Below are 57,671 nucleotides of genomic sequence, written 5' to 3'. Positions count from 1 at the left end.
CGGCGTTGCGCAGCCTGCCGCCGAAGATCCCGCGCATGCCGGGGATGACATCGGCCAGCGCGCGCACCAGGTCGGTGGCCTCGCGGTCGTCGCCGAGCACCAGCACGTCGGTGTCCACAGTGGACACCTCGGGGTCGGCGAGCAGCACCGCGGAGACGTGGTGGAAGGCGGCGGTGACGCGGGAGTCCGGCAGCAGCCCCTCGGCCTGCTGGGCGGCGCTGCCCTCGGTGACCGCCAGTGCGAACGGGCCCTGCTTGTCGAAGCCGAGCGGGTTCACGCAGTCGATGACGATCTTCCCGGCGAGCTGCTCGCGCAGCGAGGTCAGGGTCGGCTCGTGCGCCTCCCATGGCACCGCGACCAGGACCAGGTCGGCGGCGGTGGCGCAGGCGGCGTTGTCCGCGCCGGAGACCGCGCCGCCGCTCAGCTCGGCCAGTTCGGCGGCGGCGGACTCGGCGCGGGCGGCGTCACGGGAGCCGATGACGACCTTCAGCCCGGCCAGCGCCCAGCGATAGGCCAGGCCCTTGCCCTGCGGGCCGGTGCCGCCGAGCACCCCGACCGTCAACCCGCGCACGTCCTGCTCGCTCACTTCGCCTCCATCGACTGTGGTGGAACCCCTGCACCATACGCAACCGTCCGGTGTGGAGGGTCATTCCGTCTCGAAGGACACCTTGCGCCGCAGTGGATCCGCCTCCACCAGCCGCACCCGCACCCGCCCGGCCTCGACCAGGCCGGCGCCCCGACATTTGGCCAGCACCGGCGGTTCGGTGACGAAGATCTCGCCGCCCTCGGCGTTGGTGCGCAACACCACCGCGGCGAAGCTCTGCCCCACTTCATCGGCCAGCAGCCAGGACTCCACCTGGTCGATGCAGGCCCGGTCCACCTGGGCGGCCTGCCGGTCGGATGCCTCCATGGCCGAGGGCAGCTCGGGCAGCGCAGTGCGCACCCACTCCGGCACCGGCACCCCACCGGCCACGGCCAGGCACACCTCGGTGGCGAACCGGTCGACGAGTCTGCGCAGCGGGGCGGTGACGTGCGCGTAGGCCGCGCCGATCCCGGCGTGCGTGGTCACCTCGGGCGGGGTGCCGTCGAAGGCGGTGTAGCCCGCGCCGCGCAGCAGCCGGGTCGCGTCGGTGGACAGCGCCAGCGAGGTCGGTTCGGCCGGGTCCAGCCCGGCGAGCAGTTCGGCAGCCGGCATCTCCTCGGGCCAGTCCAGGCCCAGCGCGGCGGCGGTGCGGCGCAGCTCGTGCACCGCGCCCTCGTTGGCATCGGGCAGCGTGCGCAGGATGCCGATCCCCGCGTCCAGCATGATCCGGGCCGCGCACATCCCGGTGAGCAGGGAGATCTCCGCGTTCCAGCTGTCGACCTCGGTCCGCGGCCGCACCACCAGCCGCCAGCCGCCCGCGCCGTCGGGCTGGATCTCCTGTTCGGGCAGGGCCAGCTCGATCGCACCCCGCCGCACGGCCAGCCCACGCCGCAACCGGCCCAGCTCGGGCAGTGCGGCCACCGAGGGGTGCACGGTGCCGTCGGCGATGGCGGCCTGCACGGTGGCGTAGTCGAACTGGGCGGTGGAGCGCACGATCGCGCGTTCCACGTGCACCGAGGTCGGCTCGCCGTCGTCGTCCAGGTCGATGGTCCACAGCACCGCGTTACGCGCCTGGTCCGGCAGCAGGCTCGCCGCGTCCTCCGACAGCACCGGCGGGTGCAGCGGCACACTGCCATCGGGCAGGTAGAGCGTCTGCCCCCGCCTGCGCACCTCGGCGTCCAGCGCGCCGCCGGGCGGCACCACCGCACCCAGATCGGCGATCGCGTAGAACACCCGGAACCCACTGGGCAGCCGCCGCACGCACACGGCCTGGTCCAGGTCCTTGGCGCCCGGCGGATCAATGGTCACCAGCGGCAGTTCGGTGGCATCCCGCCGCGGCAACCGGTGCACGGTCTCACTGGAGGTCTGCTCAGCCTCGGCCAGCGCCGCGGTCGGGAACTCCCCCGGCAGCCCGAACTCGACCCGGATCGCGGCGAAGTCCGCCGCGGCCCTGGTGTCGCGTTCCGGCGCGCGCTCCACGCCAGCCAGCCTATGCGCCGTCAGTCATCGTCGTCGTCCCACTTACGCCGCTGCGCGTCCGCGGCCTCGTTGCGCTCCCGCGAGATCTCCAGCGCGCGCTCGGCCGCGGCCTGATCCGGATAGGGACCCATCCGCTCCGCCGCCTTGCACCCGAGCCCGTGCTCGACCTCATGGTGCCGCAGGCAGTAGTACCAACCGTTGAGATCCACCACACACCGACCCTTTCATGCGGGGCAGCGCATGTCACTCCGACGCCACGGTGGCAACGGGGTCGGTCTGGCGCCTCAGCGCAGCCTGCCGGTCAGCGCCCTGGCCTGTTCCCGCATCCGATCCATCAGCCACTCAAGCTCCGCGCCCAGCTCGGGTGGCTTGCCGTCGGCGGCGCAGCAGGGCGGTTTGGTGCGCCTGCCCGTGGGGACCGGGATGTCGGCGAGGTCGTACAGCCGGGTGTAGACATCCAGACCGGGATCGGAGTTGTCGTGCGGTCCGAGCAGCACGATGACCGCCGATCGCGAACTCTCGAAGGCGACCACGACCCGCAACGCGCCGTAGAGGTGGCTGACGCAGAAGTGGTCGACGCCCGCACCGTGCAGGCGGTACTGCATGGCCGCGCAGCCGCGCTGCTTGAGATCGGCCAGCCAGCGGTCGTAGCTCGTGCGTTGCCTGCCCTTCAGGCTCTTGCCGTACTCGACCGCCAGCCGGTCTGCCGTGACCCGGACAACCATGCACGCAGAGTGCCACAGAAGTCACCGACAGCAATAATCGTCACAGCTCGACGACCTCGCCACTCCGCACCCGGGCAAGGGACTCTCGTAGATCACTCCGGTCCAGCAGGGCCTGGTCGGCCAGGCGGTCCCAGAGTTGGTCCACCAGGTTGCCCGGCTTCGCCCCGGTCGCCCGGAGTTCGCGCACCAGGCCCATGACCGCGTGCAGGCTGCGGGCGTCGACCCGCCGACTGCTCGAATCGCCCTCGGCCTCGATCAGCACGCCCCGGTCCAGCCAGGCGCGGACGGTCGGCGTGGTGACGTCGAGCAGCTGGGCCGTGACCGAGACCCGCACCGGGGCCAGGCAGGCGACCCGCTTGCGCACCAGGGACCGCAATCGGGCGGCGGTCCGCGGGTCGGCGTCCTCGGCGATGTCTTCCAGCTCGCCGATGAAGCCAAGCTGGTCGTGGGTCTCCTGACGCTCGCGGTCGACCCTGTTCCCCATGACTCCACCTCCCATAGCTGGACTACTTTCCAAAATGGTAGCAGTTTTGGAAAGTGGGCGGGGTCACCAGGATGGGTTGGGGCGGTTTCCGGAGCCGGTCGGGCCGAACGGCTGGTCGTAGCCCGGCTCCTCGTGTTCCTCCGGCGGCGGGCCGAAGGTGCGCTGGCCGGGCACCGGCTGACCGGCGCTCGGCTGCCCCGGCGGCGACTGGCTCGGCGGGCCGGGCGGGGCGCTCATGCCCGGCATCCCGGGCGGTGGGGTGCCCAGGCCCGGTGGCGGGGTGTGCTGGCCGCGGTAGCCGGGAGGTGGTGCGCCGAAGCCCGGTGCGGGCGAGCCCGCGGGCGGGGTGCTCAGCGGGGATGGGTGCTGGGGCGGGGCCTGCTGCGCGCCGGTGTGTTGCGGGGCGGGGCTGTGTTGCGGCGGGTGCGGCACCGGGTTGTGCTGCGGCGGAGGCGGGGCGGACGGGATCCCGGCGCCTGCCACGAACGGCGACGGCGCGGGTGGCGGCGGGAACTCGAAGATCGGGGGCTCGCCGTGCGGCGGGGTTGGCGGCGGGGCCGGGGGTGGGGCGGGGGTGTTCGCGGGCTCGTTGGCGGGCAGCGGCGGGACCGGCCGGGGGGCCACCGCGGGCTGGACGAAGCCGGACTGCTGGTTCGGGATCGGGTCCAGGCAGGAGACCAGGACCCGTTTGTCCTCGGGGTTGGGGATGCGGGCGCCGTTGCGCTCCCGGTAGACCAGCTCGCCGTCGCCGTCGATCTCCACCAGGCAGCCGACCTCGGCGAGCTGGTCCTCGTCCAGGTCGACCAGGAACTCATACCGGGACGGGACCACCCGGTACACCGGCCAGGGCAGGTGGCCGTAGGCCTGGTGGAACTCGGCGAGCAGGTGCACCATCTGCTGCTGCCAGGGCAGCGGCATGGACTCGGCCAGCGATCTGGGCAGCACCGCGTACCCGCTGTCCACGCCGTGCCGGGCGCCGCTGAGGTAGTCCGCCAGCGGGCTGCTGGAGGCCGGGGGCCGTCCAGGGCGCGGGATCGGGTCGTTGCTGAACATGCGCTGCCTCCCTTGGGGTCGCCTCAGGCCGACTTGTTCGACTTCGGGCGGACCGCCATGGACATCAGCTCGCCCTCGGTCCACTTCAGGTTCCGGATGTGCACCGGCACCCCGGACTGCTGTGCCTCGAGGATCTTGTTGTCGCCCAGGTACATCGCCACGTGGTGGATGTTCTTCGGGTTGCTGGTGTTGGTGGACCAGAAGATCAGATCACCTGGCTGGGCCTCGCGCAGCGGCACGTACCCGCCGGCGAACCACTGCTCGCGCGAGGTGCGTGGCAGGTTCAGCCCGGCCAGCCGGTAGGACCACTGCATCAGGCCGGAGCAGTCGTAGGTGTCCGGGCCCTCCGCGCCCCACACGTACGGCTTGCCCAGCTCCTTCATCGCGAACTGGATCGCGGTCACCGCGACCTCGCCCGGCTGCGGGAGCTGCTTGCAGCTGACGAAGGAGGTCTCGTCGGTGATCTGGTTGATCAGGTGGACCGCCATCGACTCCCACCGGTGGTACCGGTCAGGGAAGGCCGAGCGCTCCACCGCCTGGGCCGCGTCGCCGGGACGCTTGCTCTCCCAGTTCGGCACCTTCAGCAGCACGTCGTAGAACTTGTGGATCTGGTACGGGATGTCCTGCAGCTGCGCGGGCGTGCCCCAGCCCATGGAGGTGCGCATCTGGAAGATGCCCACCGAGTCGCGGTCGCCGTAGTCCAGGTTGCGCAGGCCGGACTCGGTGCGGCCGGCCTGGATGGCCACCTGCCAGGCCCGCGGCGGCAGCTTCCGCTCGCGGCCGATGGTGATGATCATCGAGACGATCATCCGGGATTCCTCGGCCAGCCGGGAGGCGTCCTGCGCGCCCTGGTTGGCGCCGCCGATGCCCCAGTCCATGTCCGGCGTGCACAGGCTGTTGACCACGGCCTTGGGCTGGTAGGTCTCGTTGCCGCCGACCACCGTCCGGATCACTCCGGTGGTGGTGATCGCGACCACCACGGTGGCCGCCAGCGCGACCCCGGCCAGCGCGAGTTTCATGTCAGTCCGCCTCGGTGTAGGAGGCGACCCGCCACCCCGCCGCGGTGGTGATCACGGTGAGCCGCAGCACGATCTTGTCCGTGGGCAGCTTCACCTCCACCGAGCTGGTCGTGGCGCTGATCGAACTGGGTTTGCCGGTGACCCTGCTGGAGGGCACCATCCGCGGGTCCACCGAGGCCAGCTGCCCCAGGTACTCGTCGGTGGTGAACGGCTTGAGCTTGTCCAGCCACTGCTGGGTGGTGGTGCCGTCGGGGTGGTCCACCCAGGCCTTGCCCCAGGACTCGGCGATCGCCAGCGCCTCGGGCGCCGGCGCCGCCGGCGGTGGGGCGGCCTGCGGGAAGGAGGTCACCGGCGCGTGCGTGCTGGTGCTCGGCGCGGCGAAGGCCCTGGTGCCACTGGTGGGCGCGCCGGGGCTGGTCTGCTGGCTGGTGCCGCCGAAGCGCGGCTCGGGTTCGGGCAGCGGCTCGGAGTCCGGCAGCAGGATGCCCACCCCGATGATCACCACCGCGAGCAGGATCAACGTGGTCGTGAAATGCCGCGGCGAGCGCAGCGGCCAGCCCCACAGCCTGCGATAGACCGCGGCCCGGCCGCGGTTGGTGCGAATCGGCACGTCTCCCCCTCCCGCTATCCGCGCACCGCGTCGCCGTCACGGAGTTCGACCCCGCGCGACGGGCGGTACACCGCCCACACCGGCCGTCCGGCGACGACCTCCATGTCCGCCCGCCGTGGTCCGGGCACACTGCCCGCGTTGCCGTCCAGCCTGGACGGCACCACCACGGCGTCCTCGTCGTTGCGGTCCCAGCTCCGGTCGAACACCGGCGCGGTGTCCACCGTCCGGCTGCCCCGTCCCGAGGGCAGTGCCCCCGCGGCCCGGTGCCCGCCGAGCGCGCCGCCACCGGACTCGTGCAGCCGGTCGCTGACCGTGCCGGTGAGCGCACCCGCCACCGGCAGCGCGCCGCCGGAGGCATCGCCGCGGAAGCCGCCCGGCCCCGCCGCCTCGTAGGAGGCCTCGGGCCGGTCCCGCCGCCGGGCCCGCCTCGGCTCGGTGCCGCCGTCCGGATCCACGTCCCGCACCTGCTCCCAGAACTCGTCCTGCGGCGTCCGTTCCTGCCCGCCCCGGCCACGCAGCCGGGACCACAGGCCGGTGCGCGGCGCGGGCATGGCGTTGCCGACCGCGCCGACGGAGAGTTCGACCATCTGCCAGATCCGCCGCACCGGCTTGCCCACCAAGAAGAACACCAAGGTGACCAGTCCGGCCAGAGCCATCTGGGCGAGCAGCCCCAGCCCTCGGGTGGGGGCGAAGATCCAGGTCAGCAGCAGGGTGTGCAGCCCGGCCAGCGCGGCGATGACCACCACGTTGAGCAGGGCGGCGCCGATCGCGCGACCGACACCACGCAGGATCGCGTGGTAGAGCATGGCGATCAGGCCGATGATCGGCCCGGCCAGGATGACCACCCGCAGCAGCACCTGGGCGAGCAGGATGGCGGCCTTGGCCAGCAACTGGAACAGCGAGTAGACCACCGACTGGAACAACCCGAGCGCGCCGGCGCCCATCCGGCTGCCGTCGATGCCCTGGATGTGGCCCTTCGCGCCGACCTCGTCAGCGCGGGCGACCAGGCCCTCGAACGCGGACTTCTTCGCCGCGATCGGCTCCTTGCCCTGGTCCTTGCCCTCGGCGACTTCCTGCTTGCTGAAGGTCTGGGCCCGCAGCAGGTCCCGGCCGAAGTCCTTGGCCGGGGTGCTGTCCGGGGAGCCGAACTCCCCGCGCAGCCAGTTGCGGTAGATCACCTGGTCGTGCAGCACGGTGGGCAGCGAGTTGCGCTCGTCCACCCCGACCTCGCGCAGGAACCCGGCCTGGATCTGCGAGGTGCCCTTGATCAGCACGTCGTCCAGCAGCCGGGTGTAGAGCAGCGGGGTCAGGTAGGTGGCCGCGGCCAGCCAGATCGCGGCCAGCGCCCACATCGAGCGCTTGCCGATGCTGGCCAGGTCGCCCTGCCAGATATGGCGGAACAGGAAGATGGCCAGGATCAGCGCGGCCAGTCCGAACCAGGGCGCGTACACGGTGTCGTAGAGCGCGATGGTGCCGGTGGAGACCAGGTCGTCCAGCGGCTTCATCAGCTCGCCGCCGAGCAGTGCGTAGTGCAGGCCGTTGGTGGCCCCGACCAGCACCTTGGCCATGTTGAACGTCTGGTTGCCCGCCCAGGTGTCGATCACCGCGTTCGGGTTGCGCAGACCCTCGGGGCCACAGCCGAGGTCGTAGGTGTGCCAGACCAGGCCCGCGTAGCCGACCTCGTCGTAGGCGCTGCCCGGCACACCGGTGCCCAGCGGCGCGGCGTCGAAGGCGCCCACCATGCCCGAACCGGGACGGTCCGGGTTCGGCGACTCCTTGCAGATGCTCTGCGCGTGCGCGACCCCGCCGACCATGATCTGCAGGCCGAGCATGCCGATGACCCCGAGCAGGGCCAGCCTGCGCCTGCCCCGGCGGGGTGCCGGGAGCGGCTCGGGGGTGCGTTTGGCCCGCCGCCGCGCCGCGACCAGCAGCACGGCGGCCACCACCGCCAGCAACATGATCATCGTGCGCTGCCCCGGCCGACGTGGTGCCTGTCCCCGTGCCCTTCGTTGTCCGCTCCGGTCGAGGGCGTGTAGGGGTCGTCGAAGTCCTCGTCGCCCAGGCCCAGTTCGGCCGCGAACTCCGCTTCCAGCTCCTCCTCGGCCGGCAGGTCGGGCAGCACGCCGTCCACCCGGCCCGAGGGCAGGGCGGGGGCGCCGGAGGCGGCCTGGCGCATCGCGTCCGGGGTGGTGTCCATGCCGTTGCGCAGGTGGTTCAGGTGCGGGCCGCCGAAGTCGATCCGGATCCGCTCCACGCCGCCGGCGCCGTCGCCGAAGATGAACTGCCGCGGCGAGCGGTCGCGTTCGGTGGCGGTGCGCACCCCGCCGGGGCGGCGGCCGAGGCTGGCCACGACCTGCTCGTAGCCTGCGCCGATCGGCACCTTGAGCAGGCGTAGCGCGTCGGCCTGGGCGTGCTCGTCGTCCAGGCGGCCGACGAAGACCGAGTCGAGCAGCGAGACGAAGCCCTGGATCTTGAGGAAGTCGGCCGGGATCTGGCTGGACAGCAGCACCCGGACGTTCCACTTACGGGAGTCACGGGCGAAGCGGTTCATCAGCACCCGGCCGGTGGGCACCTCGGAGAGGAAGAACGCCTCGTCGATCCAGACGCCCTTGCGCATGTCCTTCGGCCGCTCGTAGATCGAGCGCTGGGTGAGCCAGGCGGCCAGGTTGAGCATCTCGACGCCGAGGGCCTCCGCGTCGGTCCAGTGCTCGCGGCCGACCCCGTCCTTGGGCAGGGTCAGCCCGGCCATGGTCAGCACGGTGAGCCGGTCGTCGCGGGTCTCGGAGTACGGGTCGGCGTCCCGCTCCGGGATCAGCAGCGACATCCGCTCGCGCATCTCGTCCAGGAAGTCCGCGACCACCACCGCGTGCTCGTGGTGCTCACCGGCGTCCCGGCGCAGCGCGTCGAAGACCAGGCCGGGGTGTGCGGTGGCCCGCCCGCCCACGGCGCGGACCGCGCGCAGCAGCACGATCCGGGTCTGCGGCATCCTGGCCACCTCGTACGGCAGCAGGCCGTTGAGCACGTCCAGGACCAGCCGCCGCCGGGTCGCGGCGGCCAGCGCCCGCTCCCGCCGCCAGGCGCGTTCCGGGTCGTCCTCGTCGGTGAAGTGCTCCAGCATCGGCTCGGCGACCACCCGGTAGGGGTTGAGGATGCCGGGCTGGGCGTTGAGCAGGTTGATCGGCCGGGCGTACGGCCGCAGTTCCGGCAGGTCGCAGAGCTTCGCCAGCGGACCGGAGGGGTCCAGGATGGTCCAGTACGCCCCGGCGCGCAGCGTCTTGTAGACGATGCCGCCGCCGAGGAAGGACTTGCCGCCACCCAGGCCGGCCACCATCGCGGTCAGGCCGGATGCCTCGCGGACCTCCTGGGCCATCCACGGGTCCCAGGCCACCGGGCGCCGGGTCGCGGTGCAGGTCTCGCCGAGCAGGATGCCGCGCCGGTCGCCGACCTCGGCGGTGGCGGTGGGCACCGCGGAGGCGGCCCAGCTCACCGAGCCCCGGCGCAGGTAGGCGGCCGAGGCCAGCGGCTCACCCGGGATGAACTCCCTGGCCAGCGCGTACTGGGACTCGGGGTGCTCGATGGCGATCTTGGGCTTGTACAGGTCGACCAGCTGCTGGGCCAGCCGCAGCGCCTCGCGCTCGGTGGCGCCGGAGACCGACAGCCGCCACCAGGAGCGCACCCTGGTGGCCAGCGAGGTGAACCCGGTGGTCATCTCGTCGTCGATCTCGAGCACCCGTGCGGCCTGGCGGGCCAGCGATTGCGGCGGCTCCAGGTCGTGCTCGTCGGTGTAGTGCCGCACCTGGGAGCGCACCTTGTTCATCTGCCGCTGCAGCTCGCCCGTGACGTCCTCGGGTTTGCGCACGTAGATGCGGGCGGACCACTCCACCGGCGCGGGCAGCCGGTCCGAGCGCTGCAACCACGGGTCGTCGATCTCCGGGATCTGCAGGCCGTGCATCAGCCCCACGGTGAGCACCACCACGTGCCGCTTCACCCCGGCGTTGGACCCGGTGCGGCCGCGCACCGTCACGCTCGGGGAGTACGGCTCCTGGTGGAAGTCGGCGGCGTCGGTGAAGGAGGCCAGGTCCTCCGGCTCCCAGGCCGCGCCGGGCACCGCGGGCAGGTTGCGCGGCGCGGGCAGGCCAAGCGAGCAGGAGCGGTGCATCAGCCAGGACATCTCCTCGGCGGTGACCGGCCTGCCCTCCAGGCCGGAGGCACCGAGGATCTGGTCCAGGTGCTCGACCTCGCTGTCCAGCGCGACCAGCTCGGCGTCCACCGCCTCCGGGAAGATCTTGCGCAGCACCGGAGCGGCCCGTTCCACCGCGCGGTCCATCACGTTGCGGGTCTGCACCTGGACGCCGAGATAGACCTCCTTCTCGGCCATCGAGCGCCCCATCAGCTGCTGCTGCTCGCCGACCATGTAGTCGTCGAAGGAGAGCGTGCCGGGGGTGTCGGGCAGGCGGCCGACCGCGTTGTGCACGTGCGCCTCGGCCCACATCCGGATCGGATACGGGCGGGTGGTCACCCGCAGGTGCAGCCAGCGGCCCTGGAGTTCGGCGTACTGGCCGGCGATGGCGTGGATGAGGTCCTGGCGCTGGGAGTCCGAGCGGAAGGACCAGCGCTGCGGGGCCAGGCGGTACCAGGCGTAGACGTCCTGCCCGGTGCGCACCAGGTGACCGTCGATGCTGCGCGCGGAGATCGACGGGGTGTAGGTGGGGATGGCCGCCTCGCCGGGTAGCCGTCTGCCCCGCTTGCTGTACACCCGTTGGTCGTTCACCTGCCCAGGCGGCAGCGCACGCGCGTGGCGGCCGGGCTGTTCGGTGGCGCGACGGTCACGGTCACGGTTTCGTCGGCGACGGAACACCGCGAACCTCCTTGGTGCGAGCACGGCGTGAACGTCCACGCCGTGACGGGGAAGAGGGTGACGGCGCGTCCGTGCCGTGACCTGACGGCGTCGAGACTGCTGACACATCGGGGCTCACCGCTGTATCAGGGATCACAGAGCCATCGGAGATCACAGAGCCGGACTGGCTCTTCCCCCGTTGCTTCTTCTGCTCGGACTTCTTCGGCTTGGGCCGGGGACGTGCGGAATTGACCCGGATCCTGGCGGCGGTGGCGGCCCCGCCGTTGCCGGAGGTCGTTTGGCGGGGCGCGGTGAGTTCACGCAGCCACATCACACTGACCGCGCCCAGCGGCCGCTCCTGGTTGATCCGGGAGCAGATGATGCGGGTGATCACCACGGTGATGATGATCGCCCACGCGGTGGAGAAGAAGCTGAAGCCGAAGCCCATCCGGCGTTCGACCGCAAGGACCAGCAGGAACACGACGAGTCCCACGCCCCAGGCGACGTAGCGGGCCCGCCAGGGGAAAGTGGCCTTCGGCGGGCCGAGCCATACGGCGTCGACCCGGTACACCTCGTCGTCAGTACGAATCCGCAAGCTCGATCACCCGGTGAACAGACTGGCGATCCACTTACCGATGTTCACGCCGGCGCCGCTGACGGCGAGGCCGATGATGGCCAGCGCCACGATGACACCGCCGACCCGCCGCATCACGCCCGCGTTGTCGCCCTTGCTGCCACCCAGCCACAGCAGCAGCAACGCCACCAGCAACAGCAGCAGCGGGACGATGTTCTCCAGGATCCAGCGGGTGATACCCCCGGTTTGCAGTTGGTTGCCCTGGGCCAACGTATCCAGGAGGGTCATGGTCGTCATCGTGGGTACTCCAGAGTGCTGGGGCGGGGTCCCGGCCTCCGGACATGGAGACCTGGCCTGCCCAGCGGACGGCGGTGGACGTTACGAGTAGAGCATGAGTGGCTGACAAGGTGTAGTGGACGAAGTCCCGTGAGTGGACCCGTGAGTTGCTCTCCCGGAACCGGCGCTACCTCCGAACTGACCATCCCATGATGGCTGGGAGCCACACAGCGGTAAGCACACGACGCGGTCTTCTTGCACCGGCAAGCAGAGTTCACCCACTTGCCCAGAGAGCCGTCACAGATTGTGTTCGAGGCAGCCGAACAATCGGTTGCCGATGCACATCTTCGGGCGAACGCGGGCCACATCAGGGGATTGTCGACATGGTCGAACCTGTACCCGCAAGCCAGTCCTCGCCGGTTCGTCGGCACGAGCGCCGTTGATCTGAGGCAGTCGGGCAGGGTTCGAATGACCCGTCCCGGTGACCGGTACGTTACCGGGCGAGCACGCCGGGGCCGACGCCGGGGTGGCCTACGCCACGCCCTTCCCGCCCGAACGGACGAGGCCACCCGGACCAGGTGGCCGGGTGGCGTGGGGGGCGGATGAGTCGACACATAAGCCGGATCCTGTGCCCGCCGGACCTCGCGGTCGACGGGTGGCGGCCATCCATCTCGGTCTGCCGTCGCCGGCACACTCCAGCGGCCTACCCGCAGGCTCGGGCGGGCAGCCCTCGAACGCCTGCGCAGACGCCTCGCGGCGTCCTCTTGGCCTTGCTCCGGGTGGGGTTTACCTAGCCATCCCGGTCACCCGGGATGCTGGTGGTCTCTTACACCACCCTTTCACCCTTACCCGAGTCGTTCGCACGACCCGGGCGGTCTGCTCTCTGTGGCACTGTCCCGCGGGTCACCCCGGGTTGCCGTTAACAACCACCCTGCCCTGCGGAGTCCGGACTTTCCTCGGCGGAGGATCGCTCCTCCGACGCGGCCGCCCGGCCGACTCATCCGCTCGCAGTAGTGTACGACCCCCGCGAAGCGGTCTGTGCCAGGGGCTGCTGAAACACAGCCACTCAATCAACGTGAACGGTCGTCACAATTGGCGACCAACCCATTACGCGGAACGGACCAAGGTGCAAAGTCACCCAGCGCGATAGGTTGAGCGTGTCGCGTGACGACTCGCGGTTACGGCTGCGTTTCCGCAGGTCAGCCCCGATTGGTTGTACCACTTTGGCGGCATGGGAAATTCATTCCGTACAGCCGAACGAGTGAACGAATGTCATCCCCCATTTTTCGTGCTTGCGGCTTCCTGCCCGGCTCATTACCGTCATTGCCACGGCCGCAGAAAATAACCCCGGCGATACAAAGGCCGCGTCCCGTCCTTCGTTGTGAGCTGCCCCCCAGTGCACGGGTGAACGGGAAACGCCGTAGGCCGCCGGATGTCCGGGTGGGAGCAGGCGTTCCGCGCCGTTGCCTGCTCCCACCCGGTGCGGCGCTTTTACGAACCCGGCTCGTTTCGCGGACTTCTGTCCGGTTTCGGCCGCGAGTTCTCCTTGACCCGCCTCGCTCTAGTCCAGGTGCGCGGTGTCGTTCACCAGGCGCACCGAGGCGTTGCCGTCCGGGTAGAACTCGGCGATGGAGATCGAGGCCAGGTCCAGGTGCAGCCGGAAGAGCAGCTGCGGGCCGACGTCCAGGGCCAGCCGGAGCAGCGATTTGATCGGGGTCACGTGGCTGACCAGCACCACGGTCTGCCCGGCCCGAGCGGCCAGCACCTCGTCCCTGGCCCGCGCGACCCGGCGGTGCACCTGGTCGAAGCTCTCCCCGCCGGGGGTGGGCACGGTCGGGTCGGCCAGCCAGCGGGCGTGCAGCGCGGGGTCCCGCCGCGCGGCCTCGGTGAAGGTCAGGCCCTCCCAGGCGCCGAAGTTCGTCTCGACCAGCCCCTGGCTGATCTCCGGGGCCAGCCCGAGCGCGTCGCCGACGGCCTGGGCGGTCTGCCGGGTACGCGTCAGCGGGGACGCGATCACCGCGCTGACCTCGGTGAACGAGCTGAGCCGTTTGGCGGCGGCCGCTGCCTGCCGCCTGCCGATCTCGGTGAGCTGTGGGTCGCCGAGGCCGGAGTAGCGGCGCTGGGCGGACATCTCGGTCTGCCCGTGCCGGAGCAGGATCAGCCGGGTCGGCGTGCCCTTGGCCCCGGTCCAGGACGGCGGTGCGGCCTGGGTGGCGCTGTCCGGCTGGGGTACGGCGGTGAGGTCGGGCAGCGGGCTGTCCGCGCGTTCGATCCGCGGGGTGCCGCTGGCCTGGGCGTCCATCGCCTCGTTGGCCAGCCGGTCCGCGTCGGTGTTGCGTTCGCGCGGGATCCAGGTGTAGCCGACCCAGTCGAATCCGGCGGCCAGCCGCTGGGCCTCGCGGGCCAGTGGCTGCAGCGCCGGGTGCTTGATCTTCCAGCGGCCCGCCAGCTGCTCGACCACGAGTTTGGAGTCCAGCCTGCACTCCACCTCGGTCGCGCCCAGCTCGGCCGCGGCCCGCAGCCCGGCCAGCAGGCCCTGGTACTCGGCCACGTTGTTGGTGGCCTCGCCGATGCCCTCGGCGCGTTCGGCCAGCACCTCGCCGGTGCCGGGGTCCTTGACCACCGCGCCGTACCCGGCGGGACCGGGGTTGCCCCTGGACCCGCCGTCAGCCTCGACGAGCACCCTCACAGGCCGGACTCCGCGGTGCGCACCAGGATCGCGCCGCACTCCTCGCAGCGGGCCACCTCGTCCCTGGCGGCCTCCTTGAGCTTGCTCATCGCGATCCGGTCCAGCTCCAGCCGGCAGGCGCCGCAGCGGCGGGCCTTGAGCAGCGCGGCCCCGGTGCCGCCCTTGGACCGGATCCGCTCGTAGAGGGTGACCAGGTCGGTGGGCAGGCCGGCCAGCACGGTCTTGCGCCGGTCGCCGGAGCGGGCCTCGATGGTCTCCAGGTCGGCGAATGCCTCGTCCCGGCGGCGCTGGGCGTCGGCCAGCTTCTCCTGGGCCAGGCCGTCCTGGGCGCGGGCGTGCTGCACGTCCATCTCGACGGCCTCGCGCCGCTCCATCAGCTCCAGGGACTCGTCCTCCAGGATGCCGCGGCGGCGGGCGAGGGTCTCCAGCTCGTGCTGGAGGTCCACCGAGCGCTTGGCGTCGGCGGAGTTGAGCAGGGTGCGGTCGCGCTCCTCGCGGGCGCGGACCTGGTCGATCTCGGAGTCCAGCCGCTTGGCGTCCCGGTCCAGGTCGGCCAGGGTGGTCTCCACCGCCACCACCGCGTCCTTGCGGGTGCGCAGTTCGGTTTCGGCGGTGACGATCTCGGCCAGCTCGGGCAGGGTGCGCCGCCGGTGGGTGGCGCGGTTCAGCTCGGCGTCGACCTCGGCGAGGTCGAGCAGCCGCTTCTGCACGGCGGGATCGGCTTTCACGCGGGGGTCCTCCCTGTGGCGGACGCGGCCAGCGTCCACGGATCGGTGCGTCGGGTGGAGACGTGGACGTCGACCGTACCGGGGAACGCCCGGCGGATGACGTCGGCCGCCTGCGCGCACCACGGCCATTCGCTGGCCCAGTGCGCGACGTCGACGAGCATGGGGGTGTCTGCCCCGGCGAGGTGTTCCCCGGCCGGGTGGTGTCGCAGGTCGGCGGTGACATAGGCGTCCACGCCGGCCCTGGTCGCCGCGCGCAGCAGCGAGTCGCCCGCGCCGCCGCACACCGCGACGGTGCGCACCGGGCGTTCCGGCTCGCCAGCGGCGCGCACGCCCCAGGCGGTCTCGGGCAGGGCGAGCGCGACCCGCTGCACGAACGCGCCGAAGGGTTCGGCCTCGGCCAGTTCGCCGATCCGGCCGATACCGCGGCTGGAGGGCTCCTCGGCCAGTTCGTGCAGGTCGTAGGCGGGGGTCTCGTACGGGTGGGCGGCGTGCAGGGCGGCCAGCACCGCACGGCGGCGGTGCCGGGGCAGCACGGTCTCGATCCTGGTCTCCGGGCCGCGGTGCAGTTCACCGTGGCGGCCCGCGGCCGGGTCGGCGGCGGCGATCGGCCGGAACTGGGCGGTGCCCTCGTGCAGGAAGGCGGCCTCGCGGTAGTCGCCGATCGCGGCCGCCCCGGCGGCGAAGAGCGCGTCCAGGAGCTTGTCGGTGTGCCCGGCCGGCACGATCACGCTGAGCGCGTCCAGCGGGTCGGCGGGTTTGGCGTCCAGTGGGCCGGTGACCCGCAGGCCCAGTGCCTCGGCCAGTGCGTCGGACACGCCGGGGTCGGCGGAGTCGGCGTTGGTGTGCGCGCACAGCAGCCCGGCGCCGTTGCGGATGAGCTTGTGCACCAGGCGGCCCTTGGCGTCATCGGCGGGCACGCCGTGCACACCGCGCAGCAGCAGCGGGTGGTGGGCGAGCACGAGCTGCGCGCCGAGTTCGATGGCTTCGTCCACTGTGGACTCGACCGGGTCCACGCAGACCAGCACCCGGTCGACGGGTTCGGCCGGATCGCCGCACACCAGGCCGACCGCGTCCCAGGACTCGGCCAGTTCGGGCGGGTAGGCCGCCTCGATCGCGGCGACCACCTCGGCCAGTGTCGGGCTCATCCCTGCTCCCCCTCTTCCCGCAACACCGTCTGCAACGCCTTGAGCAGCACCGCGGCCTGCTCCGGCGGGCGCACCGCGACCCGCAGGTGGGTGGCGTCCAGGCCGGGGAAGGTGTCCGCGCGACGCACCGCGACCCCCTGTTCACGCAGCTCCAGCCGCACCCGCTCGCCGTCGGCGACCCGCAGCAGCAGGAACGGCCCGGCGGCCCCTCCACACACCTCGACCCCGGGCAGTTCGGCCAGTGCCGCGGCCATGGCGCTCCGGTGCGCCACGCCCTCGCGGGCGGCGAGGTCGGCCTCCCGCACGGCTTCCGGGGCGCAGCAGGCCTCGACCGCGGTCAGCACCAGGCTGCCCACCGGCCATTGTGGACGGTGCGCGGCCAGCCGGGCCAACAGCTCCGGCGCGCCGAGGGCGTATCCGGCGCGCAGTCCGGCCAGGCCCCAGGTCTTGGTCAGGCTGCGCAGCACCAGCAGCCCTGGAATGTCCGCTCCCGCAACGGATTCCGGCTCACCGGGCACCGCGTCGGCGAATGCCTCGTCCACCACCAGCACCCGGCCGGGCCTGGCCAGCGCACGCAGGGTCTCGGCCGGGTGCAGCACCGAGGTCGGGTTGGTCGGGTTGCCCACCACCACCAGGTCGGCGTCCTCGGGCACCAGCTCGGGCCGCAGCGCGTAGCCGTCCTCGGGACGCAGCCGCACCCTGGTCAGCGGCACCCCGGCGTCCAGCAGGGCCACATCGGGCTCGGTGAAGGAGGGGTGCACCACCGCGGCCAGTCCCGGCGCCAGCCGGGGCAGCAACGCGAACCCCTCGGCCGCCCCGTTGAGGATCAGCACCTGCTCGGGCGAACGGCCGTGCCGGTCGGCGGCGGCCACGCGGGCGGCCAGCTCGTCCTCGGCCCCGGGGTAGCGGCCAAGGCCGTCCAGTGCCTCGGCGAGCCGGGCGCGCAGCCAGTCCGGCGGGCGGGGCAGGCGCACGTTGACCGCGAAATCGGCGAGTCCCGGCGCGGCCTCGGCATCGCCGTGGTGGCGCAGTCGCGCGCGCTCGAAGTCCTCGCCAGTCATCGCGGCGAGTCTAAGCCGCCCGACGAGTGGCCGATGACCAGTCGGGGCCCGGCCGCGACACTCGGCTGATGGACGATCACGCCGGACTCTCCCGCCGCCGCCTGCTCGGCGTCTCCGCGGCCGCCCTCGGCGGTCTGGCCCTCGGTCAGGCCCCGGCCGCCGCCGCCGACTGGCCGGCGATCTTCTACGCCCCGCACCAGGACGACGAGTCGATCGCGATGGCGGGCGCGATCCGGGCGCACAAGGAGGCCGGGCGGCCGGTGTACCTGGTGCTGCTCTCCCGCGGCGAGAACGGCGGGCTGATCGACATCATCAACGGCAACTGCAACCTGGGCGCGGACTGCCCCTCCGGTGATCCCGGCCACCGGATCGAGCTGAGCCTGGACGACATCGTGGCCGCGCGCACCGCCGAGTTCACCGCGGCCGCGCACCGGCTTGGCGTGGACCGGGTGATCAACATGCAGCATCCGGACAGCGCCTGGACCGACTACCCCGGGTTCGTCCAGTACGTCCGGGAGACCATCCTGGACTTCGAGTCCCGCCACCCCGGCGCCTCGCACAAGCTGGTCAGCGGCTGGCGGGATGTCATCCACGGCGGCGATCCCGCCGACCCCAACAAGACCCACGCCGCCTGCCGGGACGCCGCGGAGAGCCTGCGCGAGCGGATCAGCGACTTCCGCTACTACTGGGTCTACGGCTACACCTACCCGCCAGCCGAGCGCACCGCCGACCACGTGGTGCCGCTCACCCCGGCCCAGCACGCCCGCAAGCGCCAGGCGCTGGCCGAGTACCGCCACTGGGATCCGGCAAACGGCCGCTACGCGCTGGGCTACCACAGCGTGCGCCTGATGATCGATCCCGCCGCCGCCGATCCGCACGAGTACCTCGATGTACCGCGATGACGGAGACTGAGCCGGTGCACCTGAGCTTCGTCTGCACCGGCAACATCTGCCGGTCCCCCATCGCCGCGATCGTCTTCCGCGAGCACCTGCGCCGGGCCGGGCTGGCCGAGCGGGTCAAGGTGACCAGCGCGGGCACCGGGCCCTGGCACATCGGCGAGCAGGCCGACCACCGGGCCCGCGCGGTGCTGCTCGAACACGGCTACCCGGCCGAGCACACCGCGGCCCAGGTCGGATCGGCGCACGCGGACGCGGACCTGTTCCTGGCCCTGGACGCCGGGCACCAGCGCGAACTGCGCCGCCTGGTCACCGGCGAGGTCCGGCTGCTGCGCTCCTTCGACCCGGCCGCCGGGGACGATCTGGACGTGCCCGACCCGTACTACGGCGGCCGGGCCGATTTCGCCGAGGTGCTGGGCATGGTGGAGGCGGCCGTGCCCGGCCTGCTGGACTGGGTGCGGAAGAAGCTGTGACCGCGGCCGCCGCGATCACCCGGCTCACCGGCGTCGACGCGGTGCAGGTGACTGCGGCCGGGGGCAGTGCGGCCGAGGTGTTCCGGGCCCGGCTGGCCGACGGGCGGCAGGTGGTGGCCAAGTCCGCGGCGGCCGGCAGCAGCGTGGCCGAGGCGGCCGGGCTGAGCTGGCTGGCCGCGGCGGACGCGGTGCCGATCCCGGCGGTGCTGGGCCACGACCAGACCTGGCTGGTGCTGGACTGGGTGCCGCCCGGCGAACCCACGCCGGCCGCGGCCGAGCGGTTCGGCCGGGAACTGGCCGCGCTGCACGCCAGCGGCGCGACCGCCTTCGGCTGCCCACCACCCGGCGGTCCGGCGGATGCCTGGATCGGCGCGGCCCCGATGCGCAACGAGCCGCACGACGACTGGCCGGAGTTCTTCGCCACCCAGCGCCTGGAGCCCTACCTGCGCACCGCCGACCTGCCCGATCCGCGGCCGGTGCGCGCGGTGTGCGAGCGGATCGCCGAGTACGCGGGACCGCCCGAGCCGCCCGCCCGGCTGCACGGCGACCTGTGGTCGGGCAACGTGCTGTGGGGCGCCGACGGGGTGCACCTGATCGACCCGGCCGCGCACGGCGGGCACCGGGAGAGCGACCTGGCCATGCTGGCCCTGTTCGGCTGCCCGCACCTGGACCGGATCCTGGGCGCCTACCAGGAGGTGGCCCCGCTGGCGCAGGGCTGGCGGGACCGGGTTCCGCTGCACCAGCTGTTCCCGCTGCTGGTGCACGTGGTGCTCTTCGGCGGCTCCTACGGGCAGCGGACGGTGGCCGCGGCGCAGGCGGTCCGGGGGCGGCCACCGAGCGGGTGAACGCGCCCCCTACCGTGGAGGGGTGCGTTGGAAGTTCCTGCTGCGACCGGGCTGGCTGGCCCTGATCGGGTTCGTGCTGCTGTTCTCGGCGGCCTGCCTGTGGATCCTGGCCCCCTGGCAGTTCCGGCAGGACGAGCGCAGGGAGACGCAGAACTCGGCGATCACCGGCTCGCTGGAGACCGAGGCGGTCGACTACGAGACCGCGCTGCCACCGGGTACCGACCCGGCGGCGAAGCAGTGGCTGGTGGTCAAGCTCACCGGGCGGTACCTGCCCGAGGCGGAGACGCTGGTGCGGCTGCGCAAGGCCGAGGGCAAGGCCGCCTTCGAGGTGCTCACCCCGCTGCGCACCGACTCCGGGCAGACCGTGATCGTCAACCGCGGCTACATCAAGGTCCAGCAGGGCACCAAACCGGTGGCCTACGACGCCGCGCCGAGCGGTCAGGTCACCGTGATCGGCCGGGTCCGCGGCAGCGAGATCGACCCCGGCCGGCAGGACGTGCTGGACCAGGACGGCAAGCGGCAGATCTACACCATCGACCCCACCGTGCTGGGCAAGGCCGTCGGCCTGGACCTGCGGCCCGGCTACGTGCAGCTCAACGAGGGCCAGCCGGGCGTGCTCGGCCTGCTGCCACTGCCCAAGCTGGAGGCGGGGCCGTTCTTCTCCTACGCCCTGCAGTGGATCGCCTTCGGCCTGATGGCCCCGGTCGGGCTCGGCTTCCTGCTCTGGCGGGAGGCGCACCCCGAGTCGGAAGAGGACGACGAGGACGAGCCGGACGAGGACGACGACGCGGACTCAGACCCGGTGCCGACGCCTGCGCCGCAGACCGCCGATCGCTACGGCGGCCGTCGCTGAGGCCAGCGCGGACAGCCCGCCGACCACCCTGGACAGCTCCACCGCCCTGGTGACGTGCCCGGAGTCGGGGTTGCGCCCGTCACCGAGCACCGGCCGCTCCTCCGCGCCGTGCCGGTACACCGTGCGCCCGCCGAGACGGATCTCCAGCGCGCCCGCGAAGGCCGCCTCCACCTGCCCGGCGTTCGGGCTGGGGTGCGCCGAGGCGTCCAGCCGCCAGGTCCGCCAGGCGTGCTTGGCCGAGCCACCGACCACCGGCGCGCCCAGCGCGGTCAGCATCGCGGCCAGCCGGGAGGGCGCCAGGTTGACCACGTCGTCCAGCCGGGCCGCGGCCCAGCCGAAGTTGCGGTAGCGCGGCGAGCGGTGCCCGACCATCGCGTCCAGGGTGTTGATCGCCCGGTAGGCCAGCAGGCCGGGCACCCCGGCCACCGCACCCCAGAACAACGGCGCGACCTGGGCGTCGGAGGTGTTCTCCGCCACCGACTCCACGGTGGCCCTGGCCAGTCCGAGCGCGTCCAGCGCCGCCGGGTCGCGGCCGCACAGGTTGGGCAGCCGGTCCCTGGCCTCGTCCAGCCGCCCGGCGTCGAGCGCGCGGGCCATCAGCGTGCCCTCACCGGCCAGCGAACAGCCGCCGAGCACCGCCCAGGTGGCCACCGCGGTGGTCGCCGCCTGCAGCACCGGGGAGTGCTTGCCGAGCTTCTCCGCGGCCACCCCGAGCAGCACCGCGCCGCCGGTGAGCAGCACCACGTGCACCACCCCCGGCGCCCGGTGGTCCCGGTAGAGCACCTTCTCCAGGCCGGCCGCGACCGTGCCGAAGGCGGCCACCGGATGGCCCCGCCGGGGGTCGCCGACCACCACGTCGGCGGCCGCACCCAGCAGCAGACCGATCGCCCGAGCAGCGCCGCTCATCCCCCATACCCCCTGTGTCCCGGAAGTCCGACGGGTGACGTTAGCGCGCCTGGGGACCCACGATTCTGCCTGGCCAGCCTCAAGCCTCTAATGTGGCCGTCCGTGACTCATGGCGACTCCACAGGCGGTGAGGGCCGGCTCCGGCTCTACTCCTACCTCAACGCTGAGCACACCAGGACCTACGTGGCGATCATGCGGTTGTTCACCGCGACGCTGCTGCCCGACCTCTCCCCCAACGAGGTCGCCGCCGCGCTCAAGCCACTGGAGCGCGAGGGCCGCCTGGACATCGGCGAATCCGATCCCGACACCGTGGCCGACCGGCTGAAACGGCTCAAGGACTGGGGAAACCTGGTGCAGGGGCGGCGGGAGACGATCGCCTCCAGCATCGCCGAGTTCGTCCGCGGCGCGTTCCGGTACCAGATCAACAAGCTCGCGGTGCGGGTGCAGCGGGACGTCGACGAGCTGCTCCGGGTGCCGGAGGGCGCGCGCGAGGTCTCCCGGGAACTGCTGCCCGCGATCGAACGCGGCCTGTCCAAACTGGGCGGCACGCTCTCCCAGGCCATGGTCGCCGAAGCGCAGGCGCCCAGCGCGGCCAGTGCCAAACGGGCCAAGGAGGAGCTGGCCGAACAGGTCACCACGCTGTTCCTGCAGCACGCCGAACTCGCGGTCACCGTGCGTGACTTCTACGCGTACCTCGGTCAGGTGGTCACCCGGTTCCACCTCGACCCGGAAGAGATCTCCGGCTTCCGCAACCTGCTGGTCGAATACATCCAGATGGTCGTCGAGGACGTGTTGCGGCACACCCCGGCCATCGCCGAGTCCCTGGCCGGACTCGCCCCGGCCCGCGGGGAACTGCTGCGCATCCTCGGCCCCACCGAACGCCTTGGCATCGCCGTCGAACGCGGCCGCGGCCGCTCGGAGACCGACTGGCGGGAGCTGACCGACTGGTTCGCCGACCGGCCAGGCCGCCCCAGCCAGGTCACCGCGCTGCGCGAGGCCACCGCCCGCGCCATCGGCTCCCTGCTGGCCAGCGTCAAACGGGCCACCGCCGGCGGTGGCCTGCTGCCCAGCCGCCGCGCCGAACTGCTGCAACTGGCAGGCTGGCTCGACTCGGCCGGACCGCACCGCTCGCACGAGCTGTACGCCGCCGCCTTCGGCCTCTACTCCGCCCGGCACCTGCTGCCCGCGCCCGAACACGACGGCGACGACGAGCACACCCCGTGGCGGGACGGCCCGGTGGTCGAGGTCAACGTCAGCGTGCGCAGCCGAGGCGACCGCGGCGCCCGCGGCCGCGCCTCCCGCATCCAGGACGACCCGATGCTGCAGGAAACCCTGCTCGCCCAGGCACGGGAGGCGGACCGGCAGCGGGCCGCCGCGGTCGCCGAACTCAGCGCCGCCGCCCCCGCGCTGGCCCAGAGCAACCTCTCCGCCGAGGCCCTCGAGGTGCTCTGCGAACTGCTCACCATGGCCATGGCCCAGCGGGAACGCGACACCGACACCGGCTCGGCCGCCGACCCGGTGCACGGACTGCGACTGACCATCAACCACGTCCCCGACCAGGTGACACAGATCGCCACATCGGGTGGAGTTCTCACCCTGCACCACGCCAGCGTCCAGCTGGGGGGCCAGGCATGAGCCGCAAACCCAGCGGGATCGGCATCCTGGACGAACTCTCCGACATCGACGCGGCCAACGTCACCCGCTGCGCGCGCACCCTGCTGCGCCGCCCGCTGCTGCGCGCCGACGGCCCGGACGGCGACCTGCTGCCGCTGGTCTTCCGGCACCGCAACGCCCTGCACGACCTGTTCGCCTCGCTGCTGGGCTACCGGCTGGTCGTGCAGCGCCGCTACGCCCGGCTCTACAAGGCGGGCCCCGGCGCCGACCCCACCCGCGGTGAGGCCGGGCTGTCCCCGCGCGGCTACGCCTACGTCGCGCTGACCATGGCCGCACTCACCGGCGTCGGCCGCCAGGTGCTGCTGTCCCGGCTGGTCAGCGAGGTGCGCGCGGCCGCGGTCGAAGCCGGCATCGAGGTCGTGGACGACCTGGGCGACCGGCGCGCGCTCACCGCCGCGCTGCGCCACCTGCTCGCCCTCGGCGTGATCACCGAGACCGAGGGCTCGGTGTCCACCTGGTCCGGCGATGCCATCACCGAGGCGCTGATCACCGTGGACACCGACGTGCTCGGCCACCTGCTGGCCGGACCGGTCGGCGAGGTGGACACCCCCGAGGAGCTGATCGGCAAGGCCGCCGAGGCCGGACCCGCCGGGATGGAACAGACCACCGAACACGCGGTGCGCCGCAAACTGGTGGAGAACCCGGTGGTCCTGCACGCCGACCTGCCGCCCGAGCAGGCATCCTGGCTGAAGAAGAACCAGCGCCGCGAATCCCTGCTGCTGGACCGCTGCTTCGGCCTGGTCACCGAGGCGCGGCTGGAGGGGATCGCGGTCACCGATCCCGAGGAATACCTCACCGACCTGGCCTTCCCCTCCTCCGGCACGGTCGCCAGGGTCGCGCTGCTGGCCCTGCCCGAACTGCTCGCCGAACACGAGGCCCGCGCCGACGGCCGCCACCCGGTGAGCAGGCAGCGGCTGCAACAGATCTGCGCCGAGCTGGTCGAGTCCTACCCGGCCGCCTGGTCCAAACAGGCCACCGAGGACATCGACGGCCTGGTCGACGAAGTGCTCGAACTGCTGGTCAACACCGGTCTGGCGCGCTGGGAGGAGCCCGACTGGCTGCTCTCCCCCGTCGCGCACCGGTGGGTGCCCGAACCCGATGACACCCCTGGCGGTCCCGCCGCCCAGGAAAAGGAAGAGGCGCCGCCGCCACCGGCGAGCTGGTCGCTTTTCGATGAGGAGGAACCCGCGTGAACCGCTGGCGGCTCAACCGGGGCGGCATCGTCAACATCTGGCAGTACGCCGAGCAGGAGTTCGACTTCTCCGGCGGCCGGGTGATCTTCCAGGGCACCAACGGCTCCGGCAAGTCCCGGACCCTCGAACTGCTGCTGCCGCTGTGCCTGGACGGCGAACTGCGGCAGATGGGTTCCAAGGGCTTCGACACGGTCAGCATCCGGCGCCTGATGCTCGATGACTACCAGGGCGGCCCGAACCGGATCGGCTACGCCTGGATCGAACTGGTCCGCAGCGACGACGCGGGTCAGGACGAGTACCTGACCTGCGGCATCGGCGTGAAGGCGTCCAAGACCTCGCAGCAGGTCAGCGACTCCTGGCGGTTCATCACCCCGTGCCGGGTCGGCAAGGACGTTCTCCTGGTCGGCGCGGACCGGGTGCCGGTCGGACCCGGCCAGCTGCGCGAACTGCTCGGCGCGGACGCGGTCCTGGAGGAGGCGGGCTTCCGGGCCCGGATCGCGGAAAGCGTCTACGGCGTGCCCGCCGACCGCTACGGCGACCTGCTGCACCTGCAACGCACCCTGCGCAACCCCGACGTCGGCCTCAAGGTCCTCGAGGGCCAGCTGGAGCAGATCCTCAGCGACGCGCTGCCGCCGCTGGAAGCCGGCCTGATCGAACGGCTGGCCACCTCCTTCGACGACCTGGAGTCCATCCGGGAGAACATCGTCCGGCTCTCCACCGCCGACGGCGCGCTGCGCACCTTCCTCACCGCCTACTCCGGCTACGCCCTCGCCGCGCTGCGCACCGCGGCCGACGGGGTGCGCGCCGCGCACGACACCCTGCAACGCCTGCTCGCCGAACTGAGCAGGCTGGAACGCCGCAAGGCCACCGCGCAGCAGGAACGCACCGCCGCCGACGCGGGCGTCGCCGCGCTGGAGGAGGCCGAGAGCGAACTGGCCATGCGGATCGAGGCGCTCAAGGCGCTGCCCGCCTACCAGGGCATGCGCGACCTGGCCGACCGGGAGAAGCTGGTCGCCAACACCCGCCGCTCCGCCGAGACCGCGCTGGAGGTGGCCAGCCGCCAGCGCGCCCAGGAGGACCGCGGCGTCGACTCGGTGCTCTCCGTGCTGGACCGGCTCGGCCGGGACACCGCCGCCGCCCAGGACCTCGCCGACCGGGCCGGCCAGCTGCTGCACACCGCGGGCCTGGACCGCGGGCTGTGCCCGGTGGTGCCGACCGTGCCGCCGGCCGAGGTCACCGAGACCACCGAACAGGTCAGGGCCAAGCCCGAGGCCACGGCCGCGGCACTGGCGGTCACCCGCCGCGCCGTGCCCGAACTGGACCCCGAGGAACTCCTCGACGGCCTGTCCACGGCCGCCGCGCAGGCCGCCGAGGCCGCCACCGAGGTGCGCCAGCGCGGCGCGCTCACCCTGATGCTGCACCAGCGCGCGCTGGAATCCGACCGGGCGCTGCGTAAGGTCGAGGAACTGCACCGCAACGCCAAGGACGCCCAGATCGGCGCCACCGACTCCGCTGGCAGGCGCAACCAGACCGCGCAAGAGCTGCGCGAACACGCCGAACACTGGGCCAACCAGGTCCGCGAATGGGCCGAGGCCGCGCCCGAGGGCGGCGCCGAGGCCGACCGGCCAGCGCCACCGCAACCGGAAAGCCTGGTCATCGACCGGGCCGGGGCACGGGCGGTACGCGAGGAATTCCGCCAGTGGGGCACCCCGCACCAGCAGTCCGCCACCCAGCGGGTCCTCGCCGCCGACCAGGCCTGCGCCACCGTGCGCGAGGGCATCCGGGAACGGGAGACCGAACTCGCCGCCCTGCGCCGCGGCCAGGAACGCGCCCCCGAACTGCCAGCAGGCGAGCGCCCGGCCGACCTGGGCGAGTCCTGCTACCGCCTGGTCGACTTCGCCGAGGGCCTTGCCGAGGCCGAACGGGCGGGGCTGGAAGCCGCGATGCAGGCCAGCGGTCTGCTCACGGCCTGGGTCCGCGCTGACGGCACCCTCGCCAAGGCCGGTGCCGCCGAGGTGGTCGCAGGCGTGCTGCACACCCCGGCCGACCTGGCCGCCGCGGTCGCCGCGCTGCCCCCGGTCACCGGCCGCTCGCTCGCCGAGGCACTCACCGCCGCCGCCGAACCGGACAGCCCCGTGCCCGCCGACCTGGTCAGCGGCCTGCTCTCGGCGATCGCACTGGCCGCCCCCGGCGAGGACCTGCCCGCCACCGCGCTGGCCCTGTCCACCGACGGCCGCTGGCGGGCAGGCGTGCTCTCCGGCTCCGCGACCAAGGAGGCCGCCGAGCACATCGGCGCCGGCGCCCGCGAGGCCGCCCGGCAGCGCCGCATCCTCGGCCTGGAGGACGAGCTGGAACAGCGGCGCGGCGAACTCGCCACCGCCCAGCAGCACCTGGAGGCCCTGCGCAGGCAGGCGACCGGCTGGGAGAAGCACCTGGCCGCCTTCCCGCACGACGACGAGCTGATCGCCGCGCACGCCCGGCTGGCCGGGGCCAAGGAGAGCGCCGAGGAGTCCGAGCACCGCGCGCTGACCCTGCGCGAGGAGCACTCGCACGCCGAGGACCACTGGCGGGCCGTGCAGTCCGAACTCACCCACGCCGCCACCGAGGCCGGGCTCTCCGCCGACACCGCCGCGCTGGAACAGGCGCACCGGGCCGCCGAACAGGTCCGCGGCACCGTGGACAGCCTCAAGGAAGCCCTCACCGAACGCTGCGCGGGCTCCATCCGCCAGCTCGCCGACGCCCTGCACAACCACCGGGTCGCCCTCGGCGACCGGGAACAGGCCGAGGCCCAGGCCGAATCCCGCTGCGCCGAGTACGCCGAACAAGCTGCCGCGCTGGCCGAGCTGACCTCGGCCATCGGCGGCGAGGCCAAGCAGGTCGCCGAATCACTGGCCACCCTGGAGGCCGAGCACAAGCGGGCCAAGACCGACCTGCCCGGCGCGCGCGAGCGGGTCGCCGAGGTGCGCGAGGAAGCCACCAAGATCGCCACCCTGCTGGAGACCAAGCAGCAGCAGCGCACCGGCCGTCAGCAGGAGGTCAGCACCGCCGAGGCCGCGTTCCGGGACACCCTGGCCGCCCCCGGCGTGTGGAGCGCCGCGCTGCCGGAGGCCGAGGCCCCGGACACGGAGAACCTGCTGGCCACCGCCGAACGCCTGGGCGCGGCCGAGGACCGCCGCCCGGCCAGCGAGGGCACCGTGATCGGCCGCCTGCAGGCCCTGCAGTCCGCGCTGGCCGGTTCGCACAACATCACCGCGGAGACCACCGCTGGCATCCTCACCGTCACGGTCACCTCCGAGGACGGCCCGCGCCCGGTCGCCGACGCCGCCGCCCTGGTCGCCACCCGCCTCGGTGACCAGCGCGGTTACCTCGGCGAGCGGTACCAGGAGATCTTCTCCGATTACCTCATGCGCGACCTGGCCGAACGCCTGCGCAGCCAGATCGCGGTGGCCGAGGACCTGTGCCGCCGGATGAACGAGGTCCTGGACCGGGCCCGCTCCAGCCAGGGCGTGCACGTCCAGCTGGAATGGCGCCCCTCGGCCGCGCTGGACGAGGCCACCAGGGACGCCCTGGAACTGGTCCGCACCCCCTTCGCCCAGCGCAGCCAGGACCAGGACGCCACCCTGCGCCGCGCCTTCACCGAACGCATCGAGGCCGAACGCGACGCCCACTCGGCCGGCTACGCCGAGATCCTCGGCCGGGCCCTGGACTACCGCTCCTGGTACTCCTTCACCGTCCGGGTCCGCGACACCGGCCCGGACAGCAAGCCCAGGGTCCGCCGCCTGCGCCAGCTCTCCTCCGGCGAAACCCGCCTGGTCTCCTACGTCACCCTCTTCGCCGCCGCGGCCAGCTTCTACGACGCGGTCAGCGCGGGCGAGGAAGGCTGGTTCCCACTCCGCCTGGTCCTGCTCGACGAGGCATTCGAGCGCCTCGACGACCCCACCATCGCCCGCATGCTGGGACTGCTGGTCGACCTGGACATGGACTGGATCATCACCTGGCCCAGTGGCTGGGGCGTCTCCGGCAAGATCCCGCGCATGCACATCTACGACGTGCTCCGCCCCAAGAACGGCGGCGGCGTCGCCTGCACGCACACCACCTGGGACGGAGCGGGGCTGGACCGGGAGGACGTCTAGCCCGGCGGTGGCGATATGTCCCGTTCACGATCGGGTACCTCTTAAAACTGAATCTCGTCGTCCATTCGTAGGGTTATGGCGATAAGTGCGCGCGTCCTAGCGTCCTGACCCACCTGCCGCATCCACCCTGCTGCGCGCAGTGCATCTCGGCGAAACTGCGAGAGGACGGCTATGTCCGTATCACGGCGGATCCCCATCGCGGGCGTGGTCGCCGCGTTGGCGACCAGTGCCCTGTTGTTGTTCCAGCAGACCGGCGCGCCCGCGCCGGAACCGGCGGCCAAGGCCGACAGTGCCCAGGCGGAGCAGCGCCAGGCGATGTTCGTCTACCGCGTGGTCGGCGGGGTCAACGACTCCGAGCGGCTCATCCAGGTCGGTTCGGACGTGCTGGAGCAGCGCGACGGCGACGACCTGTTCGTGCTCGGCAACGCCGAGGAGGCCAACCGGCTGACCAAGGCCGGGTTCACCACCAAGGTCGAATCGGTGATGGCGCCCGCGCCGTGGGCCCCGCCCAAGGCGCACAACAACAGCGAGCCGCTGGGCGTCAACGACATCAACGAGACCTACTACGGCGGCTACCGCACCGTGCGGGCGCAGCACTCGCACCTGGACAAGGTGCTCGCCGACTACCCCGCGCTCTCCACCGGGGTGACCTACGGCCAGTCCTGGCGCAAGAGCACCGGCAGGCCCAACGGCTACGACCTGCGTGCCATCTGCCTGACCAAGAAGCAGGCCGGGGACTGCGCGCTGAACACCAGCGCCGCCAAACCGCGCTTCTTCCTGATGGCCCAGATCCACGCCCGCGAGATCACCACCGGTGACATGGCCTGGCGGTGGATCGACCACCTGACCCAGGGCTACGGCACGGACGCCGAGGTCACCAGGCTGATGGACACCACCGAGATGTGGGTCGTCCCGATCACCAACCCGGACGGCGTTGACATCGTCCAGGCCGGTGGCAGCTCCCCGCGCCTGCAGCGCAAGAACGCCAACACCACCAACGGCACCTGCGGCACCGGCGGCCAGGTCGGCATCGACCTCAACCGCAACGCCAACTCGCACTACGGCCAGGCAGGCACCTCGACCAACCCGTGTGCCGAGACCTACCGCGGCCCGCGCGCGGACTCCGAGACCGAGCTGAACTCGCTCCAGGCGCTGTTCACCAAGCTCTACCCGGACAAGCGCGGCGACGGTGACACCACGCCGGCGGCCAAGGACACCAAGGGCCTGATGATCACCTTCCACAGCTACACCAACGGGATCATCTTCCCCTGGGCGCACCGGGCCAACACCTACACCGGCAACGACGCCAGCCTGCGCCGGATGGCCAAGGACATGGCAGGCATCACCGGCTACACCTACGGCACCGCGCCGCAGGTCGTCGGCTACGCCGCCTCCGGCGGCACCGAGGACTGGCTCTACGACAAGCTCGGCGTGCCCGGTTTCACCTTCGAGATCGGCCCGTCCAGCGGCACCTGCGGTGGCTTCCTGCCGCCGTACTCCTGCCAGACCAGCACCTTCTGGCCGAAGATCAAGCCCGCGCTGATGTACGCCGCCAAGCAGGCGGCTGCTCCCTACGCGAGCTGACCTGCTCCACAGGTGACCGGGGCGCCCCGCATGCACGACGCGGGGCGCCCCGGCACGTGTCAGCCGGTGCTCAGCGCACCTGCACGTCCTGCACCTCGACCCCGGTCAGCGAGCGCACGAAGCTGGCTCCCAGCGCCGAGGACGGCGTGTGTGCCCCGCTGGGCACCTCGCCGGAGCGGATCCGCTGCACCGCCCGGACCACCGCGTCCGCGGTCAGCTCATAGCCCTCCGGCGCGATCAGGGTCCGGCTCACCGTGCGCCCGTCCGCGTCCCGCACCTGCCCCCAGACCTCCGAGCGGGCGCCGGCCCGCGCCGCCTCGTCCGGCCCGGCGACCCGGTTGGCCAGCGCGGTCAGCCCCTTCCGCACCAGCTCGGCGCGCAGCAGCGGCAGCACGTAGCGCTGGGCCCGGAACAGCGGCGCCGGCACGCCGAGCGCGGCGTAGACGACGATGTTGGGGATGCCGGTGGAGCGGTAGGCGGTGCTCACATCGCCCCACGGGATGGAGATGACCTCGCGGCGCTTGCCGGGGAAGTCCACCGAACGCACCCGCCAGCCCGGCGAGACCTCGCGGATCCTCCCGTCGATCCGGGCCCGGCCACCGAGGCCGAGTGACTCGATCGCGGTCCGCAGCGTGCCGGCACTGGCACTGGCCATCCCGGCGAAGGCGAGTTCCAGGTGGGTGGCGCCGGGCAGGTCGGCGGCCAGCATCGCGGCCAGGCAGTCGGTGGGCACCACGTCGAACCCGGCGCCGGGCAGCAGCACGATCCCGGCCGTCTCGGCCTCGGCGGAGCGCTGCGAGATCTGCTCGAACACGTCGATCTCGCCGGTGATGTCCAGGTAGTGCACCTTGGCGTCCAGGCAGGCCTGCACCATGGGGGCCGCGGTGGCCGAGAACGGCCCCGCGCAGTGCGCCACGGCGTCCACGTCGGCCAGGTGGTCGGTGATCCGCTCGTCGAGCCCGAAGACCCGGTACGGCAACCCCAGCCGCTGCGCCAGCGGCACGACCTTCTCCGCCGCCCGCCCGGCCAGCACCGGCCGCTCACCCCGGCGCGCCGCCAGCTCCGCGATCAGCGTCCCCGTGTAGCCGTTGGCCCCGTACACCATCCACGTCATGCCCAAGAGCATGCCGAATTCGAACTGGAGTTACCAGGGGGTAGGTATTCCCGCCGCCCCCGGAGACCTGCCGCGGCCCGGACAGGTGAGGGGACGCCTGTCCGGGCCGCGTGCAGGGATTCGCCAGTTGGTCTGTGTGCCCCCCGCGGCGATAAAGGGACACACGAGCCAGGAACCGATGACGCGGCGACAGATGTGACCTGCGGAACATCCCACCGCTCAGTTCGCGGTACTCGCCACCAGCTCGCTGAACCGCTCCACCAGCTGCGCCCGCCCACCCGGCGCGACCAGTCCCCACTCCGGCCCGTCCGAGCCGGCGGGCAGGTAGGTGACGTACCGCCCACCCGCGACGTCGAAGTAGTCCACCGGCGCGCCGCTGACCCGCCGCCGCCCGTGCCGATCCCGCCCGGCGGCCCGGAACTGCCCGGCCCCCAGCCGGGGCTCGGCGAACAACCGCCGCACCCGCTCCAGCTCAGCGCCCCGCCCGGCTCCCGCCGCGGACCGCCGCAGGTACCCGTCCTCCGCCGCCACCGGCGGCCCGCCGTGCAGATCCGCCACCGGCACCGAGTAGGTAGGAATCCGCAACGGCTTGGCCTCCGGCAACACCCCCGCCACCGCGGGCGCCAGCTCCCTGGCGTCGATCGGCTGCAGGTGCAACTGCTCCTCGGCCAGCACCGCCAGCAGCCCGTCCCGCCCACTGGCCACCGCGAGCACCGAGCGCGTCGGCGCGCCCGGCTCGGGCATGAACCACCCGTACAACTCCCGGTGCGCCCGCGCGATGAGCCGCATGGCCGCCTTCAGATCCGGATGCACCAGCCGACCGTCGAACAACCCGGCCCGCCCCAACTCCTCCAGCGCGGGCCGGGCCACCGCCAACCGCTCGGCCATGGTCGCGCCCGGCGAGTGCGTGAGCAGCGCGTTGTGCTTGTCCCCGATCTCCTCGGCCTCCCAGACCAGGTCGTAGGCCAGCGCCGACAACGTGACAGCGGAACGCAACATCACTACTCGCCGATCACCGGCGGCGCCACGGACCGATGGTCCCCGAAGATGTCCTCGGTCTCCATCAGGAACGAGGCCCGCTCATGCTCCTCGTCCTCCTCCTTGCGCCCGGCCCCCGCGCCCCCCATGGGCATCCCACCCATGCCCGAGGCCCCAGGCCGCCCAGCCACCCCACCACCAGCAGGCCCAAACCCAGCACCCCCCGCACGCCCAACCCCAGCACTCCCCCCAGCGCCAAGCCCACCACCAGCACCGCCCCCAGGCCCGAACCCACCAGGAACAGCACCACCAAAGCCACCACCCCCGGCCCCACCGGAGTACCCACCCCCGCCACCAGGCCCACCACCGGCGCCACCACCGGAAATCGGCACCTCATTGGAGACGTACCCAGCGGACCCGGTCTGATCCCGAGGCGGATAAGCAGGCCCAGTCCCCACCACCGGAACCTCCGCCGACCCACCACCACCACCGCCGCCAGTACCGCCACCCCCGGCGCCACCACCACCAGCCCCGCCGCTGTAGCCGCCACCACCGCCGCCGAACTGCCCAAGCCCGCCGCCAAGACCGCCACCGCCGCCCCGGCCACCCTCGAAGCCACCGCCACCACCGGGCCCACCCGGCCCGCCGGGCCCCGGCTTGACCACGGAGACGTCGCCACTGACCTCGGGCGGCGTCAACCAGGTTGGCAGGGATTTCACGTTGTCCTCGGTCCGCACCCCGTAACCGGCGTAAACCCGCTGATTGTCACCGGTGTCGGTCTTGAACTTGTCGATTTCCCGGTCGAGATCGGTGGTGAACGGATTCAACTTGTTGCCGAGATTGTTCTGCGGCGGATTCTCCGGCACCGGCTTCAACTGGTTCTTACACCCATGCCAGTCAGTACCTTGCTGCCCAACGGCTTTCGCGGTGTTCCCCGCCATCTGCTTGGCATGATCAGCGAAGGCGGCGAGCGGACTCAACTGCTGCCGAGCCGCATCAGCCGCCTTACCTTCCCAGACCCCGTGCGAGTCCCGAAGCACCTTCTCCGCGAGATCCCGTGCCTCGTCGTATCCCTTGCCCACCTTGTCCCAGGCCGACTGGATCGGCGAGATACCGGACCCGGGTCCCTTGCCTTCCTGGAACCACTTGTAGATCTGATCCCCGCGAATACCCTCGGGCCGCGGTGTGTCCGACGGCCACAGGTTGATCCCGAGCATCGCCGCCCCACCCGCGCCGACCGCGATCAGCAATGGCAAAGGCATTAACTTCCCCCCTTCAACGTGGCGACCACCATCTCGCCGATCCCGGTTGCCCGTGGGCACGGGTTCGCGTAGTCCGCCGCCCCCACGGTCAGCTGGACCTGGACCGCGACCACGGTCTTCTGCGCGGTGCCGATCTCCAACCGGCACAGTCCCTTGCTCCGGGCGTCCGCGTCCATCGCGACGACCGCGGGGTAGCCGCCGACCTGGGCCGGCTCCCACACCTTGAAGTTGCTCTTGCGCGCGTAGAGCTGGGCGATCCCGCCGAGCTGGTTGTTCACCGTGATCGAGAAGTGGTTCTTCGCCGGAGTATCGCTTGCCAGCCAACGACATGAGGGGCCGAGCGGACTCTCCCGGACCTCGCCTCGCACGCTCCCCGCGACCTCACGCGCCTGCTCCGTGCTCAGCACCGAGCACGGACTACCGGCGATCTGAGCGGTGTCCAGCTCAGGCTGCGGAACGGTGGGGGCGTCGTTCGGCGCCGAACTCGCCGAGGTGGCGGCACCGCTGGTCGGCGTTGTGGTGGCCGGGGCGGGAGTGGCACCACAACCCGCGAGCACAACTCCGGCAAGCAACCCGAACGCGGCCATCACACTTGTTCCCAGGCGAGTCACAGTCATCCCTTGGGCTTGAAGTTGGTCTGGTTTGCGCCTTCGGTCCCGGCGTACTGGTCACGGGCAGCCGTCAGCTTCTGAACCAGCGTATCGACGGCCTCGCCATAGGCCCGATTGGCCAGAGTGTGCGTGCCGTCCTTCTCCTGAATCGTGCGCTCGATGATCTGGCGCACGGCACCCCGGCTGAAGTCCTCCTCGCTGGGCGGATTCGCCATGACGTTGGTCTCCATCGCCAGGGTGTTGATCTCCTCGATCTTGGTCCGGACCGCCTTCAGCCCGGCGATCAGGTTGTCCAGTTGTGCCACGTCGACCGTGAACTTCGAACCCCCGCCGAAGTCGATCGACACCTTGGTCTCACGCGGAGCCACGGCAAATCCCCCCATCCCCTGGAAAATCTCCCCAACGGACAGTAACGCGATCACCACGACGTCACGACCGGTTCGTGACCAATCCACACGTATTCGCGATCACATCACCCGAATGGCGGCTGGCACCCTAAGTAGTAACACTGACCGAACCCAAAAAAAGCCCGTAGCCAGCGAAAACGTGACTACGGGCAGTGGTGGGCGCGGTGGTGTTGATTTCGCGGAGTCGCCGGTGGCGGCCGCTCAGCGCCGGCCGAGTGGCAGGGCCGGGCCGGGGTCGAATCGGTGCGCCAGTTCGGTGCACAGGCCGCCGAGGGCGATCACGAGGGTGGCCGCGGTCAGTGGGGTGGCGCCCAGTGCCGAGAGCACCGCGGTGCCTGCCAGGCCGATCAGCCAGACCGGCAGGCCCGGTGGTGGTGTGATCATGACCGGGTTTCCCCTTTCCGGCGCGGCGGCCCGCGCTGTGCGGGAACCACTTCGCCGGACCTCGCGGTTGCCGTCATCATGGCCGAATTCCGGGTTTTTGCCAGCCAACGCCAGTCTTTTGTCGCGGCTGACCCGAGAACACCACCCGAATGCCGGATTTCGAACACGGTGAACACCTACCCGCTCGCCGGTATCACCGGATCGGGTGTTTACGCAGGTCAAGCGTGGCCGGGAAGGATCGTTAAATTGGTTGATGATTTGACGATCGATAATCACCGGGTCGACGAGAACCGGCGCGCCAGCTCCCGCCCCCTGGCCACCTGCACCTTCTTCGCCTGCCCCACGGCGAACCGCAACACCCCGAACGGAGCCGACAGCCGGTAGTGGTCCACCAACCGGGTGCCCTCGGCGACGGCCTCGATCCGGAACTCGTAGTCCAACCGCACACCGCCGGGACTGACCACGTCGCCGGACACCGTGCGCGCACCCAGTCGCATGCTGGCCTCGATGACGTTGTCCCGCCGCAGCGGCCCGAACCGGAACCGCTCCACGGCGGTGAACCGCACCTCATCCGGCGTCCGGCGGATGTCGCGCACCGCCACGACCAACGGCGAGAGCCCGACGTGGTTGGCCGGGTCGGACAGGTGCTCGACGACCTCCTCCGGGGCGGCGGACAGGATGGTCGTGGTACTGAATTCCACGGTCTTCATGTTGTGTCCCAACGGTTGTGCGGGTCAGGGGAGCAGGCGGTCCAGTACCGCGTCGACCTGGACGGCATCCGGTCCGAGCAGCAGGCAGTCCGTGCGCATGCCCTCCACGGCCTGCGCCAGGATCGTGGCGGCCACCAGGGCGTCCGGGGTGCCCGCGCGCTCGAACTGCTCGCCGAACAGCTCGAGCAGCACCTGCCGCTGTGCCTGGTAGTGCCCGGCGAAGGCCGGGTCGGTCGCGGCGCGGGAGACGAAGGCCTTGGCCACGCTGGTTTCGGCGGCCCGCTCGGCGTCCAGCGGCAGCAGTTCCAGCACGATCGCCGACAACGCCTCCCTCGGCGCGGGCAGGCCCTCGGCGAAACGGGCCCGCAGCCGGTCGGCGCAGCGCAGGCAGTGGTGCTCCAGCGCGAACAGGAGCAGGTCCTCCTTGGTGCTGAAGTGGTGCTGCAGCGTCCCGGTCGTCACCCCGGCCTCAGCCGCGATCTCCCGCATGCCGGGGAAGGTGCCGTGCCCGCGCACCAGCAGCCGTCCCACCGCCTCGGCCACCGCGTTCTGCCGCGCGTCCGGCTGCCATCGTTCTCTCATCGCCACCTCCATTACATCTGTAATGTAGCACTGCGATGAGGCTTCCGGCAGCGAACGAGGTTGCGGAGGGTAAACAAAACGCCACTGTCCGCAAGATTTCTCTTGCGGACAGTGGCGTGAAAAATCAATATCCGGTGGGCACAGTTGGGTTCGAACCAACGACCCCTCGCTTGTAAGGCGAGTGCTCTCCCGCTGAGCTATGCGCCCCCGCAGCAGCCCCGAGCCTACGCCCGGGGCTCTGCGAGATCATGCGATTTAGCCGAGGACCTCGGCCAGCGCCTTCTTCCACGCGGCCTGGTCGCGGGCCTCGCCAGGGGCGTTGGCCTCGGCGAAGCGGACCACGCCTTCCTTGTCGATCAGGAAGGTGCCGCGCAGGGCGAAGCCCGCGGTGTCGTTGAAGACGCCGTAGGTCTTGGCGACCTCGCCGTGCGGCCAGAAGTCCGACAGCAGCGGGAAGGTGTAGCCCTCCTGCTCCGCCCACGCCTTCAGGCTGAACGGGGTGTCCACGGACACACCGAGCACCTGTACCGCGTCGTTCTGGTAGTCCCCGATCTCGTCCCGGACCTGGCACAGCTCGCCCGTGCAGATGCCGCTGAACGCGAACGGGTAGAACACGAGCAGGACGTGCTTCTCACCGCGGAACGAGGAGAGGGTCACCTTCTCCTTGTTGCTGTCCGGCAGCGTGAAATCCGGGGCCTGCGTACCGACCTCGATCGTCATCGAGCACTCTCCTGGGAGTCTGGCTGGCTTCCAGCGAGCCAGCCTAGACCCTCAGGGACTACCCACAGACTTGGTCTCAGCGCTTGGGCTTGCCCGCCCGCGCACCGACCAGACGAGTCGCTGTCCAGTCATCCGACGCGGACAGCGTCGAGGTGACCGACAACCCGGCGGTGCTGGACGCGTCGCCGACGTCACTCGGCTCCACGTAGCCCGTCCGGCCCGTCTTTGGTGTCAGCAGCCAGATCACGCCCTCGTCGGCGAGCGGTGTGATGGCGTCGACGAGGTCGTCGGTGAGATCACCGTCACCCTCCCGCCACCAGTACAGCACCACGTCGATGACTTCCTGTGCGTCCTCGTCGAGGAGTTCGCCTCCACAGCGCTCCTCCACGGCGGCGCGGATGTCGTCATCAACATCCTCGTCCCAGCCGAGTTCCTGGACCACCATGTCCGGCTCAATACCGAGCCTCTCGGCGACGCCGACCTTTTCAGCGCCTTCCGCGGCGACCACGAGTGTCACTCCTCCAACTACGCGAGTGCGGCTGGCCGTACGGCCGCCGCACTGGTGTGTCCAACCGATCCCGGCTAGCGAACACTGCGAGTGCCCACCTGCGCAACTGCACGCCCCGGGACACGCCGGAATCGCTTCCCAACCGGTGGCATCCGGCTGCCCTCTATCGGACTATTGACAGTTACCGGCCGGTAGCGGTGACGCGCGTGCGCGCACGCGTAAGGATGGGGGACGATGACACGGCAGCGCCAACGCGTGGGATGCTCCACTGACACCGCGTGGCCGAGAAAGGCTGCCCCGAAACTGACGACGAAGCATGGCGAGGAGAACCCTTGGCCCCGCAGAACACCGGCGCCGGCACCCCTGAGCGGGTGCGGGTCATCCGTGACGGGCTGGCCGCCCACCTGCCGGACATCGATCCGGAGGAGACCGCCGAGTGGCTGGAGTCCTTCGACGCCGTCCTCGCCGGAGCCGGTCAGCAGCGCGCCCGGTACCTGATGCTCCGACTGCTGGAGCGGGCTCGTGAGAGCCACGTCGGCGTACCCGCGCTGACCAGCACGGACTACGTGAACACCATCCCCACCGAGCGGGAGCCCTGGTTCCCCGGCGACGAGGAGACCGAGCGCCGCTACCGGGCGTTCATCCGCTGGAACGCCGCGGTCATGGTGCACCGCGCGCAGCGTCCCGGCGTCGGCGTCGGTGGGCACATCTCCACCTACGCCTCCTCGGCCGCGCTCTACGAGGTCGGCTTCAACTGGTTTTTCCGCGGCAAGGATCACCCCGGCGGCGGCGACCAGCTCTTCATCCAGGGCCACGCCTCGCCCGGCATCTACGCGCGCGCCTTCCTGGAAGGCCGCCTCTCCGCGGAGCAGCTCGACGGCTTCCGGCAGGAGTTGTCGCACGCCGGAGCGGGCGGCGGCCTGCCGTCCTACCCGCACCCCCGGTTGATGCCGGACTTCTGGGAGTTCCCGACGGTGTCCATGGGTCTCGGCCCGATGAACGCCATCTACCAGGCCCGCTTCAACCGTTACATGCACGACCGGGGCATGGCCGACACCTCGCAGCAGCGGGTCTGGGCCTTCCTCGGCGACGGCGAGATGGACGAGCCGGAGTCGCGTGGCCTGATTCACGTCGCGGCGCACGAGGGCCTGGACAACCTGACCTTCGTGATCAACTGCAACCTGCAGCGCCTGGACGGGCCGGTGCGCGGCAACGGCAAGATCATCCAGGAGCTGGAGTCGTTCTTCCGCGGCGCGGGCTGGAACGTGATCAAGGTCGTGTGGGGCCGGGAGTGGGACTCCCTGCTGCACGCCGACCGCGACGGCGCGCTGATCAACCTGATGAACACCACGCCGGACGGCGACTTCCAGACCTACAAGGCCAATGACGGCGCCTACGTGCGGGAGCACTTCTTCGGCCGCGACCCGCGGACGAAGGAGCTGGTCACGCCGTACAGCGACCAGGACATCTGGAACCTCAAGCGCGGCGGGCACGACTACCGCAAGGTCTACGCGGCCTACAAGGCGGCCACCGAGCACCACGGCCAGCCCACGGTCATCCTGGCCAAGACGATCAAGGGTTACGGCCTGGGCCCGCAGTTCGAGGCGCGCAACGCCACGCACCAGATGAAGAAGCTCACCCTCGACGACCTGAAGCGGTTCCGGGACACCCAGCGGATCCCGATCACCGACGCCGAGCTGGAGCGGGACCCGTACCTGCCGCCGTACTACCACCCCGGCCAGGACTCCGCGGAGATCCAGTACCTGCAGGACCGCCGCCGCCAGCTCGGTGGCTCGGCGCCCGCCCGCCGGGTGAAGAACAAGCCGCTGGTGCTGCCGGGCGACAAGGTCTACGAGGTCATCCAGCGCGGGTCCGGCAAGCAGGAGGTGGCCACCACCATGGCCTTCGTCCGGCTGGTCAAGGACCTGGCGAAGGACCCGGAGATCGGCCCGCGGCTCGTCCCGATCATCCCGGACGAGGCGCGCACCTTCGGCATGGACTCCATGTTCCCGACGCAGAAGATCTACAACCCGCACGGTCAGCTGTACACCTCGGTGGACGCCAAGCTGATGCTCGCCTACAAGGAGAGCGAGCGGGGCCAGATCCTGCACGAGGGCATCAACGAGGCCGGGTCGACCGCCTCGTTCACCGCCGCGGGCACGTCGTACTCCACGCACGGCGAGCCGATGATCCCGATCTACATCTTCTACTCGATGTTCGGCTTCCAGCGCACCGGCGACAGCCTGTGGGCGGCGGCGGACCAGATGGCCCGCGGCTTCGTCATCGGCGCCACCGCCGGTCGCACCACGCTGACCGGCGAGGGCCTGCAGCACAACGACGGGCACTCGCAGCTGCTGGCCTACACCAACCCGGCCGTGGTGGCCTACGACCCGGCCTACGGGTATGAGGTCGCGCACATCGTCAAGGACGGCCTGCGCCGGATGTACGGCGAGAACGCCGAGGACATCTTCTACTACCTGACCGTCTACAACGACCCCTACGTGCAGCCCGCCGAACCGGCTGACCTGGACGTGGACGGTCTGCTGCGTGGTCTGCACCGGGTCAAGGCCGCGCCGGGCGAGGGCCCGCTGCGGGCGCAGGTGCTGGCCTCCGGCGTGGCGCTGCCGTGGGCGGTGCGCGCGCAGGAGCTGCTCGCCCAGGACTGGGGCGTGCACGCGGATGTGTGGTCGGCCACCTCCTGGTCGCAGCTGCGCCGCGAGGCGGTGGCGATCGACCGGGAGAACCTGCTGCACCCCGAGCAGGGCCAGCGGGTGCCCTACATCACCCAGGCGCTCTCCCAGGGCCAGGGCCCGGTGGTTGCGGTGTCGGACTGGATGCGTGCGGTCCCGGACCTGATCCGGCCGTGGGTGCCCACCGACATGCTCACCCTGGGCACCGACGGGTTCGGCTTCTCCGACACCCGTCCGGCCGCCCGCCGCCACTTCCTGGTCGACGCCGAGTCGATCACGGTCGCCACGCTGGCCGCACTGGCCAAGCGCGGTGAGGTGGCGCAGTCGGTGGTCGCCGAGGCGGCACGCAAGTACCGCATCGACGACGTCCAGGCCGCCGGTCCGCAGACCTCGGACTCCGGCTCCGCCTGATCGTTGACGCAGTGAGCGAAGGGGCTCCCCGAGTGCTGGGGAGCCCCTTCGTCATGCTCAGAAGCAGTGCTGGGCCGCGGTGGCCTTGACCAGGCCGTAATCGGCGCGGGGGTCCAGCAGCAGCGGGATCAGCCGACCCGCTTCCTGGTTGCGCGGCACCAGGCGGCCGCCGGGCACCGGCACCGAGAAGACGCCGTGCAGGCCGAGCACCTCGCGGTGGGTGGCGAACTGCTCGGCGGTGAGCTTGTAGCCGCAGGCCGGGTTCCGCTCGATGTCCTCGGGCTTGGCCGGCTCGTTGTCCGCGCCGCCGAAGTAGACCGGGCCCTGGCCGAGCACCGCGCCGAGGCGGCTCTTGGCGGTGGCCAGTGCGATCGGCGCCCAGCGGTCGGCCACCAGCTTGACGGTGCCCGCGACCGCGGCGAGCTGGGAGTGCACCCGGCGGCGCTGGTTGAGCGCGGGGTCGGCGGCCTCGGCGGCGTCCTTGGGGTCGACCTTGGTCTCCAGCAGGATGCCGACCGCGTGCTTGAGGCCGGCGGTGTTGCGCAGGATCCGCTCCTGGCCGTCGCCGGCGACCTGGCGGATCGGCTGGCCGGTCACCGGGTCGGTCCAGATGCCGTACTCACCGGTGGAGTGCCCGGCCTGTTCGACGTGCGGTTTGGCGTAGTCCTTGGACAGGGTGACCGACTCGTCGTGCAGGTGCTCGGCCACGTTGAGGTTGCGCGACCACAGGTACAGCACGTCCTTGTCGTAGAACTTGGGCGTGGCGCCGTACTCGTGCAGGTCGTGGATGACCTCGGGGCGGTGCTCGCGGATGACCGACGCGAGGGCCTTGGCCTCGGGTGAGACCAGCAGCAGGTGGTCCCGGTTGATGTCCACGCCGTTGGCGTTGGTGCGGGTGTCCGCGGCCCGGCCGTCCGGGTTGGCTGTGGGCACGAACAGGTATTTGACCCGCGGGTTCTCCCGCTGGAAGGCCAGGTCGCGCAGCTTGGTCAGGCAGCCTTCGCGGCCGGAGGGCTCGTCACCGTGCTGGGAGCAGATGAACAGCACCGTGCTGGTGGCGTGCGCGGGGCCGATCCGGACCAGGTTCAGCGGGCGGCCCTTGACCGTGCTGCCGATCCGGCTGACCGTGGTGTGGCGGCTGGCCTTGTCGACCGCGGCCAGGAAGCTCGCTTCCTCGTCCAGGCCGGTCCAGCGGGCACCGTTGGACTGCTCGAAGCCGGTGCGCGGCTGGGCGGGCGCGGCGGTGGCGACCGGGGCCACCAGGCCCAGCGCGGCCGCGGTCAGCGCGGAGAGGGCGATGAGTCGACGCACGTGACTCCTCGATGAGTTCGGGCAGGGCCCCCAGTGAGCCCCGCCTGAACCCATCAGCCTCACCCGATCGTGTCAACCGTCATTCGGCTGCGGGCGGCGGCCGCGGTGCGGTTCCAGTCCTGCCAGCCGCGCACCACCAGCACCGCGAACACGATGTAGACCAGCGCGGAGAACCACAGCCCCGACATCAGCTGCAAGGGCACGCCGACCGCGTCCACGGCCAGCCACACCAACCAGAACTCGACCAGACCGGCCGCCTGCGCGCCGTAGGCGACCAGGGTGCCGACGAAGATCCAGGCGTCCGGCCAGGGCGCCCAGGAGGCGTCCAGGGCGTCCAGCAGCAGCGCGAAGGCGGTGGTGCCGGCGAGCATCGCGCCCACCATGACCAGGCGTTCGACCGTGGTGGCCGCGCGCACCGCGACGCCGAAGACCGGGTCGCGGTGGCGGGTCCAGGCCCACCAGCCGTAGACCGCGATGGCCAGTACCGCGACCTGCCGGGTGGCCAGGCCGCCGAGCTGGGCGGAGAAGTAGACGCTGAACAGCAGCACGGCGGTGACGATCTGCACCGGCCAGGTCCACAGCGTGCGGCGCTGCGCCAGGAACACCACGGCCAGGGCGCCTAGCTGGCCGATCAGCTCGGCGTAGGCGACCCGCTGGCCGAAGAACTCGAACCCGTGTTCCATCAGGAACCGCATCTGCCTCTCCCCACAGCCCAGGCCCTGGGGCTGTTTTCGGGAACGGCGACGCGACACCGGCGTGCGGACGTGAGTCGACGCACGCGGGCGCGCGTGCGCAGCCTCCCATCCGGACTTTCACCGTCGGCCACGGAATTCCACCGTGTCAACCGCCGGCTGGCTGCCGGCGGGTCGCGGGCTGTCACCGCCGGTTCGGATTTTCACCGACCCCGGAGCGCACGACACTTCTGCTCTGGCCAACACTCTGCTCCCCCGCCGCTATTCCGCCCAGGGGATAGTGACCTGAAAGACTGTTCGCGTTCACCTACGGCGGCCAAGGTTGATCCATGCGCAACCTGCTGGTCCCCCTTGTCGTGGCGCTGCTCGCGCTCGGCCTGCCCGGTGTCGCCGACGCCCGGCCCGGCATCGTCATCCCGACCGCCCAGACCCCCGCCTTCGTCGACGACGCCTCGGGCACGCCGCCCAGGGCCAACGCGGACGACCCGGCGATCTGGGTGCACCCGTCCCGGCGTGCCGACAGCGTGGTGCTGGGCACGCTCAAGGAGGGCGGGCTGGCCGCCTTCGACCTGTCCGGCAGGCTGCTGCGGCTGGTGGCCGCCCCGCCGCCGCCGGTGGCCGGGGCCGCGCCGGGGCGGTTCAACAACGTGGACCTGCTGGGCGATCTGGCCTTTGTCAGCGACCGGGGCCGGGACCGGGTGCGGGTGTACCGGGTCGACCCGCGCGGCGCGGCGGCCGGGAAGGCCGTGCTCAAGGACGTGACCGCGGCGCGGACCCCGCTGGTGTTCAGCAAGTCCGAGGCCGAGGTGGACGAGCAGCGCACCGCCTACGGCCTGGCCGTCGGCACCGACCGGGACACCCCGCTGGTGGTGGCCAGCCGCCGCCACGAGACCCGGCTGGCCCTGCTCACCCCGGTGCGCACCGCCGAGGGCGTCTCCGTCCGCCAACTGTCCACTGTGGACCTACCGGCGAGTTTCCGGTTGCCCGACGGCAAGACCTGGGCGCCCTGCGGCGAGCCGGGCGAGGGCCCGCAGATCGAGGGCATGGTGATCGACTCCCGGCACCGGGTGCTCTACGCGGCCCAGGAGGATGTCGGCATCTGGCGGATCCCGTTGTCCGCCAAGGGCTTCGGTCAGCCCGAGCTGATCGACCGGGTGCGCGAGTTCGGCGTGCCAGCCAAGTACGACGAGCAGACCGAGGAGTGCGTGCCTGCCGGCGCGGACCCCGGCTTCGGCGGGAAGTGGCTGACCGCGGACGCCGAGGGCCTGACCATCGCCGACGCCGGACACGGGCGCGGCCAGCTGGTCGCCTCCAGCCAGGGCGATTCCCGGTTCGTGGTCTACGACCGGGAGAAGCCGGGCACGGTGCTGGGCACCTTCCGGGTGCGCGAGGGGCATGGCAGGGACTCGGTGGAGCACTCCGACGGCGCGGCCGTGGTGACCACGCCGCTGCCCGGCTACCCGGCCGGACTGCTCGCGGTGCACGACGGAGAACGGAAACCGGCGGCCACCGACCCCTCTGGCAAGGAGCTGGAGACCACCGGTTTCGCTTACCTGAGCTGGAAGGACGTGCTGGCTTCCCTGGAGCGCTGAGTTACTGCGCCGGCGGGATCGGTGGGATCGGCGTCCCCGCGGGCGGGGTCGGCGTCTCGTTCGGCGGCGGTCCCGGCGGGTTCGAGGTGCCCGGTGCGGGAGCGGGGTTGCGGGTGGCCGCGGCCTCGCTCTCGATCCGGTTCAGCCAGCGGCCCCAGCGGTCCTGCATGGGCCGGATCAGGCCGCCGCCCACACCGACCACCAGGATGCCGCCGACGGTGGCCAGCACCGCGATCAGCACCGGGGTGGTGACCGTGGTGGCGATGCCGAGCTGGTTCAGCGCGGCGATCACGCCGAGGGCCAGGATGAAGGCATAGGTGATGCCGCGCAGCAGTCCGGTGAACGGGCGGTTGCCGATGGCGGTGCCGACCAGGTCGCGGGCGATGCGGGCGATGGCCGCGGCCACCAGCAGCAGCACGATGGCCACGATGATCCGTGGCAGGTAGCCGATGATGTCGGTGAGCAGCTGGCTCACCGCGTTGCCCGCGCCGAAGACGCCGAAGGCCAGTTGCAGTGCGATCAGCAGGACGAAGTAGTAGACGAGTTTGACGATGATCTCGGCCGCGTCCACCCGCTGACTGGCCAGCAGGGTGCCGATGCCCGCCTTGTCGGCCAGCTTGTTGAAGCCGGTCTTGCGCAGCAGCAACGAGACCACCTTGGCCAGCGCCTTGGCGATCAGCCAGCCGACCAACAGGATCAGCAAGAAGCCGAAGAGCTTCGGCACGAATGTGGCCACCATGGACCACGCGTCCGCGAGTCCCCGGCGTAGTTCGCCTCCCACGACTTCCTCCTCATGTCCGCGACAGCTTGTCGCTACGGAGTTGATCGTGGGCCGGATGGACTAAACCAGCAAGGCGCGACACAGACCCGATAGGAGTAATGCACTAGCCCCAACGGCCCTTGACCGTCCACAGTAGAACCACCGGTGGGGACCGGAGGGATGAGAAGGCCCGGCGCACGCGCCGGGCCTTCTCCCGTTTCCGTTGTCCCAGCGGCTGAATCAGAACGGCAGGTTGGCCACCTTGTTGGCCACCGCGGCCTGCCGCACCTTCTCCGCGAGCGCGCCCGGCGGGGTCGGCGCGAGCCGGCGGGACCGCGAGGAGGCCGACTCGGCGTCGGTGGGCACGTCCGGCCGAGGGGTGCCCGCGCAGATCACCCGGCTCGGCGGCAGCACGCCGTCGACCAGGTACCGGTTGACGTGCTCGTCAACGCAGGTGTTGCCGCCAAGGGCGTACAGGCCGTGCCGACCCTCGTCCGCCACCGAGATCAGGTGGTCCTCCAGGCGCTCGGCCATGGCCGGGCCGCCGTCGTAGTGGGTCTGGGTGTCGCCGTCGGCCTGGATCACCACGCCGGTCTGGTAGCCCTTGCGCTTGAGCTTGACCGGCTTCTCCGGCGGGGTGAACGAGCGGAAGGTGCAGGTGCGCGGCGCGGCCCTGGTCACGCCGAGCCCGTAGGGGTAGCGGTCCCGGAACTCGCGCATGTCCTGGTAGTAGCTGTTGAGATCGCGCGGCCAGTCCGCCTCGCAGGTGACCGTGTCGAACACGCCCGCGCGCAGCTGGGCCAGGCCAAGGGTGGCGAGTTCCTTGCCGGCCTTGGCCGCCTCGGCGAACTCGGCCGAGCCGGGCTGGAAGTCGCGGAAGTACTTCACGTCCTCGGCGAGGAACTCCCAGTTGAACCGGTAGCGCGCGCCGCCGCCGACCCCGGCGTCGAACTGGGTGCGGTCGAAGCCGTCAGCCGGGGTGGCGTGCAGCTTGGCCGCGACCTGCTCGACGGTGGCCAGCACCTCGGCCTTGGTCTTGCCGATGCCGAAGCGGTTGTTGCGCTGCCCCGCCCACTCCGCCCACAGGTCCACGTTGTCCCGGAAGGCCACCGACTGCTGCTTGAACTGCTGCCGCCAGATCCACTCCGGGTGCACCGAGGAGTCCAGCACGCTGCGGTCGAGCTGCTTGGGGAACAGGCTGCCGTAGACCGCGCCCAGGTAGGTGCCGTAGGAGTAGCCGACGTAGCTGAGCTTCTTCTCCCCCAGCACGCCGCGGATGACGTCCATGTCACGGGCGGTGTTGGGCGTGTTGACGTGCTTGCGCAGCGCGCCACCGGCCTTGCGGCAGGCCTCCTCGCTCTGCCGGGCACTGGCCGTCCAGGCCGCGAAGTCCTTGTCCTCCGGCCGCGAGCTGAGCTTGTGCAGGTCGGTGGTGACCTCGCAGCTGAGCAGGGTGGACTCGTTGACCCCGCGCGGGTCGAAGCCGATCAGGTCGTAGACCTCGGTCAGCGGGGTGCCGTAGAAGTAGGTCGGCAAGGCGAGGCCGCTGCCGCCGGGACCACCCGGGTTGGACAGCAGGATGCCGCGGCGCTTGGCCGGGTCGCTGGCCTTGAGCCTGCTGACCGAGAGCGCGATCCGCTCCTGCTTGGGCTTGCCGTAGTCCATCGGCACCACCAGGGTGGCGCAGTCCAGCGCGCTGTTGAACTTGCACGGCTGCCAGTTCGGAACCTGGCTGTAGAACTCCTTGAGCGCGGCCGGGTTGGCCGTTTCCGCTGCTTCGGCGGGCTGGGTCGCGGTCACGACCTGGCTGCCGAGCAGTCCGAGCAGACCGAGTGTCAGCGCGGCTGCCCTCGGCCAGCCACCACGGGCGGCGGTTGTTCTACGCACGGTGAGACCTCCTGCATCGCCTGTGCCCCTTTCGGGCGAGCAGAACGTTCCTACCGGCGGGTGAACAGCGAAAACAGGGCAGACCGGCGGCACATTATTCTGGGATTTTCCCCGTATAGGCGGTCACTCGACAGAGGTAACGCCCTGGGTGAGCTTCAGCGATGCCACGGCGTGGGACGCTGGGCGACATGAGTCCCGAGGTCGTGCCGCAGCCGCACCCGTCGCCGGAGCTGTCCACGGCGACCCTGCGGGGCCTGGAGCGCGCGTCAGGGGACCTGGCCGCGGCCAGCATCGCCGCGATGGACTCCCAGCTGCCCTGGTTCCGCCGGATGCCTGCCGACCAGCGGGCCAGCGTGCTGCTGGTGATCCAGACCGGCGCGGCCAACTTCGTGGAATGGCTGCGCGACCCGCGCCAGGCCATCCGGCTCACCGCCGAGGCCTTCCGGGCCGCGCCACGGGACATCTCCCGCTGGGTCAGCCTGCGCCAGACCGTGGAACTGGTCCGGATAGCGATCGACATGCTCGAGCAGCAGCTGCCGATACTGGGCAGGGACACCGCCGAGCGCGCCTGGCTCACCGAGGCCGTGCTGCGCTACGGGCGGGAGATCGCCTTCGCCGCGGCCACCTCCTACGCGGCCGCGGCCGAGGCCCGCGGCGCCTGGGACGCCCGCCTCGAGGCGCTGATGGTGGACGGCATCGTGCGTGGCGACGCCGAGGAGTCACTGCTCTCGCGAGCCGCCGCGCTGGGCTGGGACCTGGCCGCCGAGGCCACCGTGCTGGTCGGCAACCCGGCCAGCGACGACCCGCCCGCGGTGGTCTTCGACGTGCGCAGCCGGGCCGCCCGCACCGGCCGCGCGGTACTGCTCGGCGTGCAGGGCTCCCGCCTGGTCGTGGTGCTCGGCGGCCCGGTCGCCGGATCCACCGGGCACGACGTGCTGGCCAAGATGTCCGAGGCATTCGGCGACGGGCCGGTGGTGGCCGGGCCGACCGTGTCCAGCCTGGCCGAGGCGCACCACAGCGCCGCCGACGCCATCTCCGGCCTGCGCGCGGTGGTCGGCTGGCCTGCCGCGCCGCGCCCGGTGCGCTCCGGCGAACTGCTGCCCGAACGCGCGCTGGCCGGTGACCCCGAGGCCGAACGGCAGCTGGTGGAACGGGTGGTGCGGCCGCTGGTGGAGGCGGGCGGCTCGCTGCTGGAGACCGTGGAGGCCTACCTGGAGGCCGGTGGCGTGCTGGAGAGCTGCGCGCGCACCCTGTTCGTGCACTCCAACACCGTGCGGTACCGGCTGCGCCGGGTGGCCGAGATCACCGGGCACACCGCCACCGATCCGCGGGACGCGCTGGTGCTCCGGGTGGCCCTCGCGGTGGGTCGGCTGGCCAGGGCCCGCGGACTCTGGTGACCTCCGTCTCAATGCTCACCCATTCGGCCTAACGCGCGAGCTGGACTTCTAGCGGTCGCCACAATGAAACTGACATATCTGGCCCCGTTTTCTATTACTGCTTGTAGACACTCCACAAAACCAGCCGCCGAACTTAGTTCCCCGCAGCATGCCTCCAGACCCCCTTGAGCGTGTTCAGTTACCGACGTGATCGCTCTCCTCGCTCCCGGACAGGGCTCGCAGTCCCCCGGCATGTTCGAGCCCTGGCTCGCGCTGCCCGGAACCGCGCAGCGGCTGTCCCACTGGTCCGAGCTGACCGGGCTGGACCTGGTCCGCCTCGGCACCACGGCGACCGCGGAGGAGATCAAGGACACGTCGGTGACCCAGCCACTGGTGGTGGCCCTGGCGTTGCTGGCGTACGAAGAGTTGGCCCGCCGGGTCGAGTTGCCCACCGACGTCCCGGTCGCCGGCCACTCGGTCGGTGAGCTCGCCGCCGCTGTTCTGGGTGGCGTGCTCACCGCCGACGACGCCGTCGCACTGGCCGCGGTGCGCGGCGCCGAGATGGCCGCCGCCTGCGCGCTCGAACCGACCGGCATGATCGCCGTGATGGGTGGCGTGGAGGCCGAGGTCCTCGCCCGGATCGAGGAGTTCGGCCTGATCCCCGCCAACCGCAACGGCGCTGGCCAGATCGTGGCCGCAGGCAGCCTGGCCGGGCTGGACAAGCTGCTGGCGAACCCGCCCGAGCGCGCGCGGGTCAAGGCGCTGCCGGTCGCGGGCGCCTTCCACACCGGATACATGGCCCCGGCGGCCGAGGCGCTGCGCGCCCGCGCCGCCCAGGTGACGGTGAACAACGTCACGCGCCCCTTGTTGTCCAACGCCGAAGGCGCTGTGCTCCCTGTGGGCACCGGCGGCGCCGAAGTGCTTGGCCGGCTGGTCACCCAGGTGACCTCGCCGGTGCGTTGGGACGCCTGCATGACCACCCTCGCTGCTCAGGGTGTGACCGCGGTCGTCGAGCTGCCTCCGGCCGGGACCCTGAGTGGCCTGGTCAAGCGCGAGCTGCCCGACGTTGCGCGGCTCCCCCTGAAGTCCCCGGCCGACCTAGACAAGGCGGTCGACCTGTTCGCCGGTGGTGCGGCGTGAGCAACGAGGAGCGACCAACCATGCAGCTGGCCCCCGGCCCGGTCGGCACGAAGATCATCGGACTCGGCAGCCACCAGGGCGACCGCGTGGTGACCAACCACGACATCGCCAAGCTGGTCGACACCTCTGACGAGTGGATCCAGAGCCGGGTGGGCATCAAGTCCCGCAGGCTCGCCCGCGAGGACCAGTCGCTGACCGACATGGCGGTCGAGGCCGGCAAGAAGGCCGTCGCGGACTCCGGGCTGGACCCGACCGAGATCGACACGGTCATCATCGCCACCTGCACCATGCCCACCACGATCCCCAACGCCGCGGCCCAGGTGGCCGCGCGGATCGGGATCGTCAAGGCGGGCGCCTTCGACGTGAACGCGGCCTGCGCGGGCTTCTGCTACGCCATGGCCACCGCCTCGGACCTGGTCCGCGGTGGCTCCTCCCGCTACGTGCTGGTGATCGGCGCCGAGCGCTTCACCGACTGGGTGGACTGGACCGACCGCTCCACCTGCATCATCTTCGCCGACGGCGCGGGCGCCGTGGTGGTCGGACCCGCCGACGAACCCGCCATCGGGCCGGTGGCCTGGGAGAGCGCGGGCGGCATGGCCGAGGTGATCGGGGTGACCCCGCAGCGCTACCTCTACCAGGAGGGCCAGTCGGTGTTCCGCTGGGCCACCACGGAGAACTGGCCGGTGGCCGAGCGCGCGGTGGAACTGGCCGGGCTCAAGCTCTCCGACATCGACGTGCTGGTGCCGCACCAGGCGAACCTGCGGATCGTGGAGTCCATCGCCAAGGAACTGCGCGGTCGCGGCGCCCGGGAGGACCTGGTGGTCGCCAGGGACATCGTCACCAGCGGCAACACCTCCTCGGCCTCGATCCCGATCGCCCTGGACCACATGCGTGCGGCCGGTGAGATCTCCAGCGGTGATGTCGTGCTGCTCATTGGTTTCGGCGCCGGCCTGGTGTCCGCCGGACAGGTGGTCATCTGCCCCTGAGCACGGGGGCGGCAACTCAACAAGACTCCGGGGCGGCCGCTGCCGCCCTGGTCGGTGGGTAACGCGAAAGGAACAAGCTCAATGGCTTCGAACGAAGAAATTCTCGAAGGTCTCGCCGAGATCATCGAAGAGGTCGCCGGTGTGGACCAGGCCGACGTCTCCGCCGACAAGTCCTTCGTGGACGACCTGGACATCGACTCGCTGTCCATGGTCGAGGTCGCGGTGCAGGCCGAGGACAAGTTCGGCGTGAAGATCCCGGACGACGAGCTGGTCAACCTGAAGACCGTCGGCGACGCGGTGAACTACATCTCGAAGAACCAATGACATCTCCTGACGTTGTCGTCACCGGTCTCGGTGCGACGACTCCGCTCGGCGGCGACGTCGCGTCCACCTGGGACGCGATGCTCGCCGGGCGCAGCGGGGTCGGCGTGCTCAAGGCCGACTGGGTGGACAGGTTCGATCTGGACGTGCGTATCGCCGCCCAGCTCGCTGTCGAACCCACCGAGGTGCTGACCAGGGTCGAGGCTCGCCGCCTCGACCGGTCGGAGCAGGTCGCCCTGATCGCCGCGCGGCAAGCGTGGGCCGATGCGGGCACACCCGAGGTCGAGCCCGAGCGGCTGGCCGTCGTGGTGGGCACCGGCATCGGTGGCGCCCTGACCATCCTCGGTCAGGACGACATCCTGGAGACCTACGGGAAGCGCAAGGTCTCGCCCCTGACCGTCCCGATGCTCATGCCCAACGGCCCCGCGGCCGTGGTCGGGCTGGAGCTGGGGTCCAGGGCCGGGGTGCACGCTCCCGTCTCCGCCTGCGCCTCCGGCGCCGAGGCCATCGCCTGGGCGTGGCGGATGCTCAAGGCGGGCGAGTGCGACATCGTGGTCTGTGGCGGCGCCGAGGCGAGCATCTGCGCGCTGCCGGTGGCCGGTTTCTCCCAGATGCGGGCGATGAGCACGCGCAATGACGAACCCGAACGGGCCTCCCGCCCGTTCGACACCGCCCGCGACGGGTTCGTGCTCGGGGAAGGCGCCGGGATCATGGTGCTGGAACGGGCCGAGTACGCCGCGGCGCGCGGGGCGAGGGTGTACGGGCAGCTGGCCGGGATCGGCACCAGCGCGGACGCCTACCACATCACCGCCCCGGAACCGGAGGGCAAGGGCGCCAGCCGGGCCATCAAGGCCGCGCTGCGCACCGGCGGGCTCACCCCCGCCGACGTGGGGCATGTGAACGCGCACGCGACGTCGACCCCGGTCGGCGACGTGGCCGAGGCTGCGGCCATCCGCTCAGCCATCGGCACCCACGCCGTGGTCACCGCGCCGAAGTCCGCACTGGGTCACCTGCTGGGTGGTTCCGGTGCGGTGGAGGCGATCACCACCGTGCTCGCGATCCGCGACGGCGTGATCCCGCCGACGCTGAACCTGGAGAACCTCGACCCCGCGGTCGGGTTGGACGTGGTGACGGGCGGACCCCGGCACGTCCGGCTGCAGGCCGCCGTGAACGACTCGTTCGGTTTCGGCGGGCACAACGTCGCACTGGCTTTCGCCTCGGTCTGAGTCTCCGCCCCGGTGTTTTCCGCCGGGTTGCCCTCAGACCGGGGCGTCAGCCTCTTTTTTTCGCGCTGTCCCGCACCTCTCGAGGCCCGTGTGATGACGGCGTTGCGGCCAAGACTGACCAAAATGCACCCCCGGGGGCGGATCCGTTCTCCCTGGTTACGGCTGAGCCGTCTGCCCGACGGCGGCGCGAGGCTGGCCGGGTGTGCGTGAATGGCCCGGGATGGCGCACATCGTGGCCGCGGACGGGACCGACGCCTGCGCTCGGGCCCGACAGATCACCGGGTTGTTCCTGATCAACCCGCACGCGGTGCACACCGAGCGGGACCTCGCCGCGCTGTTGCCGCAGTGTCGGCGTGCTGGTGAACAACCCGCTCCGGGTGGGCGGCGTGGTCCGCCGCGGCGCGAACCTGCTGCCTGCCTTCGCCGCAGCCGCCATCCTCCGAGCCACCCTGATCACGCGAAAGCCTACGGCCGCGCCTACATCGCGATGAACTCCCGCACCCCAGGCGGCGCTGCGGGAGGAGCTGGCGTGCAAGCACGAGCGGGTCACGGGTGGTGGGCGAAGTAGCCGAACCCCGGCAGATCCACCGGAAGCCGGGCACGGCGCGCACGGCTCCATCCCGCACTGGCATGCACGGCCTCTGGCGCTGGGTCTGCCCGGATCTTCGGACAGACCCAGCGAGGGCTCAGCTCGGGCAGCCCTCCGCGCCGCCACGCTGCCCGACCGAGTTCGGCAGCAGCGTGGCCGGTCACCAATGCAGTACCCCTTCGCCGTCGCAGAGTTCGCAGCGGTCGTAGTCGCGTCGTTCGTCGTACGCACCGGAACCGTCGCAGTCCGGGCAGATAGCAGATTCGTTGGACATGCGGCCGACGGTGTGCGGCCGGTGTCACTCGCTTGTTCGGCCACCGCGACAGCGTTGTTTGGGCACCTGCATGCCAGTGTCACCGGTTCCGAGGGCGGAGAACGGGGACATCTCTGTCCCGCTGGCTCAGCAGACCGAGACGATGGTGCTCAGCGGCGAGCCCTTGTCGATGCGCAACGTCCGGCCCTCCATGGCGAGCTGATAGGTCGCCCGCCACCGGTTGCAGTCCGAGCGCGCGTCCGCCGGGGACTTGGCCGGGTCCTGGGTGCTGGTGAAGGTCAGCATGATCCGCAGGGTGCCGCCAGGGGAGTTGATCACCCGGCGGACCAGGATGCTGCCGTCCTTGGTGGTGGCGTAGTCGGCGAGCCAGACCGTGCGCTGGGTCTCCTGGGAGACCTTGGCGGTGACGTGGGCGCGCCACTGGTCGAAGTTGCGGTTGTTGATCGCCTCGAAGTAGCCGGTGAGCAGGTTCTTGATGGCCGGGGCGTCCGGGTGCGCGCTGGCGTCCGGGGTGAACTCCACTGTGGACGGTCCGGGTTCCTGTTCCCGTGGCCGTGCCGAGGTGCTGTCGATGACCGCGCGCACCGTCGGATCGGCGCCCGCGGTGGGGTAGGCCTGACGCAGGGTCAGCCCGATCGACACCGCGCCGAGCAGCACCAGCCCGACGAGAAACAGCGGCCAGAACCGCCGCAACCCACTCACCCCACCAGGGTGCCACACCAACCTGTCAGCTCAGCCCACCCGGTGCAGCCAGGTCACCGGCGCGCCGTCGCCCGCCCGGCGGAACGGCTCCAGGGCGTCGTCCCAGGCCGCGCCGAGCAGTTCGCCCAGGCGGTGGGTCATGGCCTCGGCGGCGCGGTTGGCGGCCATCAGGGTGCGCAGCTGGTCCTCGGTGACCACGATGTCGCCGTTGGCACTGGTGCGGGCCCGCCACAGGCCAAGGCCCGGGACGTGGCAGAACCGCTCGCCGTCCACGCCGGTGCTGGGTTCCTCGGTGACCTCGAAGCGCAGCATCGGCCAGGCCCGCAGCGCGGACACCAGCGAAGCGCCGGTGCCGGCATCGCCGGTCCAGGCGCATTCGGCGCGCAGCTGTCCTGGCGCCGCCGGCTGGGCGGTCCACTTCAGATCGGCCCGGCCACCAAGGGTGCCCGAGATCGCCCACTCGACGTGCGGACAGACCGCAGACGGCGACGAGTGGACGTAGACAACGCCACTGGTGCATCCCCGTGCGCTCACTGTTGACCTCCGCTACTCGACGAGGGACGTCTTCCCCGCGTACCTCGTCTTGTGCAACGGACGGTGCGTCGTGACTTTCCGGCGATCACCCGTGCGGTCATTCTGCCCTGCGCGACCTCCAATGCGCCAGAAGAACCAACCGACACCCCGATCAGTGTCACCCAGCCGGGGGCGTTCACCCAGTGTGTTCGGGTACAGATTGCGAATTGGGTGGTTGCCCGTAACCCACGGGGGGACTCCCGCTACGGTTTGAGCCGACCGGAGCAACCGGGACGGGTACGGGACGAGTCACGCGCGGAGGTGTTTGGCGTGCGGTTGGTGCGGCTCGGTGACGATCCGTCCGCCAGGGTGGAAGGTGTCGAGGCCGATCTGCGGGCCGCGCTGTCCACCTGGGGCGCCGGGACCGACCTGGCCGGCGGGATCGCGCTGCTGGACTGCACGCCGCCGGGCAGCCTGCGGCCGCTGGACGCGGTGATCGTGCTGCCCCGCGGGGTGATCGTGGTGGTCGGGGTCGACCTGCCCGGTCCGGCGATGAAGCTGGAAGCCCCGTTGCAGGGCCAGTGGAAGGTCGACGGCTGGCCGTTGATCAGGGACGACGGGCTGCTCAACCCGGCGGTGGAGGCGCTCACCGCGGCCTCCGCGCTGACCCAGCGGTTGCAGGCGGAGCGGATCGAGCCGTTACCCGTGTCCACCATCGTGGCGGTCGGACCGTATGTCGCCCAGGTGTTGCAGCCCACCGGGGACCTGCACCGCGGGGTCCGGGTGCTGCACCCGGCGCCGACCGCGATGCTGGCCGCGGTCAAGGAGTTGTCCACCTACGAACGCCCGTGCACCGCCGAGGCCGCCAGGCGGCTGCTGTCCAGTGTGGACCGGCGCACCGCCGCGCTGACCGCCGGTGAGCTGGTCGCGGAGGGTTTCGCCGATTCGGTGAGTCCGGATCTGGCCAGTGCCAGCACCATGCTCATCCCCCGGTTCACCGCCGACGGCCGCCCCGCGCCGCCGCGGCCCGCCGCGCCCCGGCCGAAGAAGCGCCAGCCCTGGCTGCCGCTGGCCGGGCTGGCCCTGGCCGGGCTGGCGCTGGTGCTGTTGATCGCCACCGTGGCCCAGTCCTGTAGTGCGGAACCGGCCCAGCCCGAGGGCAGTGGCGCGGTGTCCTCGTTGCGCAGCGCGGAGCCACCGGAGTCCACTGTGGACGGTCTGGACTTCGTGCCGCGCGGCTCCTCCAGGGAGACCGACTGCGGGCCGAGGGCCTTCGGCCAGTTGCAGCAGTGGCTGCGGGAGAACCCGTGCACCGCGCTGGTGCGCAGCCTGTTCGAGGTCAACGAGGAGCGCAAGGCCGCGGTCTCGGTGGTGGTGGTCAGCTTCGCCGACGCGGTGCAGGCGCAACGCTTCCAGGCGCTGGCCGACGACGAGCAGAGCGGCGGGGTGAACGAGCTGCTGCGCGAGGGCCGGAGCTGGCCGGGCGGGCCGAGTTCGTTCGCCCAGGCGGTGTCCTCGACCTCGCGTGATGGCACCAGGGTGCGGATCGTGCGCGCGGTGTGGGTGAGCCAGGAGACCAAGCAGACCGATGTGGTGCTGCAGGGCATCGCCGAGCGCGCGCTGCGGCTGCCGCTGCCGGGTTAACGCCTCAGACGGCGGAGCAGCACGAAGGTGGCCACCGCCAGCACCGGGGCCAGTACCAGCAGATCCGGCACTCCGGCGGCGAACGCGCCGGCGCGTTCGGCCAGTGCGGACTCGGTGTCCACGCTGACGATCCCTGGCAGCGTCGCGGTGCCGTCGGTGACCAGGAACAGCACGCCGATGCCGATGAACAGCAGCCCGGCCACCAGGTTCAGCGAGTGCAGGCGGAGGCGGCCGATGCCGATCTCCCTGCCGCGCAACCAGGTCCGCTGCCCCAGCTGGAACCGGTCCCACAGCGCGGCCAGTGCGAACAGCGGCAGCACCATGCCAAGGCCGTAGACCGCGAGCAGGGCCGCGCCGTAACCGGGATCGCCGCCCGCGGCGGCCACGGTGAGCACGCCGCCGAGGATCGGGCCGGAGCAGAACCCGGCCAGGCCGTAGGTCGCGCCGAGCACGAACACCGAGGCGGCCGAGGAGATCCTGGTGCCGGCCGCGAAACGCTGGGACAGGCCGGAGCCGAAGCCGCGGCCGAAGAGCTGGGCCACGCCGAAACCGATCAGCAGCACCGCGGCCACCGCGATCACCGTCTGCCGGTGCGCGGTGAGCAGGCCGCCGAGGCTGGCCGCGGCCGCGCCGAGGGGCACCAGGGTGGTGGCCAGGCCGAGGTAGAACACGCCGGTGCGGGCCAGCAGCCGGGCCGGGCTGCCGAAGGCGTAGGCGAAGAAGGCGGGCAGCAGCAACGCCGAGCAGGGGCTGGCCAGCGCGAGCGCGCCGCCGAGCAGCGCGCCGAGGTAGCCGAGCTGGCCGGTCACTTCTTGGCGGCCTGCTCGATCAGCCGGACGAAGGTCTCCAGCGGCTGCGCGCCGACCACCGCGCGCCCGTTGATCAGGAAGGACGGCGTGCTGGTCAGCCCCATCTCCTGGCCTTCGGCGGCGTCGGTGCGGATCTCCTGGCGCAGCGTCGGATCGGCCAGGTCCCGCTCGAACTTGGCCATGTCGGCCACGCCGGAGCGGCGGGCCAGGTCGAGCAGCCGGTCCGGGCCGAAGTCGGCGTGCCCGGAGCGCGGGGCCTCGGCGAAGGCCAGTTCGTGGAACGGCCAGAACCGGCCCTGCCGACCGGCGGCGCGGGCGGCCACCGCGGCGGCCTCGGACTCCGCGCCGAACATCGGCAGGTCCCGCCACTCGATCCGCAGCAGGCCCTGCTCCACGAAGCGGCGCACGAGTTCCGGACGGGTGTCGGTGCTGAACTTGGCGCAGTACGGGCAGCGGTAGTCGGCGTACTCCACCATGACCACCGGCGCGTCCACCCGGCCCTTGGCGTAGGGATCGCCTTCACGGCGGCGGGTGAACCGGGAGTCAAGTTGCCGGGCGGCGGCATCCATCTGACTTTGGTTGGGCGTTGGCGACGCCGAGGTGCCCGAGGTGGCGGGCGCCGGCGCGTCGGCTCGCGGGGTGTCGCCGTCGGTGCGGCCCAGGGCCAGGTAGGCCAGCAGCACCCCCGCCACCACCACGATCGCGGGTAGCGCGAGCTGCCAGGCCGGGCGCTGGGCGGACTGGGTTTCCGGCTGGTCGGGCTGCGGCTGGCTCATCGTCTGACACCGTAGCGGCGCGGCCCGGACCGACCAAAGGTGGTGTCAGCCCCCCTACCTTTGGGGGAGCTGCCCCTGAGGCGACTCGGGAGTCCACCCCATGGCCGCGGCGGGCCCGGCCCGCGAGGCTTTTTCCCATGAACAGCATGGGGGTCCGCGGGGCTACGCCGGTCGGCACCGGCAACCGGAACGCGGTGGTCGATCTGGTGCGGCTGACCGCGGTGGGCATGGTGGTGTTACTGCACTGGATCAGTCCGGTGATCACCGTGACCAACGGCGCGGTGAAGGCGGGGATCGCCTTCAGCGGCCCGGTGACCTGGGTGGCGACCTGGTTCCTGCAGGTGATGCCGCTGGTGTTCATCGCGGGTGGGTTCGTCAACACCGCGGGGGTGGACGCGACGGCCCGCAAGGGCCAGTCCGCGGTGACCTTCCTGGCCCGCCGGGCTCGCCGCCTGGTGACCCCGACCCTGCCACTGGTCGGGATCTGCGCGGCGCTGGCCACCGCGGGTTCGCTGCTGGGTCAGCCCGCGATCGCCATCGTGGGCGACCAGGCGGCGAACCCGCTGTGGTTCCTGGCGGTCTACCTGGTGGTGGTCGCGCTGGCCCCGGTGATGGTGCGGCTGCACGACCGGTTCGGCCTGGCCGTGCCCGCGGTGCTCACCCTGGCGGTGGCCGCGGTGGACACCTACCGGTTCGCCACCGTGGGGCTGACCGGGTCGGCCGGGATGCTCGGCGATGTCAGCCTGGTGCTGGTGTGGGTGACCGTGCACCAGCTCGGCATCGTGCTGGCCCGCGGTGGCCTGGCCCGCTTCGGCGACCGGGGACTGCTGGGGGTGGCGGGGGTCGCGGTGGCCGGGATCGTGGCGCTGATCGTGT

General features: G+C 71.5%; 51 protein-coding genes, 1 tRNA gene, 1 other RNA gene, 1 pseudogene and 1 riboswitch (2 of these 55 cut by a window edge). Of the genes and pseudogenes, 17 read left to right on the top strand and 37 right to left on the bottom strand.

The genetic code is table 11. The features are described 5' to 3' along the window. From npdG to cobC, 17 genes and pseudogenes are all read right to left on the bottom strand, one after another. On the bottom strand, positions 1-586 hold the 5' portion of the coding sequence (gene npdG, locus HNR67_RS13610) for an NADPH-dependent F420 reductase (RefSeq protein WP_185002392.1). Its footprint begins 86 nt before the window's first position; only the first 586 of its 672 coding nucleotides appear in the window; it begins with the start codon at positions 584-586; the stop codon falls past the left edge of the window. A 60-nt stretch (positions 587-646) separates the two neighbouring features. Continuing rightward, on the bottom strand, positions 647-2,062 hold the full coding sequence (locus tag HNR67_RS13605; RefSeq protein ID WP_185002391.1) for an RNB domain-containing ribonuclease: 1,416 nt from the start codon (positions 2,060-2,062) through the stop codon (positions 647-649). A gap of 20 nt (positions 2,063-2,082) precedes the next feature. Next, the gene (locus HNR67_RS13600; RefSeq protein ID WP_221491515.1) at positions 2,083-2,271 is read right to left on the bottom strand and encodes a hypothetical protein; all 189 of its coding nucleotides are present in this window, start codon (positions 2,269-2,271) and stop codon (positions 2,083-2,085) included. A 75-nt stretch (positions 2,272-2,346) separates the two neighbouring features. Next, complete coding sequence (locus HNR67_RS13595) at positions 2,347-2,787, bottom strand: hypothetical protein (protein WP_185002389.1); 441 nt, start codon at positions 2,785-2,787, stop codon at positions 2,347-2,349. 40 nt (positions 2,788-2,827) lie between these two features. Further along, positions 2,828-3,271: a hypothetical protein gene (locus HNR67_RS13590; protein WP_185002388.1), complete on the bottom strand. Its 444-nt coding sequence runs from the start codon at positions 3,269-3,271 to the stop codon at positions 2,828-2,830. Between the two features lie 63 nt (positions 3,272-3,334). Continuing rightward, the gene (locus HNR67_RS44330) at positions 3,335-4,324 is read right to left on the bottom strand and encodes a hypothetical protein (RefSeq protein WP_246492505.1); all 990 of its coding nucleotides are present in this window, start codon (positions 4,322-4,324) and stop codon (positions 3,335-3,337) included. 23 nt (positions 4,325-4,347) lie between these two features. Next, positions 4,348-5,343: a C40 family peptidase gene (locus tag HNR67_RS13580; protein ID WP_185002387.1), complete on the bottom strand. Its 996-nt coding sequence runs from the start codon at positions 5,341-5,343 to the stop codon at positions 4,348-4,350. Between the two features lies 1 nt (position 5,344). After that, complete coding sequence (locus HNR67_RS13575; RefSeq protein ID WP_185002386.1) at positions 5,345-5,953, bottom strand: hypothetical protein; 609 nt, start codon at positions 5,951-5,953, stop codon at positions 5,345-5,347. Positions 5,954-5,967: 14 nt separating this feature from the next. Then, positions 5,968-7,917, bottom strand: coding sequence for a chloride channel protein (locus tag HNR67_RS13570; RefSeq protein WP_221489884.1), 1,950 nt, complete (start codon positions 7,915-7,917; stop codon positions 5,968-5,970). Continuing rightward, positions 7,914-10,724, bottom strand: a complete 2,811-nt coding sequence (locus HNR67_RS13565; protein WP_312987180.1) for an ATP-binding protein — start codon at positions 10,722-10,724, stop codon at positions 7,914-7,916. Before HNR67_RS13565 ends, HNR67_RS13570 begins: the two co-directional genes overlap by 4 nt. A 247-nt stretch (positions 10,725-10,971) precedes the next feature. Continuing rightward, positions 10,972-11,385, bottom strand: a pseudogene (locus tag HNR67_RS44325) (hypothetical protein); the annotation flags it as partial. Between the two features lie 6 nt (positions 11,386-11,391). Continuing rightward, positions 11,392-11,661, bottom strand: coding sequence for a hypothetical protein (locus tag HNR67_RS13555; protein ID WP_185002384.1), 270 nt, complete (start codon positions 11,659-11,661; stop codon positions 11,392-11,394). A 578-nt stretch (positions 11,662-12,239) separates the two neighbouring features. After that, positions 12,240-12,640: RNase P RNA component class A (gene rnpB / locus HNR67_RS13550), an RNA gene on the bottom strand. Between the two features lie 561 nt (positions 12,641-13,201). After that, positions 13,202-14,323: a bifunctional RNase H/acid phosphatase gene (locus HNR67_RS13545; RefSeq protein ID WP_185010590.1), complete on the bottom strand. Its 1,122-nt coding sequence runs from the start codon at positions 14,321-14,323 to the stop codon at positions 13,202-13,204. A 2-nt stretch (positions 14,324-14,325) separates the two neighbouring features. Continuing rightward, a complete protein-coding gene (locus tag HNR67_RS13540) occupies positions 14,326-15,057 on the bottom strand; it encodes a zinc ribbon domain-containing protein (RefSeq protein WP_185002383.1) in 732 nt (243 codons plus the stop codon). Then, entirely contained in the window at positions 15,054-16,202 is a 1,149-nt protein-coding gene (locus tag HNR67_RS13535) for a Nif3-like dinuclear metal center hexameric protein (RefSeq protein ID WP_185002382.1), read from the bottom strand. The genes HNR67_RS13540 and HNR67_RS13535 overlap by 4 nt, the downstream gene beginning before the upstream one ends. Then, positions 16,199-17,263: an Rv2231c family pyridoxal phosphate-dependent protein CobC gene (cobC, locus tag HNR67_RS13530; protein WP_185002381.1), complete on the bottom strand. Its 1,065-nt coding sequence runs from the start codon at positions 17,261-17,263 to the stop codon at positions 16,199-16,201. The genes HNR67_RS13535 and cobC overlap by 4 nt, the downstream gene beginning before the upstream one ends. A gap of 68 nt (positions 17,264-17,331) precedes the next feature. Here cobC and HNR67_RS13525 point away from each other — a divergent pair, with 68 nt between their 5' ends. From HNR67_RS13525 to HNR67_RS13510, 4 genes are read left to right on the top strand one after another with little or no spacing between them, the layout of a single operon-like run. Next, a complete protein-coding gene (locus HNR67_RS13525; RefSeq protein ID WP_185002380.1) occupies positions 17,332-18,165 on the top strand; it encodes a PIG-L deacetylase family protein in 834 nt (277 codons plus the stop codon). Next, positions 18,162-18,632, top strand: a complete 471-nt coding sequence (locus HNR67_RS13520) for a low molecular weight protein-tyrosine-phosphatase (RefSeq protein ID WP_185002379.1) — start codon at positions 18,162-18,164, stop codon at positions 18,630-18,632. The genes HNR67_RS13525 and HNR67_RS13520 overlap by 4 nt, the downstream gene beginning before the upstream one ends. Beyond that, complete coding sequence (locus HNR67_RS13515) at positions 18,629-19,477, top strand: fructosamine kinase family protein (RefSeq protein ID WP_185002378.1); 849 nt, start codon at positions 18,629-18,631, stop codon at positions 19,475-19,477. The genes HNR67_RS13520 and HNR67_RS13515 overlap by 4 nt, the downstream gene beginning before the upstream one ends. Before the next feature lie 22 nt (positions 19,478-19,499). Further along, complete coding sequence (locus HNR67_RS13510; RefSeq protein WP_185002377.1) at positions 19,500-20,330, top strand: SURF1 family cytochrome oxidase biogenesis protein; 831 nt, start codon at positions 19,500-19,502, stop codon at positions 20,328-20,330. Here HNR67_RS13510 and HNR67_RS13505 read toward each other — a convergent pair. Further along, positions 20,271-21,236, bottom strand: coding sequence for a cobalamin biosynthesis protein (locus HNR67_RS13505; RefSeq protein ID WP_185002376.1), 966 nt, complete (start codon positions 21,234-21,236; stop codon positions 20,271-20,273). The two genes, HNR67_RS13510 and HNR67_RS13505, sit on opposite strands and share 60 nt — an antisense overlap. A 102-nt stretch (positions 21,237-21,338) precedes the next feature. Between HNR67_RS13505 and HNR67_RS13500 the strand changes: the two genes are divergently transcribed. The 4 genes from HNR67_RS13500 (at position 21,339) to HNR67_RS13485 (ending at position 29,820) form a co-directional block, all read left to right on the top strand. Then, positions 21,339-22,871, top strand: coding sequence for a DUF2397 domain-containing protein (locus HNR67_RS13500; RefSeq protein WP_312987176.1), 1,533 nt, complete (start codon positions 21,339-21,341; stop codon positions 22,869-22,871). After that, positions 22,868-24,103 carry a TIGR02678 family protein gene (locus HNR67_RS13495; protein WP_185002374.1) on the top strand — a complete coding sequence of 412 codons (1,236 nt, stop codon included), beginning with the start codon at positions 22,868-22,870 and terminating at the stop codon, positions 24,101-24,103. The genes HNR67_RS13500 and HNR67_RS13495 overlap by 4 nt, the downstream gene beginning before the upstream one ends. Beyond that, positions 24,100-28,236 (top strand): TIGR02680 family protein, encoded by a 4,137-nt coding sequence (locus tag HNR67_RS13490; RefSeq protein WP_185002373.1) that lies wholly within the window; start codon positions 24,100-24,102, stop codon positions 28,234-28,236. The genes HNR67_RS13495 and HNR67_RS13490 overlap by 4 nt, the downstream gene beginning before the upstream one ends. Positions 28,237-28,407: 171 nt before the next feature. After that, complete coding sequence (locus HNR67_RS13485) at positions 28,408-29,820, top strand: M14 family zinc carboxypeptidase (protein WP_185002372.1); 1,413 nt, start codon at positions 28,408-28,410, stop codon at positions 29,818-29,820. Between the two features lie 70 nt (positions 29,821-29,890). On the opposite strand, the gene HNR67_RS13480 is transcribed toward HNR67_RS13485, so the two are convergent. From HNR67_RS13480 to HNR67_RS13430, 11 genes are all read right to left on the bottom strand, one after another. Continuing rightward, positions 29,891-30,934 carry a saccharopine dehydrogenase family protein gene (locus HNR67_RS13480; RefSeq protein WP_185002371.1) on the bottom strand — a complete coding sequence of 348 codons (1,044 nt, stop codon included), beginning with the start codon at positions 30,932-30,934 and terminating at the stop codon, positions 29,891-29,893. A 219-nt stretch (positions 30,935-31,153) separates the two neighbouring features. Next, positions 31,154-31,933 carry an ESX secretion-associated protein EspG gene (locus HNR67_RS13475; RefSeq protein WP_185002370.1) on the bottom strand — a complete coding sequence of 260 codons (780 nt, stop codon included), beginning with the start codon at positions 31,931-31,933 and terminating at the stop codon, positions 31,154-31,156. 2 nt (positions 31,934-31,935) lie between these two features. Then, complete coding sequence (locus tag HNR67_RS45630; protein ID WP_185002369.1) at positions 31,936-33,168, bottom strand: hypothetical protein; 1,233 nt, start codon at positions 33,166-33,168, stop codon at positions 31,936-31,938. A 5-nt stretch (positions 33,169-33,173) separates the two neighbouring features. After that, positions 33,174-33,761, bottom strand: a complete 588-nt coding sequence (locus tag HNR67_RS13465; RefSeq protein ID WP_185002368.1) for a DUF3558 domain-containing protein — start codon at positions 33,759-33,761, stop codon at positions 33,174-33,176. 26 nt (positions 33,762-33,787) lie between these two features. Then, entirely contained in the window at positions 33,788-34,210 is a 423-nt protein-coding gene (locus tag HNR67_RS13460; protein ID WP_185002367.1) for a hypothetical protein, read from the bottom strand. Between the two features lie 183 nt (positions 34,211-34,393). After that, positions 34,394-34,576, bottom strand: coding sequence for a hypothetical protein (locus HNR67_RS13455; protein WP_185002366.1), 183 nt, complete (start codon positions 34,574-34,576; stop codon positions 34,394-34,396). A gap of 272 nt (positions 34,577-34,848) precedes the next feature. Further along, entirely contained in the window at positions 34,849-35,286 is a 438-nt protein-coding gene (locus HNR67_RS13450) for an SRPBCC family protein (RefSeq protein WP_185002365.1), read from the bottom strand. A 24-nt stretch (positions 35,287-35,310) separates the two neighbouring features. Then, complete coding sequence (locus HNR67_RS13445) at positions 35,311-35,868, bottom strand: TetR/AcrR family transcriptional regulator (RefSeq protein WP_185002364.1); 558 nt, start codon at positions 35,866-35,868, stop codon at positions 35,311-35,313. 135 nt (positions 35,869-36,003) lie between these two features. Further along, positions 36,004-36,075: transfer RNA gene (locus HNR67_RS13440), tRNA-Val, on the bottom strand. 48 nt (positions 36,076-36,123) lie between these two features. After that, on the bottom strand, positions 36,124-36,588 hold the full coding sequence (locus tag HNR67_RS13435) for a peroxiredoxin (RefSeq protein ID WP_185002363.1): 465 nt from the start codon (positions 36,586-36,588) through the stop codon (positions 36,124-36,126). A gap of 76 nt (positions 36,589-36,664) precedes the next feature. Next, positions 36,665-37,096, bottom strand: coding sequence for a DUF3052 domain-containing protein (locus HNR67_RS13430; RefSeq protein ID WP_185002362.1), 432 nt, complete (start codon positions 37,094-37,096; stop codon positions 36,665-36,667). 332 nt (positions 37,097-37,428) lie between these two features. Between HNR67_RS13430 and aceE the strand changes: the two genes are divergently transcribed. Then, positions 37,429-40,197 carry a pyruvate dehydrogenase (acetyl-transferring), homodimeric type gene (aceE, locus tag HNR67_RS13425; protein WP_185002361.1) on the top strand — a complete coding sequence of 923 codons (2,769 nt, stop codon included), beginning with the start codon at positions 37,429-37,431 and terminating at the stop codon, positions 40,195-40,197. A gap of 57 nt (positions 40,198-40,254) precedes the next feature. Here aceE and HNR67_RS13420 read toward each other — a convergent pair whose 3' ends face one another. Both HNR67_RS13420 and HNR67_RS13415 read right to left on the bottom strand, forming a co-directional pair. Continuing rightward, positions 40,255-41,508, bottom strand: a complete 1,254-nt coding sequence (locus tag HNR67_RS13420; RefSeq protein WP_312987169.1) for a M14 family metallopeptidase — start codon at positions 41,506-41,508, stop codon at positions 40,255-40,257. A 59-nt stretch (positions 41,509-41,567) separates the two neighbouring features. Next, positions 41,568-42,203: a nicotinamide mononucleotide transporter family protein gene (locus HNR67_RS13415; RefSeq protein WP_185002359.1), complete on the bottom strand. Its 636-nt coding sequence runs from the start codon at positions 42,201-42,203 to the stop codon at positions 41,568-41,570. A gap of 93 nt (positions 42,204-42,296) precedes the next feature. After that, positions 42,297-42,425: riboswitch (FMN riboswitch) on the bottom strand. A 104-nt stretch (positions 42,426-42,529) separates the two neighbouring features. Here HNR67_RS13415 and HNR67_RS13410 point away from each other — a divergent pair. Next, entirely contained in the window at positions 42,530-43,792 is a 1,263-nt protein-coding gene (locus HNR67_RS13410; protein WP_185002358.1) for a phytase, read from the top strand. A gap of 1 nt (position 43,793) precedes the next feature. Here the strand turns inward: HNR67_RS13410 and HNR67_RS13405 are convergent, their stop codons facing one another. Both HNR67_RS13405 and HNR67_RS13400 read right to left on the bottom strand, forming a co-directional pair. After that, positions 43,794-44,573, bottom strand: coding sequence for a mechanosensitive ion channel family protein (locus HNR67_RS13405; protein ID WP_185002357.1), 780 nt, complete (start codon positions 44,571-44,573; stop codon positions 43,794-43,796). Between the two features lie 219 nt (positions 44,574-44,792). Beyond that, positions 44,793-46,439 carry an alpha/beta fold hydrolase gene (locus HNR67_RS13400; RefSeq protein WP_185002356.1) on the bottom strand — a complete coding sequence of 549 codons (1,647 nt, stop codon included), beginning with the start codon at positions 46,437-46,439 and terminating at the stop codon, positions 44,793-44,795. A 188-nt stretch (positions 46,440-46,627) separates the two neighbouring features. Here HNR67_RS13400 and HNR67_RS13395 point away from each other — a divergent pair, with 188 nt between their 5' ends. The 5 genes from HNR67_RS13395 to HNR67_RS13375 all read left to right on the top strand — a co-directional run bounded on the left by HNR67_RS13395 (position 46,628) and on the right by HNR67_RS13375 (position 51,488). Beyond that, positions 46,628-47,836 carry a PucR family transcriptional regulator gene (locus tag HNR67_RS13395; RefSeq protein WP_185002355.1) on the top strand — a complete coding sequence of 403 codons (1,209 nt, stop codon included), beginning with the start codon at positions 46,628-46,630 and terminating at the stop codon, positions 47,834-47,836. Between the two features lie 186 nt (positions 47,837-48,022). Then, a complete protein-coding gene (locus tag HNR67_RS13390) occupies positions 48,023-48,955 on the top strand; it encodes an ACP S-malonyltransferase (protein WP_185002354.1) in 933 nt (310 codons plus the stop codon). A gap of 20 nt (positions 48,956-48,975) precedes the next feature. Then, on the top strand, positions 48,976-49,941 hold the full coding sequence (locus HNR67_RS13385; RefSeq protein WP_185010589.1) for a beta-ketoacyl-ACP synthase III: 966 nt from the start codon (positions 48,976-48,978) through the stop codon (positions 49,939-49,941). An 81-nt stretch (positions 49,942-50,022) separates the two neighbouring features. After that, positions 50,023-50,265: an acyl carrier protein gene (locus tag HNR67_RS13380; RefSeq protein ID WP_185002353.1), complete on the top strand. Its 243-nt coding sequence runs from the start codon at positions 50,023-50,025 to the stop codon at positions 50,263-50,265. Next, positions 50,262-51,488, top strand: a complete 1,227-nt coding sequence (locus tag HNR67_RS13375; protein WP_185002352.1) for a beta-ketoacyl-[acyl-carrier-protein] synthase family protein — start codon at positions 50,262-50,264, stop codon at positions 51,486-51,488. The genes HNR67_RS13380 and HNR67_RS13375 overlap by 4 nt, the downstream gene beginning before the upstream one ends. Before the next feature lie 989 nt (positions 51,489-52,477). Here the strand turns inward: HNR67_RS13375 and HNR67_RS13370 are convergent. After that, on the bottom strand, positions 52,478-53,053 hold the full coding sequence (locus HNR67_RS13370) for a hypothetical protein (protein ID WP_185002351.1): 576 nt from the start codon (positions 53,051-53,053) through the stop codon (positions 52,478-52,480). 30 nt (positions 53,054-53,083) lie between these two features. Continuing rightward, positions 53,084-53,587, bottom strand: coding sequence for a DUF3145 domain-containing protein (locus tag HNR67_RS13365; protein ID WP_185002350.1), 504 nt, complete (start codon positions 53,585-53,587; stop codon positions 53,084-53,086). 309 nt (positions 53,588-53,896) lie between these two features. Here HNR67_RS13365 and HNR67_RS13360 point away from each other — a divergent pair, with 309 nt between their 5' ends. Continuing rightward, entirely contained in the window at positions 53,897-55,210 is a 1,314-nt protein-coding gene (locus HNR67_RS13360) for a hypothetical protein (protein WP_185002349.1), read from the top strand. Here the strand turns inward: HNR67_RS13360 and HNR67_RS13355 are convergent. Then, entirely contained in the window at positions 55,207-56,019 is an 813-nt protein-coding gene (locus tag HNR67_RS13355) for a cytochrome c biogenesis CcdA family protein (RefSeq protein WP_185002348.1), read from the bottom strand. The genes HNR67_RS13360 and HNR67_RS13355 overlap by 4 nt on opposite strands. Continuing rightward, positions 56,016-56,795: a DsbA family protein gene (locus HNR67_RS13350; RefSeq protein WP_185002347.1), complete on the bottom strand. Its 780-nt coding sequence runs from the start codon at positions 56,793-56,795 to the stop codon at positions 56,016-56,018. The genes HNR67_RS13355 and HNR67_RS13350 overlap by 4 nt, the downstream gene beginning before the upstream one ends. 137 nt (positions 56,796-56,932) lie before the next feature. Here HNR67_RS13350 and HNR67_RS13345 point away from each other — a divergent pair, with 137 nt between their 5' ends. Beyond that, on the top strand, positions 56,933-57,671 hold the 5' portion of the coding sequence (locus tag HNR67_RS13345) for an acyltransferase family protein (RefSeq protein WP_185002346.1). The gene runs 587 nt beyond the window's last position; the window shows 739 of its 1,326 coding nt (coding positions 1-739); its start codon is at positions 56,933-56,935; the stop codon falls past the right edge of the window.

Origin of the sequence: Crossiella cryophila (assembly GCF_014204915.1) — a bacterium.
GTDB classification, from domain to species: Bacteria; Actinomycetota; Actinomycetes; order Mycobacteriales; family Pseudonocardiaceae; genus Crossiella; species Crossiella cryophila.
This window is presented reverse-complemented; position numbering and strand designations above follow the sequence as displayed.

Bases quoted from the DNA above. Each gene is read 5' to 3' on its own strand.
- HNR67_RS44330 (WP_246492505.1), bottom strand. From the start codon at position 4,324: ATGTTCAGCAACGACCCGATCCCGCGCCCTGGACGGCCCCCGGCCTCC.
- cobC (WP_185002381.1), bottom strand. From the start codon at position 17,263: ATGACTGGCGAGGACTTCGAGCGCGCGCGACTGCGCCACCACGGCGAT.
- HNR67_RS13350 (WP_185002347.1), bottom strand. From the start codon at position 56,795: ATGAGCCAGCCGCAGCCCGACCAGCCGGAAACCCAGTCCGCCCAGCGC.
- HNR67_RS13455 (WP_185002366.1), bottom strand. From the start codon at position 34,576: ATGATCACACCACCACCGGGCCTGCCGGTCTGGCTGATCGGCCTGGCA.
- HNR67_RS13520 (WP_185002379.1), top strand. From the start codon at position 18,162: ATGACGGAGACTGAGCCGGTGCACCTGAGCTTCGTCTGCACCGGCAAC.
- HNR67_RS13415 (WP_185002359.1), bottom strand. From the start codon at position 42,203: ATGCGGTTCCTGATGGAACACGGGTTCGAGTTCTTCGGCCAGCGGGTC.
- HNR67_RS13450 (WP_185002365.1), bottom strand. From the start codon at position 35,286: ATGAAGACCGTGGAATTCAGTACCACGACCATCCTGTCCGCCGCCCCG.
- HNR67_RS13580 (WP_185002387.1), bottom strand. From the start codon at position 5,343: ATGAAACTCGCGCTGGCCGGGGTCGCGCTGGCGGCCACCGTGGTGGTC.
- HNR67_RS13495 (WP_185002374.1), top strand. From the start codon at position 22,868: ATGAGCCGCAAACCCAGCGGGATCGGCATCCTGGACGAACTCTCCGAC.
- HNR67_RS13570 (WP_221489884.1), bottom strand. From the start codon at position 7,917: ATGATCATGTTGCTGGCGGTGGTGGCCGCCGTGCTGCTGGTCGCGGCG.
- HNR67_RS13385 (WP_185010589.1), top strand. From the start codon at position 48,976: ATGCAGCTGGCCCCCGGCCCGGTCGGCACGAAGATCATCGGACTCGGC.
- HNR67_RS13475 (WP_185002370.1), bottom strand. From the start codon at position 31,933: ATGTTGCGTTCCGCTGTCACGTTGTCGGCGCTGGCCTACGACCTGGTC.
- HNR67_RS13435 (WP_185002363.1), bottom strand. From the start codon at position 36,588: ATGACGATCGAGGTCGGTACGCAGGCCCCGGATTTCACGCTGCCGGAC.
- HNR67_RS13505 (WP_185002376.1), bottom strand. From the start codon at position 21,236: ATGAGCGGCGCTGCTCGGGCGATCGGTCTGCTGCTGGGTGCGGCCGCC.
- HNR67_RS13410 (WP_185002358.1), top strand. From the start codon at position 42,530: ATGCGCAACCTGCTGGTCCCCCTTGTCGTGGCGCTGCTCGCGCTCGGC.
- HNR67_RS13535 (WP_185002382.1), bottom strand. From the start codon at position 16,202: ATGAGCCCGACACTGGCCGAGGTGGTCGCCGCGATCGAGGCGGCCTAC.
- HNR67_RS13590 (WP_185002388.1), bottom strand. From the start codon at position 3,271: ATGGGGAACAGGGTCGACCGCGAGCGTCAGGAGACCCACGACCAGCTT.
- HNR67_RS13380 (WP_185002353.1), top strand. From the start codon at position 50,023: ATGGCTTCGAACGAAGAAATTCTCGAAGGTCTCGCCGAGATCATCGAA.
- HNR67_RS13525 (WP_185002380.1), top strand. From the start codon at position 17,332: ATGGACGATCACGCCGGACTCTCCCGCCGCCGCCTGCTCGGCGTCTCC.
- HNR67_RS13555 (WP_185002384.1), bottom strand. From the start codon at position 11,661: ATGACGACCATGACCCTCCTGGATACGTTGGCCCAGGGCAACCAACTG.
- HNR67_RS13375 (WP_185002352.1), top strand. From the start codon at position 50,262: ATGACATCTCCTGACGTTGTCGTCACCGGTCTCGGTGCGACGACTCCG.
- HNR67_RS13465 (WP_185002368.1), bottom strand. From the start codon at position 33,761: ATGGCCGCGTTCGGGTTGCTTGCCGGAGTTGTGCTCGCGGGTTGTGGT.
- HNR67_RS13480 (WP_185002371.1), bottom strand. From the start codon at position 30,934: ATGACGTGGATGGTGTACGGGGCCAACGGCTACACGGGGACGCTGATC.
- HNR67_RS13395 (WP_185002355.1), top strand. From the start codon at position 46,628: ATGAGTCCCGAGGTCGTGCCGCAGCCGCACCCGTCGCCGGAGCTGTCC.
- HNR67_RS13595 (WP_185002389.1), bottom strand. From the start codon at position 2,787: ATGGTTGTCCGGGTCACGGCAGACCGGCTGGCGGTCGAGTACGGCAAG.
- HNR67_RS13485 (WP_185002372.1), top strand. From the start codon at position 28,408: ATGTCCGTATCACGGCGGATCCCCATCGCGGGCGTGGTCGCCGCGTTG.
- HNR67_RS13445 (WP_185002364.1), bottom strand. From the start codon at position 35,868: ATGAGAGAACGATGGCAGCCGGACGCGCGGCAGAACGCGGTGGCCGAG.